Below are 56,060 nucleotides of genomic sequence, written 5' to 3'. Positions count from 1 at the left end.
GTTTTAACGGTCAATATGTCGTTTTTGAAGGTGAAGTAATTTATAAAAATCCTCTGCCATCTTCAGAACTTGAGCGTCTTTATGAGGATGCTAAGTCTAACGAGCATCCAATGGTTTTTATGAATCATGAGGGAATGAGAGCGACAGAACAGGACCATTCGTTCGTTCGTGAAGCACTTGGGTCGTTAAACTTTGATTATCCGCAAGTGCACAAAGAATTTTATAAGGAAAATGAGCTTTATCAGTCACTTGTCTTCTGTGAAGGAAATGAAATTGATCATTATCGTGATGAACATAAAGCATTTGATTACATCCGCTGGCACGAATTCTCCTGTGATGTACTTCCAACCGGAGGCTCAAAAGCAAGAGGCATTCAAAAGATGATCGATGCTGCCGGACTTGATATAAGCAACACTTATGCATTTGGCGACGGCCTTAACGATATAGAAATGATCCGCGAAGTCGGAACCGGTGTTGCCATGGGAAATGCGGTAGATGCGACCAAACAAGTCAGTGACTATGTCACAACAGATGTCGACGAAGATGGGCTCGTAAAAGCGATTCATGAGTTGAAATTATTATAAATAACATTGGAACTGCGTCTCCACCAAAGGTACAGAGAATAAAGCGTTTTAACCAAATGAGTGGAGAAGCAGAAACGTGGTAGCTGGTACCAAATCCGCTTCCACCTTTCCAGGTATTAAAAGAGGACTGCTTATCAGTAAGCAGTCCTCTTTTAGCGGTCGACAGGCTTTGCGCCTTCAGGCTCTTTAAATGGATCAGCCTGATCAATGTGATCATAAAACATAATCCCGTGTAAATGATCGATTTCATGCTGAAACACAATCGCCGCATAGTCTTTGAGTCTAAGCTTCAATTCATTTCCTTCTAGATCTGTACCTTTCACCGTAATCCTGCGGTACCTCGGTACATAGCCCGGAACTTCGCGATCTACAGACAAACAGCCTTCTCCTGTAGAAAGGTACGTTTTTTCCACAGAGTGGCTGACGATTCTTGGGTTAAAGATGCCGTAGCTGTATAATTTGTCATTTAGATCAGCAAAATGAACCGCCATCATTTTTTTATTCACGTTAATCTGCGGTGCAGCTAATCCTACACCCGGGCGAAGTCCATAGCGGTCACAAACTTGTTCGTCCTGGCTGTTTTTTAAATATTGAAGCATTTCTTCAAGTGTTTCTTTATCTTCATTCGATGGGGGCAGGTCTACTTCTTCTGTAACTTTCCGAAGAGCAGGGTGGCCTTCTCGTACAATATCATCCATCGTAATCATGTTCCACATCCTTTCTTTAAGCACATTCCCAATTATTTTAACATAGATGATCTCTCATTTGAGCGAGGAATTCAACGGTGAAAACTTCCTTTTCATTTATATGCATTTGGTATAGTATGGAATATAGGATTTTTTACATAATGGGGTAGGAACCACACAAGAGGAGGAAGAACGTTGCGTTATTTAAAATTGCTGACGTTGCTTATGGCAGCGCCTTTTTTATTGGTAGCTTGTTCCGGGGAGCCGAAAGAGCAGATGTATGATTCTTTAGAAGAAGCAGTGAAACAGGAAGAGACCTTCCGTGAACAGCAGAAGCCGCTGCAGGAATTAGAGGCAGAAGAAGAAGAAATCTATAATCAAATCGTCGAACTGACTTCTGAGGAAACAGAGGAAATTAATAAATTATCTGAAGAAGCTCTTTCTATTGTAAATGAAAGAAGTAAACTTCTAGAGAAAGAGAAAGAAAGCATTGAAGCAGCAAAAGAAGAGTTTGATAAAGCGGAGGGTGCAGCGGAAGATCTTGAATCAGATGCAGCAAAAGAGGCAGCGGATAAGCTTATTGAGAAAATGGATCAGCGATATAAGGCTTATCAGGAACTGTATGACCATTACCAGACGGCCTTAAGCCTCGATAAAGAACTATATGAAATGCTTCAAAATGAAGATCTTACAAAAGATGACCTGCAGGCTAAAGTAGATGAAATCAATGAAAGCTACAGTGCCGTAATTGAGGCGAATGAACAGTTCAATCAGTATACAACGGAATACAATGATTTGAAGAAAGGTTTTTATGAAGCCGCTGAGTTAGACGTAAGTTATGAAGAATAAAGATTGAATGCCAGCCGATTTAAGGCTGGTTTTTTTATTTGCAACAGTATTAAAAAAAACGTAAGATTAATACAGGTGCTAAAAACGATTAGTACAGAAGACCGAAAAACTAAACAATTGGAATGCTGTTTCCAGTTCCAAACAGTAAGATTATGGCTAAAGAATTATTTTAATTATTGATTTATTGACGCCTATTGCAGATTAAGCTAAACTACAAGAGGAAAATATATTGTATCAATTAACTTCAGGTTGAAATTATAACAGTTTCCGTTAGTTTCCCTTTATGATTAATAAAGAATCACAGAGGGTAAATCCTATAGGAGTAAATCGGTACAGTTTTTTTGCATTTTTGGGAAGGCTAAATTCAGCATCCAATTTCAAAAGTAGAAAGGAAGAGGTGGATTACTTTGAAACGAGTTCTCGAGAATATCGAAAATCAGTTTGAAATGTTTCAAATCCTTAATGAAAAAGGCGAAATCGTAAATGAAGACGCCATGCCTGATCTTTCAGATGAAGATCTAAAAGAAATTATGAAGAGAATGGTTTATACAAGAATTTTAGACCAGCGTTCTATAGCGTTAAATAGACAAGGTCGTCTTGGTTTCTATGCTCCTACAGCAGGACAGGAAGCTTCACAGCTTGGAAGCCAGTTTGCATTAGAAAAGGCTGACTTTATCTTGCCTGGTTATCGTGATGTTCCTCAGCTTATCTGGCACGGACTTCCATTAACTAAAGCCTTCCTATTCTCCCGCGGACACTTCCAAGGAAACCAAATGCCTGAAGGAGTAAACGCAGTAAGCCCTCAAATTATCATCGGTGCACAAATTACACAGGCTGCCGGTGTAGGACTTGGATTTAAAAAGCGTAAAGAAGATGCAATTGCTATTACTTACACTGGTGACGGCGGTGCCTCCCAGGGAGACTTCTATGAAGGTTTAAACTTTGCTGGAGCGTTCGGTGCTCAAACAGTATTCGTTGTACAAAACAACCGTTTCGCGATTTCCGTACCTGTGGAAAAGCAGTCAGCAGCTCAGACGATTGCTCAAAAAGCAGTAGCGGCAGGTATTGAAGGAATTCAAGTAGACGGTATGGACGTTCTTGCTGTTTATGCGGCTACAAAAGAAGCCCGCAAGCGTGCTGTAGACGGAGAAGGTCCTACCCTTATTGAAACTCTGACATACCGTTATGGACCACACACTATGGCAGGGGATGACCCGACTCGCTACCGTACAGAAGATATGGACAGCGACTGGGAGAAGAAAGACCCGATCGTTCGTTTCCGTACTTTCCTTGAATCTAAAGATCTATGGTCTGAAGAGGAAGAAAATGAGGTTATCGAACAGGCGAAAGCTGACGTTAAAGCTGCGATTAAAGAAGCAGACAATACTCCAAAACAAAAAGTAACGGATTTAATGGAGAATATGTACGAAGAGCTTCCTTCAAACTTGCAGGAGCAATATGAAGAATACAAGGAAAAGGAGTCGAAGTAGATCATGGCACAAATGACAATGATTCAAGCCATCACTGACGCGATGCGCACAGAACTAAAAAATGATGAAAACGTGCTCGTTTTTGGTGAAGATGTTGGCCAAAACGGCGGCGTATTCCGCGCGACAGAAGGTCTTCAAGATGAATTCGGCGAAGAGCGCGTGTTTGACACTCCTCTAGCTGAATCAGGAATTGGCGGTATCTCTATCGGTCTTGCACTAACTGGATTCCGTCCGGTACCTGAAATTCAATTCTTTGGATTCGTATACGAAACTATGGATGCGATCAGCGGTCAAATGGCACGTTACCGTTACCGTTCAGGTAATACTCAAAGCATGCCGATCACTGTACGTTCCCCGTTCGGCGGCGGTGTACACACGCCGGAACTTCACGCAGACAGCTTAGAAGGTCTTATGGCTCAGCAGCCTGGTTTAAAAGTAGTTATTCCATCTAACCCTTATGATGCAAAAGGACTTTTAATCCAGTCTATCCGTGATAACGATCCGGTTATCTTCCTTGAGCACATGAAGCTTTACCGTTCATTCCGTGAAGAAGTACCGGAAGAGGAATATACAATCGAGCTTGGAAAAGCTGAAGTTAAAAAAGAAGGTACAGATGTTACACTTATCGCTTATGGAGCCATGGTGCACTCTTGCCTTAAAGCGGCAGAAGAGCTTGAAAACGATGGAGTAAGTGCAGAAGTAATTGATCTGCGTACTGTAGCTCCAGTTGATTATGAAACTATTCTTAAATCAGTTGAAAAAACTAACCGTGCCGTAGTGGTTCAGGAAGCTCAGAAGCAGGCTGGTATTGCTTCAAACGTAGTTTCTGAAATTCAGGAAAAAGCAATCCTTCACTTAGAAGCTCCTGTATTACGCGTATCAGCTCCAGATACAGTTTATGCGTTCACTCAAGCTGAAGAAGTATGGCTTCCAAACCACAATGACATTGTGGAAAAAGTAAACAAAGTAATGAACTTTTAATCATCTCTAAAATAGGAGGGAATAACCGTGGCGTTTGAATTTAAATTACCTGATATCGGTGAAGGTATCCACGAAGGTGAAATCGCAAAGTGGTTTGTAAAAAAAGGTGACGAAGTAAAAGAAGACGATGTGCTTTGTGAAGTACAGAACGATAAAGCCGTTGTTGAGATCCCTTCCCAAGTAGATGGAACGGTTAAAGAGATCCACGTAGATGAAGGTGAAACGACAACTGTAGGAACTGTTATCATCACTATCGATGACGGATCTGAAGATTCTTCTGATGCTTCTGAAGAAGAACCTAAGGAAGAGCCTAAAGAAGAAGCTAAAGATGAAGCTAAAGAAGAGGCTCCTAAAGAGGATGCAAAATCAGATCAGCCGGCAGCTGGTGCAGATGAGGATATCGACGAGGACAAGCGCGTCATAGCTATGCCATCTGTAAGAAAATATGCTCGTGATAACGATGTAGACATCCGCCGCGTGCAAGGCTCCGGTAAAAATGGCCGTGTGCTTAAAGAAGACGTGGACAGCTTCCTAAGCGGAGATCAGAAAGAAGCGGCTCAAGATCAGCAGGGTGAAGCGAAATCTGAAGAGAAAACAGAAGAAGCTGCACAAGAGCAGCAGGCTCCTGCTGCCGGAGAAGCTTATCCTGAAACTCGTGAGAAGATGAGCGGAATCCGTAAGGCGATCGCTAAAGCCATGGTTAATTCTAAACATACCGCTCCTCATGTTACACTAATGGATGAAGTGGATGTTACAGAACTTGTTGCACACCGTAAGAAGTTTAAAGCTGTGGCAGCTGAGCAGGATATTAAGCTGACTTATCTTCCATATGTAGTGAAGGCTCTAGTTTCCACACTTAAGAAATATCCTGTATTAAATACTTCATTAGACGACAATACAGATGAAATTATCCAAAAACACTACTATAATATTGGTATTGCAGCTGATACAGATAAAGGTCTTCTTGTACCAGTTGTTAAAGATGCCGATCGTAAATCTATCTTCTCTATCTCCAGTGAAGTTAACGAGCTTGCAGTTAAAGCACGTGACGGCAAACTGGGATCAGATGAGATGAAAGGTGCATCTACTACGATCACGAATATTGGTTCTGCCGGCGGACAATGGTTCACACCGGTAATAAACCATCCGGAAGTAGCTATCCTGGGTATCGGCCGAATCGCAGAAAAACCAGTTGTTCGTGACGGAGAAGTAGTAGTAGCTCCAGTGCTTGCGATTTCCTTAAGCTTTGACCATAGAATGATTGACGGTGCAACAGCTCAGCATGCAATGAACAACATCAAGCGTTTACTGAACGATCCACAACTAATTATGATGGAGGCGTAAAGTATGGTAGTAGGAGATTTTCCAATTGAGTTAGACACATTAGTAGTGGGAGCAGGACCTGGCGGCTATGTTGCTGCCATCCGTGCTGCTCAGACTGGCCAAAAAGTAACGATCGTCGACAAAGGAAACTTGGGCGGCGTCTGCTTAAACGTCGGCTGTGTACCATCTAAAGCCCTTATTCAGGCGGGACACCGTTTTGAACATGCTAAAGGTGCAGAAGATATGGGTATCCAATCTGAGAAGACAACTGTTGACTTCTCTAAAGTACAAGAATGGAAGAGCGGCGTTGTTAAGAAGCTTACCGGCGGTGTTGAAGGCTTGTTGAAAGGCAATAAAGTAGACATCGTAAAAGGTGAAGTTTACTTTGTAGACAAAAATACAGTTCGTGTTATGGATGATAAGAACTCTCAAACATACACGTTCAAAAATTGTATCATCGCTACAGGTTCTCGTCCGATTGAAATTCCTGACTTCAAATTCTCTGATCGCGTAATAGATTCTACAGGTGCTTTATCTTTAGAAGAAGTGCCTAAGAAGATGGTGGTTATCGGAGGAGGATATATCGGAACTGAGCTTGGAACAGCTTATGCCAACTTTGATACGGAAGTTACTATCCTTGAAGGTACTAAAGATATTCTTGGCGGATTTGAGAAGCAAATGTCTTCTCTAGTGAAGCGCCGTCTGAAGAAAAAAGGCGTAGACGTTGTGACAAATGCAATGGCTAAAGGTGTAGAAGAAACAAAAGACGGTGTAACAGTTAAGTATGAGGTGAAAGGCGAAGAAAAGACAATTGATGCTGATTACGTACTAGTTACAGTCGGCCGTCGTCCAAACACGGATGAAATTGGTCTTGAAGAGCTTGGTATTGAAATGAGCGACAAAGGAATCATTAAAACAGACAAACAGTGCCGCACAAGCGTAGAAAACATCTATGCCATTGGTGACATTGTAGATGGACCTCCACTAGCTCACAAAGCTTCTTACGAAGGTAAAATTGCTGCAGAAGTCATTGCAGGTGAAAATGCTGAGATTGATTATCTTGGTATCCCTGCGGTTGTCTTCTCAGATCCTGAGTTAGCTTCTGTCGGATATACAGAGCAGGAAGCTAAAGATGCCGGTTATGATGTACAGGCTTCCAAATTCCCGTTCGGTGCTAATGGACGTGCCCTGTCTCTAAATGACAGCGATGGATTCCTGAAGCTGATCACGCGTAAAGACGACGGATTAGTGATTGGTGCTCAAATCGCCGGCCCTAACGCCAGCGATATGATCGCTGAGCTTGGCTTAGCTATTGAGTCTGGTATGACTGCAGAAGATTTAGCACTTACCATTCATGCCCACCCTACACTAGGGGAGATCACAATGGAAGCTGCTGAAGTAGCTATGGGTCAGCCGATTCACATCGTTAAATAAAATAATGCATTGAAAAACTCCTAAGCGAATTTCGCTTAGGAGTTTTTATTTTGAGGAAGGCTCACCGTACGTTCGATGGCATGTAATATGTCTTCTTTATTACTATGCTTCCCGGAAATGATCTCAACAGGCTTTCCGTTCTTTGTTATTACAAGAGCAGGAAGGTCGTCTTTATTTAAGTTAATATCTTTGATGCGTACGGTTGATTCCTTAAATGATAGGGCATCTTCATCTTTCTGTTTCATCTTCCAATTGAGGAGAGCTGCCAAATAGTTATTAGCCTGCTCATGATCTTCGAGATGGTTATATAAATGTATTTTATAATCAGAAGGTTCCGCACTAATAACTTCCACCTTATCATCTTCAATGGAACATCCTGAAATAAGTATAAGGAATAAACTGCTCAACAGTGCATAAAGGGGTTTGATCACATCGGCTCACTCCTTCTCACAAAAGGATTGTACCAAACTTCAAGCGGCACATTCCTGATGTTATGGAAATGTAATCAATATGATAATCATTTGTGTTATGTTTAACCCGTACGTTATAAAGATTTAATAGTATGTAAAAAAGCCTCCCTAATCAGAGACGCTATGAGTTTGGAGTGTATCCGTTCCCTGGAGCAGCCAAAGCGCCGAAAGCACAGGGTTTTGTGATAAAAGTTGTTGTTGTGTTCGTCCCCAGGCGGAGAATGAGAGGAGGTCTTCAGTCGTTCAACTGCTTAATAATCACGACAACGGTACTTTATGCTATTTAGCGGGAAGAGAATACCTTTATACTTCTCGCGATGTACACGGGAACATTCCTGCAAACTAAAACCAGCCTCTGTAAAGAGAGGCTGGTTTTTATGAAGTTCAAAAGGAAGCGGATATTTATTTTTTTAGGCCGACTTTTTTACCTTCCTCCTGGAATGCTTTAAATAAGGAGAAGCATAACAGAATCATAATTAAAGTAAATGGAAATGCGGCGATAATGGCGGCAGTCTGTAAGGCTCCAAGTCCGCCTTGCCATAATAGAATAGCCGCTGCACCTGCTTGAATAAGACCCCAGATAAACTTAACTTTCAATGGAGGATTCAAGCTTCCGTTCGTTGTCTGCATTCCTAAAACGAACGTTGCTGAGTCTGCGGAAGTAATGAAGAATGTACTGATTAACAGCAGGCCGATAATAGTCATTACTCCACCAAGTGGCACGTGCTGCAGCATAGAGAATAAGGCAGCTTCTGCTCCTATTTCACTGACATCCGAATAAATGTCCTGTCCGCCGAAGAACTCTAAGTTTATCGCTGTACCGCCAAAAACTGAGAACCAGAGAGCCCCAAAGATGGTAGGGACTAATAGTACGCCACTAATAAACTCTCGTATCGTACGTCCTTTAGAAACACGCGCAATGAACGTTCCAACAAAAGGAGCCCAGGAAATCCACCATGCCCAATAGAAAATTGTCCAGTCGCCAACCCAAGTATTATCTGTAGCGAATGGAGTCATTCTAAAGCTCATATATGGTAAATCTCTAATATATGAACCAAATGTTGATGTGAAGTAGTCCATAATGAAGTTTGTAGGACCTGCAAAAAGTAAAAAGAACATAAGCAGTAAGGCTAAGACAATATTTATATTACTCAAGTACTTAATTCCTTTATTTAAGCCTGTCATTGCAGAAGTCATAAATAAGATAGTAACAGTAATAATGATGAGAAGCTGTAATGTAAAAGTGTTTTCGATTCCTTCAAAGCTGAAGGAAAGGCCACTGGCGATTTGCAGTGTTCCAAATCCAAGAGAAGTTGCTACACCAAAAATCGTAGCAAACACGGCAATGAAATCGACTAATGTACCAATAGGTCCTTTTACTCTTTCTTCACCCAATAGAGGTGTAAGAGCTGCACTGATCACCCCTGGTGCATTTTTTCTAAACTTAAAGTAAGCAAGAGCAAGAGCCAACACAGCGTAAATCGCCCACGGATGGAACCCCCAGTGGAAGAAGCTGTATTTCATAGCTTCTCTTGCCGCAGCTTCACTTGTAGGCTCCGTTTCAACTCCTGGAGGTGCGTGGAAGTGAGAGATAGGCTCGCCGGCACCCCAGAATACGAGTCCGATACCCATTCCGGCACTAAACAGCATCGCAAACCAAGTAATGTAAGGATACTCAGGTTCATCATCAGGTTTTCCAAGCTTTAACTTACCATATTTAGAAAAGGTTAAATAAATGGCAAAGATAAGAAAACCTGTCGCTGACAGTAAATAGAACCAGCCAAATTTATCCGTTAAGAAACCTTGGACGCTGGCTGTTACATCTGCAAGGTTTCCTCCCTGCACTATAGATTCCGGCAGGACGCCCCATATAATGAAGAGGACGGCAACTGCCACGGAAATGTAAAACACTTTAGTTACGTTCTGCATACCATACATCCTTTCCTGTAATCGTATTTTGTTCTCAATCCATCCCCCTCGTCTCTTGGTACCTCATCTCTCAAATCTAAGTATGATTGAAAACATTCTCTATAAATGTGAGTAGAATATTTATCATGTCTGTACTTATCTTTATTCTTAATACTATTATCTGCACGATCAGCTCAATCATGCGCTTGGATCATCTGGGGGGCTGATCCAGGGCAATTTATCAGCGGTGTAATTAAGGGGATGTGTAAAAATGACCTGAGAAGAATGTACCAATAAATATATTACCCAACTGACTCAGAATGAAACAATGGAATAGTCGAATTCAGAAGATTTTCCTCGAATTCGTTTCAACCATGATCAACAAATGCAGGATTATAACCCTCGAAAGTGCGACTTGACTAATATAAAACTAGCTGCAGGTTCTTGTCAACCGAGAAGGGCTCATCCTTTCGGTATATAGGACTTAAGTAATAACAATCAATTTAAAAAGAAAAATAAGTAAAAAAAAAGATGAATTAGGTAGGATAAATCCTCTATAATATGGGTTAGACAGAAAATAAAGGGGTTTTATAATGAAATATTGGCTGTGTGTATTGTTGTTATTGATTGTGATGGCCGGCTGCGGGATTCAGGCAGAAGAAACAGTGACGCAGGAAGAAAGAGAAAAAGAAACTACTGAAGAAAAAGCCGAACGGCCGGATGAGGAAGCCGAAACAGAGGATGATAAGTCTGAAGAAATGGTGCAGGAAGCAGAAGAAGTAGAATCACAATATAGGATGACGGAATCTGGAACCTTTGTACCGATACATAATGCGAACGAGAACGTGGTCCTGCTTACATTTGATGATGCACCGGATGCACACGCTTTAGAAATTGCCCAGACACTTAAAGAACTGGAAGCACCAGCGATATTTTTTGTGAACGGTCATTTCCTCGATACTGAAGAAGAAAAGGAAACATTAAAACAAATCCAATCGATGGGCTTTCCCATTGGAAACCATACGATGAGCCACCCTTCATTGCCTGAGCTTTCCGAGCAGGAACAAAGGGAAGAAATTGTGAAGCTGAATGATATTGTAGAAGAAATTATCGGAGAGCGTCCTAAATTCTTCCGAGCACCGTTTGGCCAGAACACGGAGTATACAAAACAGGTGGCTGAAGAAGAAGGTATGCTGCTCATGAATTGGACCTATGGGTATGACTGGGAACCACAGTATCAAAATGCTGAAAGTCTGGCAGATATTATGGTAAATACTGAATTCCTGAGGCCTGGCGCCAACCTCCTTATGCACGACAGAGAGTGGACAGCAAAAGCCGTTCCCGCTATTGTTAAAGGTTTTAGAGATAAAGGATACGAACTGCTCGACCCTGCGTTAATTGAAGTTCCAGGAAAATAAATCTAAGAACAGATGCCTCGGCTTCTGTTCTTTTTTTATAAAATAAAACATAAGGTAATAAGTGCAAAACAATTAGTATGTCACATTTTTTAAAAAGTTATACTAAAAGGGTTGAAAAAAACAATGTGTCATATTAAAATGTAACTACAGTGAAAGCGATAACAAAATTTAAAAAGGGTGGGATTCCTAAATGGGTACGATCGTATGTCAAGAGTGTCAAAAAGTAATCGAGCATTATGACAATGAAAAAGTAGCGACTCTCTACAGCACATGTCCATCTTGTAATCAGCCTAAGAAATAAACGAACAAAAGGACCGCCACGAGGCGGTCCTTTTTTTATTTAGCGTATGGCTCTTTGTTCTTGGATTACGCGGATCGTATTTAATGTGTCATCTTCAGGTCCCTGCACAGGAAGGCCGGCCTTTATGTTTTCCCGAATGTACTGGACATTATCGTTCGTAATGATTTCACCCGGAATGAAAATAGGGATGCCGGGCGGGTAGATCATAATAAACTCCGCGCTGATTCTTCCTACAGCGTCCTCAAGCCGTACTGTTTCTGTTTTCGAATAAAAGGCTTCTCTAGGAGTTAAAGCAAGTAATGGGATTTCCGGAACTTTAACCGTTATGTCGTTCACTGACTGCTTCTCTGATTCGTCAGCGAGACGCTTTAATGCGTGGATTAACAGATCAACTTCACTTTGGGAATCTCCTGGAGTAATTAAACAAAGGATGTTATACAGATCTGACAGCTCCACTTCGATATTAAAATTCTCTCTAAGCCAGCCTTCCACATAATACCCGGTTACGCCTAACTCCTTTACTGAAATAATCAGCTTCGTTGGATCAAAATCAAAAGTTGCCGGGCTGCCGAGAATTTCATCTCCGGCACAGTATAATGGAGAGATTTCGTTGATCGCCTTTCGAGTATAATCGGCAAGCACCAGTGTATGGTCCAACAGTTCCTTCCCGTGCATCATGAGCTGGCGGCGCGCTGTATCCAGAGAAGCTAAAAGAATATAGGAGGTTGAAGTCGTCGTCAGCATCGAGAGGACAGATTGAACACGTTCATGGAAAACTAATCCTTCTCGTAAATTCAAAACCGAACTCTGGGTCAATGCTCCTCCAAGTTTATGAACACTCGTCGCAGCCAAATCAGCTCCTGCTTCCATAGCAGAGACAGGAAGCTGATGGTGAAAGTGAATATGGACACCGTGAGCTTCATCGACTAAGACGGGGATGGAAAAGCTGTGTGCAATTTCTACAATTCTTTTTAAATCGGCTGTTACTCCGAAATAAGTCGGGTTAATAACTAGAACGGCTTTGGCGTCCGGATGGGATTCACAGGCTTTTTCGACAGCTTCAGGTGTGATTCCGTGTGAAATCCCTAAATTCTCGTCAAGCTCCGGGTGGACAAAGACAGGAACGGCCCCTGAGAAAATGATTGCAGTCATCACGGATTTATGAACATTTCTAGGAACGATGATTTTATCTCCAGGGTGGCAGACGCTCATAACCATCGTCATAATTGCGCCTGAAGTCCCTTGAACGGAGAAGAACGTATAGTCAGCTCCAAAAGCTTCGGCCGCAAGCTGCTGCGCCTCCTGTATCATTCCTTGGGGGTGATGAAGGTCATCTAACGGCTCTATGTTAATCAGGTCGATGGACAGGGCGTCCTCTCCCATGAATTTTGTGAACTCGCTGTCCATGCCTTTTCCTTTTTTGTGGCCGGGAATGTGAAACTGGACCGGGTTTTTTGCTGCATGTTTTTTTAACCCTGTAAACAAGGGAGTATCTTTTTGATTCATATATTGGCACCTCTCGATTCTCTTAAAAGCAAGTGAATTATAGCAGAATAAGTCATTTGTGGCTAGCTTTTTTCAAATGGTTCAAAGTTCGTGATACACTAAAAAAAAGGAGGGGCATTTATGGATTGGAATACACGCATTACGAAATCTTTAAACATTAAGTATCCGATAGTTCAAGGTGGCCTTGCGCACTTAGCCTACAGCGAACTGGCGGCAGCTGTTTCAAACGCCGGCGGACTCGGTCAGGTCACAGCGATGAGTATGAACAGTGAAGAGCAGCTGAGGGAAGAAATACATAAAGTAAGGTCAATGACTTCATCCCCGTTTGGAGTGAATTTCGCCATTGGGCAGCATGGGCGTCCTTTTGAATCCATGGTTCAGACAGCAATAGATGAAGATGTTCCGGTAATATCAATAACCGGCGGAAATCCTAAGCCAATTTTCGATATGCTCGAAGGTACCAATATTAAAACGCTTGTCCTTGTGGCAGCGAAAAGACAGGCTGTTAAAGCTGAGCAGCTCGGGGCGGAGGCTGTCATGGTAGTCGGGCAGGAAGGCGGCGGTCATATCGGGCGCGAAGATGTGAGCACGATGGTCTTAACCCCGCAGGTGGCAGAAGCAGTAGACATTCCCGTCATCGCTTCAGGGGGGATTGGTGATGGCAAAGGGCTGATGGCGGCTCTATCACTTGGAGCGGAAGGAATAGAAATGGGTACTAGATTTATTGCAACGCAAGAATGTGTGCACGCCCATCAAGCTTATAAAGACGCTCTTATTCAAGCGGATGAAAATTCGACCGTTGTTATCAAACGATCACTCGGAGCGCCGGCGCGCGCACTAAAAAATGGATGGACTGACCGTATATTAGAGCTTGAAAAGGGAGAACCCGGTTATGAGGGGTTAAGAGATTATATAAGCGGTCTCCGCAACAAAAAATATATTTATGAAGGCGAAGAAACAGAAGGCTTCGGCTGGGCCGGCCAGGTAACGGCCCGTATTAAAGATGTTCCTTCCGTAGAAGAGCTGATTCAACGGATGATTACCGAAGCGGAGGAAATTCGTAAATCGTGGTGCTAGTGAAGGAGAGAAGAAAATGAGCTACAATTATCCAATAGATGAAATTCACTGGTCGAAGGAAGAAATTATCGACGTTGTAAATTTTTACTCTATGGTGGAGAAGGCATATGAGTCCGGCGTGAAGACGGACGAGCTGCTTTTGGCTTATAGCCGTTTTAAGCAGATTGTTCCCTCAAAGAGCGAGGAAAAGAAGCTGTGCGGCCAGTTTGAAAAGGAATCCGGCTATTCATGTTATAGAACCGTGAAAAAAGCTAAGAGCCTTGGCAAAGGTGAAAAGTTCAATATGCAAAAATAAAAGCCGTCCCGTAAAGGGCGGCTCTTATTTTTGGGCGAAACGATATAAAGGAAGTAAAGTTTCAAATGTATTTCTGCATAAAGAGATAAACTCTTCAGGTTTTTGCAGGATGTCATCACTGCGGTCAATCTGAATTCCGCATAACAGTTCAGATTTCTTAACGTTTTTCAAACGATCAGCCATTTGTTCGAATTTATCTTTGTCCACTTCCTTGTGGGGAATTGCATCTTCTTTTGTATGATCTAAAGACCAGACGAATGAATCAGGAACTAAAGACAGAACTTCAGTCTTGTTTTCTAACAGCGTACGGGCATAATCTTCCTTAATAGGGCTTTCATAGATGACAGCAAACCAGACAAACACATGGGAGCCCCACAGGCCGATTTGAAAATGAGGAAGTTTCTTATACCCTCTCTTGCTTGAGGCAATCGCGGCCCATGTATCATTGGGAGGGTTGGTTGTTCTTCTGGCGTGCTTGGCTACATGGACAAACATTTCATCTCCTGTCTGGACACTGAGGTCACCAGCCAGCTCGGAGGCAATGACTTCAAGCTTAGGAGAAATATTTTCGCGTAATGCTTCCATTCTTTCTTCAAGACCTGGAATGGAGAATACGTCAAAATCTTTTTGGGTAAATCCAGTAAACTGACTCATAGTTTCAACTCCTAGATTAGTCTATAGGAATTTTACCATACTCCTCAAAGATCCTTAAACAATGTGTTTGTAAGGTTTTATGTTTTGAAAAATAGGTTATAAATAAGTAATCAAAATTGAAACTTCAGTAGCTTACAGTCATATATATAACTAAGGATTAAGAAAGGGAGGAAGGGCCAGTGAAACATGTCATGGAAGCATTAAGAAAAAGAGAAGCTGAAGAAAGGCTCCCGGTAATCCGTATGGAAATTGATTACGAATTGGTTTCTTTACATGATGCCATGCTAGCGGAAGACCAGGAGCAAATTGAGCAGTGTAAAGAAAGATTATATGAATTGCACAAGCAGCTCATAGAGTGGACTGAATAAAAAAGAGCAACGATTTTAGTTGCTCTTTTTTGTCTGAGGCTGCTTTGTTCTGTTAGAATAGATGAAACTTAAACTAAGGAGTACGGCCTGATTATGGATAATAGAGAAAGAAACGAACTATTTGAAACCGCAAAATCATTTATTCGTGAAGCAGGAACGACAATCAGAGAAAAGATTGACAAACCAAGAACAATCGAAACAAAATCTAACGCCGATGATTTAGTAACTGAAATGGATCAGGAGACGGAGCGTTATTTCGCTGAACAGATTAAGTCCCACTTTCCGGACCACCGCCTGTTTGGAGAAGAAGGTTTCGGGGATGAAATTGAAAACCTTAAAGGACTGGTGTGGATTGTGGATCCGATTGACGGAACAATGAATTTCGTTCACCAGAAAAGAAATTTTGCCATCTCTGTTGGGATTTATAAGGATGGAGTAGGTGAAATCGGACTGATTTATGATGTGATGGACGATATTTTATATACAGCTCTCCGCGGGGAAGGTGCCTATAAAGATGGGAAGAAACTCGAAATCAACTCTTACAAAAAGCCTATTGAGCAATCAATTCTCTGTTTAAATACGACTTGGCTTCTTCCTGAGAACCGTCATGTTGAGCACGAAGGGATTCATAACTTAGTAAAAAAAATCCGCAGCACAAGGTCTTACGGGTCTGCAGCTTTAGAATTTGCTTATGTTGCAGAAGGCATTATAGACGGCTATCTGTCACTGACATTAATGCCGTGGGATGTGGCAGCCGGTGCGATTATCGTGCATGAAGCGGGAGGGATTGTTACTACCGCTGAAGGAAAAGACATCGATATGTTAAATCGGACAACCATTATGGCATCCCACCCTGATATCCATAAAGAAGTCGTTGAGAATTATGTAGAACTTAAGCAATAACAGAAATAAAGAAAGACCCTGCATCTCTTATAAGCTGTCAGGGTCTTTTTGTGTGTATAAGTATAATAAGTCTCTAGAAATGGTCTTTCCGGCGCTAATGGGCATTCTGCTTCTTATTGTGAGAAATACCAACACCCATAAGAGCGAAGCCCAGTACTAAGAATAAGCAGGCGAGCCAGAAGATCTTCTGACCAAGAGCAAACCCTACAAATACGAAACATAGAATCACGATGGAGGCTAATATAAGGTTACGGAAATTAATGTTTTTCATTCAATTCACTCCTCTCTCACATATTATAGAGGAAAAGCGGTAATATGAAAACGGTCTTACAAGAAATCATCAGGAGTGGTGGAATTAGGAGTTGAATTTTAGTATGATAGGTAGAGTATGAGTGTGGTAACAAGGGGGAGCAACATGAAAGCTACGACAATAATTGAAGTGCCGACCGACCTTTGGCCGATCGCGGATCTATTTTTCCAGGGGATGGGCAGTGAAGTGAATTTAAATGATGAGGGAGAAGTTGCTTTATTGTTCCGCTCCTTTTTCATGTTATATTTAATCACTGTCGTTCTGGCTATAATTACTTTTAAATTAGGGTTTGCACGGAAACTTCCATTGATCAAAAATATCGTTGTCTATACGGTTCTAATCATCGGTACTTTCTTACTTACATTAATACTTGGACTGAATTTACCAATTGCAGAAAGCTTAGTCGTAGCCGCCTTAATTCTTGGCATCTACAGATTTCGGCTTCATAAAGAACGCTCAGGAAGACAACAGGAGCAGACATAAAAAATCCCCGGCTAAAGGCCGGGGATTTCTTTTATGATAAATGGCGTTCTCTTTTAATTTCTCTATTAAAACGAAAGTTGCCTGTACTAAGACGCTTTTCAGTTTTTTCTTTAATTCTCTCATTGCAGGAAGGGCACATATATGTGGTGATCCTGCGATTGCGCAATCGTTTGGCCTGCAAGCTGAAACTGTCAATGTTTTCTATAGAATCGCATAATACACATTTTACACGCATGATGATCACCTCTTTCTTTATCTATAAAGCAATCATAACATTATTTTTCCATCTGTGCATTTGATGTTTCAAACTTTCAACTCGGGGGAACACTTTTACATATACAAGCGAAGGAAGGATGATATTGTGAAGAAACGTTGGATATTTTCAGCCATTGGTGCAGCAGCTGGAGGTACCGCTGCCTTTTTCTTAAAAGATGAAGGGAAACGCCAGCAGGTTATGGATAAAGCAAAAGCTATTCCAGGTAAATTTAAAAAAACAGATGATCTGCCAATAGAAGAAGCCGGAAACCCTGAAGAGCAAAATCACGAAAACTCTAAAATGGTTTCTGAAGGCTCTCAATTTGGAGTCCAGTACTATAACGATCTCACTGAAAAGGAAAGGGAGATTATTGAAAAAAGCAACAGCTAAATCCTTAGTGGATTTAGCTGTTTTTTTATTGATCGCTTGATTGCTCTTTTTGAATATTATTTAATTTATCTTGCTCTTTTTCTGGAACCGATTCGCTTTTCTCCTCTTTATCTGAAGGTGTCTGCTGGATCGGACCTTCCGGTAAATACCTGGAGACAATTTGGCTCAATTCATTAGTAATGGCTTCGACAGGATGGCCTTCCGCCATTTTATCGCCCAATTCACGAATTCTTTCAACACCGTCAGCGTCCGCGATGATCATTGCTTCTTTTCCGTAGGGATCGTCTTTAAGGGCTTCTGCTGTTGAAAACTTAATCACCCCGACTTCTGAACGATCCAAGTCCTTATCGACATCAATACCAACGACGGCATAATTACCGACGACGAGGGCAGTGGCGTCTTTAACATCTGGGACCTCTACAGCAAGCTTTGCAAGATGGCGGGCGATCTGCTGTGTGTTTTTCTTTTCTCGCTTCACAGGATCCGAATTAGAGACGTACTGCATATGAGTGCTTCCTTCTTTTTCCTGTAAAAGTGATTCCTGTTCCTGCTGCTGACAAGCTGTAAGTGCAGCGAATGCAAATAATATAAAAAGGTATCTCATGGTTGAACCCTCACTTTTTTGTATAGTTTGTGGAGTTCGAACCTTTTTATACGGATGTGCTGTTAAACGATTTCTTTAATTAAAGGCTATGGTCATTGGTCAAGATGTTTTTTAATAAGGTGAACCTGTTCGGCTTTTTAAGCGGACGAAAAGCCTGTATATAAAAGAAGACCGCTTTAGCAAGCGGCCCTCATCTTATCAGCTGAAAACAATTTTAGTTACCCCTTCAATCGGCGTCTGCTTTTCACCTTGATCTTCAAAATAAACGTGAACCGGCCCATTTTCCGATAATGGCTTTCCGTTTTTGGAGAATAATAATAATGCGTCACTAAAACGATCGGCATCTAAAGTATGTTCTTCATCTTTTGAAACTAATGTAACTTCTTTTACATCTTTTGAAGGCTCACTTGTTTGGATAAACGGCTGAATCGGCATTAAAAAAGTTTCCTTCAAAATGCGCTCTTTTTCATAGCGGTTGATACTTTTATTCACAGGCGGATTGATTTTCTGCTGATAAACTTCACGGTCAAAACGGAGCGACTGCCTTTTGAGTTCATTTTCTTCTTCCTCCGCTTGGTTTTCGGAAGAAGGGTTAAAGATTTCATTAAATGTAAGCTTTCGGTCGTCAAAAATCCAAACCGTTGGATCTAATGTAATCGGAAATTTAACATTCCCAGTTATTTGAACGATCACTAGTGTCGGCCACCTTTCTAAATTAACTCTTACGATACAAAGCATAGCAAAAATTGAAGACGATTTCACTAGGAGGGTGAGTAATGATTGATAAACTTGATAAAGAAACCTTGGAGGCCTGGCTCGATAATGTCAGTTCCTATGCTGAAGACGGCAGAGTTGCAGATTATATTCCTGCCTTGTCGAAAAGAGACCCTAATGAGCTGGCCGCTTCAATTTATTATTTAGACGGAGATTGTGTTAAGGCTGGGAAAGTGGATTGCTGTTTTACCCTTCAAAGTATATCAAAAGTGCTTTCACTGGCTCTGGCTTTAATTGATAATGGAGAAGATTATGTATTTGACCGAGTAGGGATGGAACCGACCGGAGACCCGTTTCATTCCATTTACCGCTTAGAACAGCACAGACCTTCCAAACCATTAAATCCGATGATTAATGCAGGAGCACTGGCAGTTTCTGATATGATTCGCGGAGGTTCAATAGAGGAGAAAGTCGGCCGTCTGCTCAGCTTCCTGCATGAGTTGACGGACGATCATACGATCCAAGTTAATGAGGGAGTAGCTGACTCTGAATACGAGACAGCTTTCTTGAACCGCTCGCTTCTTTACTATCTTAAACAGCATGGAGTCATTGCCGGTGACGTAGAAGAAACGTTAAAAGTGTATACCCACCAATGCTCCATTGACGTTAATGTCCAGAGTCTTTCCAAAATCGGCGCGGTCTTTGCCAACGAGGGGAGAGATTTAAATTCCGGCCGGCAGATAATACCGAAACACCTGGCGAGAATCTGTAAAACGTTTATGGTGACCTGCGGCATGTACGATGCTTCAGGATCATTTGCCATCAAAGTCGGTCTTCCGGCAAAGAGCGGAGTGTCCGGCGGGGTGATGGCCTCCTTGAACGGTTTTGGAGGGATCGCAGTCTATGGTCCTGCCCTTGATGATAAAGGAAATAGTGTCGTTGGTCTGAAATTATTGGAGGTATTATCGAACCGATATGATCTCTCTATTTTTTAACAGAGGTGCGATTGTATGTTGCAATTTTACATTCGAAACGGTACTATTAATAGAAGATAGAAAGTAAATGGAGGGGATCTTGATGTTGTCTGATGTGGCTGTGGATCACCGTGAAAAGGCCTATGCCCTTCTAAAAGCTGATGCTGATAAAATATTACAATTAATAAAAGTTCAGATGGATAATCTGACGATGCCTCAATGTCCTTTATACGAAGAAGTTTTAGATACACAGATGTTTGGACTCTCCCGTGAAATTCATTTTGCGGTTCGTCTTGACTTAATCAGTGAAGAAGAAGGCAGATTAATCTTAGATAATTTAGAGAAGCAGTTGAATGTCTTGCATGAAGCCGCTCAAAATTCGTGAGAAGACAAACTCAAATTACAACGTCTTTCTGTTGTGATTTGAGTTTTTTTATACAAATTAGCAGGATTTACATATAGAAAATTGTGAAAAAAAGCAGGATTTTGAAGATTAAGCAAGAAAATATTATGTTAGTAGGGATGAATAAATATGATACAACGTTTAAAAACCTATGACTTTACGTTATTGTTTGCACCGATTGCTTTAGTGGCATTTGGAACAGTTATGGTGTACAGCGCGAGTATAGTCTATGGACCTGTACGATTTGGAGTGGACAGTAATTTTTTTCTAATCAAGCAGATGCAGTGGGGATTTGCCGGCATAGTACTCATGATATTGGTTTCGCTCTTTCCGTATCGTCATTTAAAACGGTTATCAAAGATTCTGGTTTTACTGATGACGTTATCCTTAGTAGGATTATTCTTCTTTGGTCAGACTGTAAATAATGCCCAATCATGGTACAACCTCGGTTTTATAAACTTTCAGCCGGCTGAGTTTGCTAAGGTAGGCATAATCATCTACCTTGCCGCTGTGTATGCGAAAAAACAAAGCTATATTGAAAATTTCACAAAAGCCGTAGTACCTCCACTTATCGTTACAGGCTTTCTGCTGGGCCTCATTGTTATGCAGCCTGATGTAGGTTCAGCTGCTGTTTTAGGAATGATCGCAAGCGTTGTTATTATTTGTTCCGGAATTAAGTGGAAGCATATCCTCGTGCTTACCTCTATTACTATAGGACTTATCGTTTTAGCGGGCACCCAGTTGGCCACTGATGAAAGAATTTCCCGCTTTACGGGGGCATTTCAACCTTTTGCGACTCCTGATGGAGATGGGTATCAGCTCGTGCAGTCTTATGTAGCTATTGGAACTGGAGGGCTGCTTGGAGAAGGACTGGGGCAGGGTGTTCAGAAGCTTGGCTACCTCCCAGAACCTCATACAGATTTTATTATGGCAGTTATTGCTGAGGAGCTCGGGTTTTTAGGGGTTGCTGTGACAATCGGGCTTTTATCACTCATCGTTTTAAGAGGGCTGTTCATTTCGTGGAAGTGCCGGGATCCCTTTGGTGCGTTATTAGCCATCGGAATTTCCGCTATGTTTGCCGTTCAGTCCTTTATTAACTTGGGTGCCATGAGCGGACTTCTGCCAATTACCGGGGTAACTCTGCCGCTTGTAAGCTATGGCGGATCTTCAATGCTTATTATGATGCTGGCATTAGGAATCTTAAACAATGTAGCCCGGACCGTAAAAGTGAAAGAAGCAGAGAGACAAGAAACCTATGAACCTTTAAGACAACCTGTACATCGCACTAACAACCAAGGAGTGAGATCATGGAGAAGTTAAAAAAGATTAATAAAGTTCTTGTAGCTAACCGCGGAGAAATCGCAATTCGGGTTTTTAGAGCCTGTACTGAATTAAATATTCGTACAGTCGCGGTGTATTCCCAAGAAGATACAGGTTCCTACCACCGTTATAAAGCCGATGAAGCTTATTTAGTAGGGAAAGGAAAAAAACCGATCGACGCCTATTTAGATATTGAAGGCATCATTGAAATTGCTAAAAGCGTGGGAGTAGATGCTATTCACCCCGGCTATGGATTTCTATCGGAAAACATTCAGTTTGCAAGGCGCTGTGAAGAAGAAGGCATTATTTTTATCGGGCCTCATAGTGAACACTTGAACATGTTTGGTGATAAAGTCAAAGCAAGAGAACAGGCGATCGCTGCGAATATTCCGGTAATTCCGGGAAGTGACGGTCCGGTAAGCGGAATAGAAGAAATCCGTTCATTTGGAAGAGACCACGGTTATCCACTTATGATCAAGGCTGCTATGGGCGGCGGGGGACGAGGCATGAGGGTCGTCCGCAGTGAAGAGACGCTCGAAGACAGCTATGACCGCGCCCGATCTGAAGCGAAAGCTGCATTTGGCAGTGATGATGTATACGTTGAGAAATTGATTGAGAAACCAAAACATATTGAAGTTCAAATTTTAGGAGATGCTCATGGTAACATCGTGCACCTATATGAAAGAGACTGCTCGGTCCAGCGTCGTCATCAGAAAGTCGTCGAGATCGCACCGAGTGTATCGTTAACAGATGAATTACGGGAGAGTATCTGTCGGGCTGCGGTACAGCTTATGGAGAATATCTCTTACATAAATGCCGGTACCGTTGAATTTCTCGTAACAGGCGATGAATACTTCTTTATTGAAGTAAACCCGCGCGTCCAGGTGGAACACACCATCACAGAAATGATTACCGGAGTAGATATCGTTCAGTCACAGATTATGATTGCCGAAGGCTACAATTTGCATGAGGCGCCGTTGTCCATTCCTCATCAGAACGATATCTTCACCCATGGATACGCTATTCAATCACGAGTAACGACGGAAGATCCATTAAATAACTTCATGCCAGATACCGGGAAAATTATGGCCTATCGTTCTGGCGGCGGTTTTGGGGTTCGTTTGGATGCCGGCAACGGTTTTCAGGGTTCTATAATTTCTCCGTATTATGACTCCCTGCTTGTTAAAGTATCTACATGGGCTTTAAGTTTTGACCAGGCCGCTAAGAAGATGGTGAGAAACCTTAAAGAGTTCCGTATCCGCGGAATTAAAACCAATATTCCTTTCTTAGAAAATGTTATCCAGCATAAACAATTTTTGAATGGTGAATACGATACAACGTTTATTGACAGTTCTCCGGAGCTTTTCGTATTTCCGAAACGAAAAGACCGGGGAACGAAAATGCTCTCTTATATTGCTGACCGCACCATCAATGGTTTAGATGGAGAGGGACCGAGGAAAAAGCCGGCTTTTGATGAGCAGCGTATTCCTAAAATAAAACATTCCGAGCCGTTCCCTGAAGGGACAAAACAAATCCTTGATGAACGCGGGCCTGAAGGTCTTGCTGCCTGGCTGAAGGATCAGAAGGAAGTACTTTTAACCGATACGACGTTTAGAGATGCTCACCAATCTCTGCTGGCCACAAGAATCAGAACGAAGGATCTGGAGACGATCACTGAGCCAACAGTCCGCCTGCTTCCTAATCTTTTCTCATTAGAAATGTGGGGCGGAGCAACATTTGATGTGTCTTATCGATTTCTGAATGAAGATCCGTGGGAGCGGCTTCTGAAGCTTAGGGATAAAGCGCCGAATGTTTTATTCCAAATGCTGCTGAGAGCATCGAATGCGGTTGGGTATAAAAATTATCCGGATAATTTAATTAAAGAATTCGTAGAGAAAAGCTCAAATGCAGGCATAGATGTCTTTAGGATCTTCGACAGCCTCAACTGGCTAGAGGGCATGAAGCTGGCGATTGATTCTGTAAGGGAAAATAACAAAGTTGCTGAAGCCTCCGTCTGTTATACAGGAGACATTTTAGACAGCTCCCGTCCAAAATATGACCTTAAATATTATCAAAACGCAGCGAAAGAACTGCAGAAGGCGGGCGCTCACATTTTGGGCATTAAAGATATGGCCGGTTTACTAAAACCGGAAGCTGCGTATCAGCTGATTTCGACCTTAAAGGAAACCATTGATATTCCGATTCACCTCCATACACATGATACGAGCGGAAATGGAATATTCACCTATGCAAGAGCGATTGAAGCAGGTGTCGATGTTGTTGACGTAGCGGCAGGCACGATGGCCGGGTTGACTTCTCAGCCCAGCGCCAGCAGCTTATACCATGCCCTTCAAGGCAGCGAGAGAAAGCCGAATGTGGATATTAAAGCTTATGAAGAGCTCGGTCATTACTGGGAAGATACTCGGAAATACTACAGTGATTTTGAAAGCGGCATGATGGCTCCCCACACTGAGGTTTATCATCACGAAATGCCGGGCGGACAGTACAGCAACCTGCAGCAGCAGGCACGCGCTGTTGGTTTAGGAGACCGCTGGGATGAAGTTAAGCATATGTACCGCCGGGTGAATGATATGTTTGGGGACATTGTCAAAGTTACTCCATCTTCAAAAGTCGTCGGAGATATGGCACTGTTTATGGTGCAGAATGATTTGACAGAGGATGAGGTTTTTGAACGAGGCGAGTCACTGGCATTCCCTGACAGCGTAGTAGAACTGTTCCAGGGCTATCTTGGCCAGCCATATGGCGGTTTTCCTGCTGAACTTCAGAGAATCATTTTAAAAGGCCGTGAACCCATTCAGGTACGTCCAGGAGTATTGCTTGAGCCGGTGGATTTCAAAGATGTCCAGGAAACACTTTTCCATAAACTGGGCCGTCAAGTTACAAGTTTTGATGTAATTAGCCATGCGTTATATCCTAAGGTATATATGGATTATCAAAGATTCCTTCAGCAATATGGCGATATGTCTGCTCTTGATACCCCGACCTTCTTATACGGAATGCGGTTAGGTGAAGAAATCGAGGTTGAGATCGAGCAGGGGAAAACACTGATTGTGAAGCTGGTTTCGATAGGTGAAGCTCAAATAGACGGAACCCGCACGGTTTATTTCGAGCTTAATGGACAGCCTAGGGAAGTCGTCATTAAAGATAATAATGTTACTTCAACAGTTGAGGAACGCCCAAAAGCCGATAAATCAAATGAGAAGCATATCGGAGCCAGCATGCCTGGAACGGTACTTAAAGTTATCGCGGAAAAAGGCGAAAAAGTTAAGAAAGGTGATCACTTAATGATCACAGAAGCGATGAAAATGGAAACAACCGTCCAGGCACCGTTTGACGGAGTCATTAAGAATATTTACATTCAAAGCAACGAAGCGATTCACGTCGGAGACTTATTGATTGAATTTGAATAAAGAAAACCTGGCTCATTTAGCCAGGTTTTCATCTGTGGCCATAAACCCAGCGAGTTTAAAATTAATCATGTCAAAAACTTTTCCCGCCCTTTATAAAAGCCTTGCATTGTTCCCTTTATTTTGCTAGAAATATAAAGGTATGAGTTTTTTATGGAAAATATTCTATTCTTCTACAAGTTAAGAAAACATTTTCACAAAGTTGTCACAAAAAAATAAAATTAACATGTAGAAATAGATAGAACTGTGATTCCATGATACAATTATTTTGATGTTTCTTGTGCTTTTAAACAAACGGGAAGCTATGACTACTTTCTGGCAGTATAAGGTAAGCTTGTGAAGTAGGAGAAGGGGGGAAAAAATGATGGATAATCCTAGAACAGTTGATTCTGCAGCTACACAAGTAATGAACTCAACTGTCCGTGATACCTCGCTACTAGCTGATATTAAAAGTCTTATTAAAGTAGGCATTATAAATTCGAATCTCATTACTACTTTTACCGGCTTTTGGCTGGCTGTTTATTTTACAGGGGCCAGCTTTATTGATCAGTGGGTAACCTTCTTACTGACTATGATTGGGACCGCTTTGGTCATTGCAGGCGGCTGCATTCTAAATAACTGGTATGACCGGGATATTGACCAGCTGATGGAGAGAACAGTAAAGCGTCCAACCGTGACAGGATCCATTCCCATTAATGTCATCAAGTGGATGGGGATTGGAGTAACAGTTACTGGTTTAATTATCCTGGCCTTTACAACGTTAACAGCAGCTCTTATCGGGGCGTTTGGCTGGTTTGTTTATGTCGTGCTGTACACGATGTGGACAAAGCGAAAATATACCATAAATACAGTAGTGGGCAGCTTTTCAGGTGCCGTGCCCCCATTAATTGGCTGGGCTGCTATTGACCCAGGACTCCAGTTAGAAGCGTTAATTTTATTTTTGATTATGTTTATATGGCAAACCCCTCACTTTTTAGCACTTGCTATGAAAAAGAGGGATGACTATAAAGCAGCGGGTATTCCTATGCTTCCTGTCGTTCATGGTTTTGAAATGACGAAGCGGCAGATTGTTGTCTATGTAGCCTGCCTATTACCATTGCCTATATATCTGGCATCATTGGGAAGTATATTCCTGACGATTGCAATTGCCCTTTCAGCTGGCTGGCTTGTACTGGGAATTGCAGGGTTCTTTATGAAGAATGATGAGAAGTGGGCGACATGGATGTTTGTTTATTCTTTAAACTATCTGACCATCCTATTTTTAACAATGGTATTAGTTACGCTGCCATTTCCTTATTAATGAAACTAGCTCATATTCCTATGAGCTAGTTCCAAATTATATAAAGATATCATTTTAAAAGAGAAAGAGAGGTATCACTCAAATGAGAGGTTGGATGGGAAAATTCCGCTCACTCTTTTTGTTTGGAGCACTTGCCCTTGTATTATCAGGGTGTGGGGTTGAGAACCTAAGTGCACTTAAGCCTAAGGGGTATGGTTCGGAGTTATTATTTGATCTTATGATGATCAGTATTGCGATAATGTTATTTGTATTTGTTATCGTTATGGCGATTTATACGTTTGTACTCATTAAATATCGTCAGAAAAAAGGACAGGAAGATTTTATTCCTAAACAGACAGAAGGTAACAAAGCACTTGAAGTTATCTGGACAGTTATTCCGATTGTTTTGCTTTTAGTTTTAGCAGTTCCAACAGTGCAGGCAACATTTGATTTAGCTGACGAATCTACGAAAGATGATGAAGGTGTAACAACAATTGAAGTTACAGCCAATCAGTTCTGGTGGCACTTTGGTTATCCAAATGATGAAATCTCCACTAGTCAAGACTTATATATACCTGTTGGAGAAAAAGTATACTTAGATATGAAATCGAGTGATGTTATTCACTCATTCTGGGTACCATCTATTGCGGGTAAAATGGACACAAACCCAGGGGATAATGATAATACGATGTCTTTAGAGGCTTATGAAGAAGGCGTTTACTGGGGACAATGTACTGAGCTTTGCGGTGAGTCCCACTCCTTAATGGATTTTCGCGTAATCGCTGTCAGTCCTGAAGAGTACGAGCAATGGAAAGAAGATATGCAAAACGTAGATCCAGAGGCTGAGCCGCAGACAGCGAGCGCTCAGGAAGGTCAGGACCTTTTTGAGAATAGCTGTATGGGCTGCCATGCTATTGGAGACGGGGCTGCTGGTCAGGGGCCAAACTTGACTAACTTTGCGAACCGTTCAAAAATTGCTGGAATTCTCGAACCTTCTAAAGAGAATCTGGTCAATTGGATTGTTAATCCTGAAGAAATTAAACCAGGCAACCAAATGCCTGCCAACTTAGTTTCAGAAGAAGAAGCAAGTAAAATTGCTGACTATCTCTTAGAGCTGGATCATTCTGATATTGGTTCTGAATCAGTCAGCGAACAACCACAAGAAGAAGAATAAATTCTATAAGAGGCTTTAAAAGGGAGGTAAAAGCGTGAGTACTGCAGTAGCACAAAAACGTGGGCTCGGCGCTGCGATTTGGGATTATTTAACAACAGTTGACCACAAAAAGATCGCTCATCTTTACTTGGTTGCTGGCGGGATTTTTTTCCTAATTGGCGGGCTAGAAGCGATGATAATACGTATTCAGCTGATGAAACCTGATAATAACTTCATCTCAGCTGGTTTGTATAATGAAATGATAACAATGCACGGTACGACTATGATTTTCTTAGCGGCCATGCCATTCATATTTGCGTTAATGAACGCGGTCGTGCCATTACAAATAGGGGCACGGGACGTTGCTTTTCCATTTTTAAACTCACTTGGATTCTGGCTGTTTCTATTTGGTGGGTTAATGCTAAACGTTTCCTGGTTTACAGGAGGAGCTCCCGATGCGGGCTGGACAAACTATGCTCCACTATCCACGATTTCTCCAGGTCACGGAGTAGACTATTATGTAATGGGTCTTCAGATATCCGGGGCTGGTACGTTAATCGGGGGTATCAACTTTTTAGTAACTATAGTTAATATGCGTGCACCTGGTATGACTTATATGCGTATGCCGCTGTTTACTTGGGCAACGTTTGTTACAAGTACATTAATTCTTTTCGCTTTTCCAGCATTAACAGTGGGTCTTTTCCTAATGATGTTTGACCGTATGTTCGGTTCTTTATTCTTTGATACGAACGCCGGTGGTAACGCTATCATATGGGAACACCTATTCTGGATCTTTGGACACCCAGAAGTATACATTCTTATTCTGCCGTTGTTCGGGGCATTTAGTGATATCATCTCTACGTTTTCTAAGAAACGTCTATTTGGATATTCAGCGATGGTGTTCGCCACAGTCCTTATCGGATTTTTAGGGTTTATGGTTTGGGCTCACCATATGTTCACTGTAGGTCTTGGACCAATTGCAAACTCCATTTTCGCTGTAGCGACAATGGCAATTGCGGTGCCTACAGGTATTAAGATTTTCAACTGGATGTTTACGATGTGGGGCGGGAGCGTTCGAATGACTACGGCTATGCTTTGGACCGTTTCATTTATTCCAACCTTTACTATTGGTGGAATGACAGGTGTAATGCTTGCTGCCGCTGCTGCTGACTATCAGTATCATGATACGTATTTCGTAGTCGGCCACTTCCACTATGTCATCGTTGGAGGAGTTGTATTCGGTGTCTTCGCAGCCCTTCATTACTGGTGGCCGAAAATGTTTGGTACGATTCTTAATGAGAAACTTGGAAAGCTTTCCTTCTGGCCATTTTTCGTAGGATTCCATTTAACTTTCTTTATCCAGCACTTCTTAGGCTTAATGGGGATGCCTCGTCGTTACTGGATCTTTAAGGAAGGTATGGGATTAGATACGGGCAACTTAATCAGTACAATTGGTGCCTTCTTAATGGCTATCGGTGCGGTTATTTTCCTTATCAACATCTTTTACACGCAAATGAAAGGAGAAAAAGTCAGCGGCGATCCTTGGGGCGGACGTACCCTGGAGTGGGCAATTCCTTCACCGCCTCCGCACTACAACTTTACTCAAACGCCGCTTGTCCGCGGACTAGATCCGTTATTCGTAGAGCAGAGTGAAGGCAAAAATGGCATGACACCTGCTGAACCTGTCGGTGACATTCATATGCCAAACGCTTCATTGCTTCCATTTATGATGTCTTTAGGATTGTTTATCGCCGGATTCGGGTTCATTTATCAAACGGATAATAAGTTCTGGCTGGTTCTTGTCTTCCTTGGAATGGGTATTACATTAGGCTCTATGCTGACCCGTTCACTTAAAGACGATCTTGGACACCATATCCACAAAGAAGATATTGAAAAAGACATACAGAAGGGGGCTGGCCTATAATGAGTCATGATGATGTTTTAAATCCTAAACAAATGCCGCGTGATCCGGAAAAAGCCACCCTCGAAGGAAAAAATAAGTTTGTAGGCTTTTGGTTCTTCCTAGGCGGAGAAACTGTATTGTTTGCTTGTTTATTTGGTACGTATTTAGCATTAAATCGTTCGACGGTAGGAGAAAATACTCCTGAACACTTATTCGGTCTGGAGCTTGTGTTTATTATGACAATGCTCCTTCTGACCAGCTCGTTAACGAGCGTATATGCGATGTACCATATGAAAAATAATGACTTTAAGAAAATGCAGCTATGGTTAGGGATCACTGTGGCATTAGGTCTTGGTTTCCTTGGTTTTGAAATTTATGAATTTGTACATTATATTCATGAGTACGAATTTACCTTCCGTTCTTCTGCTTTTGGATCTGCATTCTATACACTTGTAGGATTCCACGGAGGACACGTACTTTTTGGATTATGCTGGATTGTATCCCTGATGATCCGTAATTCCAAACGCGGCTTGAACTTGTATAACGCTCCTAAGTTTTATATTGCTAGTCTTTACTGGCACTTCATCGACGTTGTTTGGGTATTTATCTTTACAGTGGTTTACTTGATGGGAGTGGTGGGCTAAGTTATGGCAAATCATACAGAAACATCTCAGCAGGTAGAATTCGAGAGGAAACAGCATAAAGAAGAAATGAAGCAGCAGGTTATCAGCTTCATCTTTATGATTATCTTCACACTCATTGCTTTTGGAATGGTTATTCTGGATATTGGATCTGTATTTCTAGGTCCAACGCTAATCTTACTTGCCATCGTACAAGTACTTTTCCAGTTCTACTATTTCATGCACATGAAAAACAAAGGCCACAATATGGTAGCCTTAATGATTTATGGCGGAATCAGCGTAGGTGTCTTAACAATCATTACGTTCGTTGCCCTTATATGGTGGTAGAAAAAAGACCGGGTCTTCCGGTCTTTTTTTGTTGGATATGTCCAAATTATGAACAATTAAAAATCTTACCAGCAAGGCTCGTCTTTTTAGCTGAATTTCGTTAAAATAGAGGAGTATTCACAAAAAAATGAGGTGAACTGCCGATGTGGTTAGAACTTCAAATATTCGGGTTCCGCGCCTTATGGAGTCCTTATTATTTATTGTTTGTTCTTTTATTAAGTGCCATTTATTTTTATATAACCGGTCCGAAGCGTAAAAAAGGAGAAGCTCGTCCTACCACAGGACAGCAGGTCAGTTTTTATTCGGGCATGCTGCTGCTTTATGTTTTAAAAGGATCTCCCGTTGATCTATTGTCACATATTATGTTTACAGCGCACATGACGCAGATGGCCTTATATTTTCTATTGTTTCCAATACTCGTGATTAAAGGGATTCCAGTATGGATATGGGAAAAAGTCTTTTATACCTCTATACTTAATCCGATACTGAGACTTTTAACAAAACCCCTTATCTCACTGATTTTATTCAATGGTTTGTTTTCTTTATATCATATGCCGGTCGTATTCGATTACGCTAAATCGAATGAGATCGCCCATGCGGTTATTACGACGTTTATATTAATGTCTGCGTTTATTATGTGGTGGTCCGTATTCAGTCCAATAAAAGAGTTCAACAGATTAAGCCCGATCCTTAAGATTGGATTTATTTTCGCCAATGGGGTTTTAATTACCCCAGCGTGTGGTTTGATCATCTTTGCGGAAGTCCCATTATATTCAACTTACACAGAATCAGGGGCCTGGATGCAGGCTATGAGTCTGTGCGTACCTTCTGATGTTTTAGCGGGAATTTCAGGAGCGTTAAGCGGTCCTGAGTATTTTACTCCTATGCCGCTTGTAGAAGATCAGCAGCTTGGTGGCATCATTATGAAGATTGCTCAGGAGATTATCTTTGGAGTATTAATTGCCCGTATCTTTTTCAGTTGGTTTAATCGTGAAAGAGATACAATCGACCCCCTCCCTGCAAATATGCAAACCGAGTAGTTCTGAATAAAGGGTCTTCCAGTTTGACTCCTTTTTCTGAACGGGGAATCTTTGAAAGAGGAGAAAGAAAATGCCGTTATTACCGACATTAAGTACCATCTTCATTGTACTGAGTGCTATTCTTGTAGCAATCGGCTGGGTGCTGATCGCTAAAGATAAGAGACAGGCTCATCGAATGACTATGATTGCTGGTGCTGTAAGTGCTCTAACCTTTTTTATAATTTACGTAAGCCGCACGGTGATTGTAGGAAATACCAGTTTTGGCGGTCCGGATGATATTAAAATATATTATACGATCTTCTTGATATTCCATATTATTTTAGCGACTGTTGGGGCTGTCTTCGGCCTGGTAACGTTAAACCTGGCATTTAAAAGAAAAATTCCGAAGCACCGTAAAATTGGTCCTGTAACAAGTGTTATCTGGTTCTGTACGGCCATAACGGGTGTAGTTGTTTACCTTCTGCTTTATGTTTTATATGACGGCGGCACAACAACGAGTATGTTACGAGCCATATTTGGATACTAATAAAAGGAACAGCCAGTTTAAACTGGCTGTTTTTTTATAAAGTGTTTAATGCCTGAAGGAAACAGGTATAGTTCAGTATATCTTATCATTTACATAGCAGAAAGGGAGTACGCTGATGGACTTCTCATCCGCACGAATAAAATATTTACCGATCACCTTGGATTTAGCTCAAATGATTATGAAAAACCCGCTGGCGTTTTACTACAAATATCAGCTTCCGTGGAACCGCCAGTGGCCCCACGATGGGTTAAAAGCAATGCTTCCCTTTTACGTAGAGGCGTTAGAAGAAAATGAGAGCCAGCTGGGATTTGGCCCTTGGATTATGATAGAGGAGGAAGCGGGGCAGATTATCGGAGATATAGGCTTTAAAGGAAGACCCGATGAGGAAGGAAGAATTGAAATAGGTTATCATGTCGCCGAGAACCAGCGTAATAAAGGGTTTGCCACGGAAGCTGTCCAGGCCCTTTGTACGTGGGCTTTTCATAATCCTGTTGTCAAAAGGGTAGAGGCCCAGTGTGACAAAGATAATATTCAGTCCCAGAAAGTCTTGATCAATAATGGGTTTCATCAAACAGAAATCGATCGTGACATGTTTACGTTTCAAAAGCTAAAGCAGGAAAATAAAAGCAGTACAACAAAGCACAAAAAAGAACTATAAACAAAAACCTCACTGCTAAGGCAGTGAGGTTTTTGTTTATAGTTTAAGGTTCCAGCGAATAATGCCTGCTTCTTTTGCAGAATTAAAAGCAATCACAAGCAATGGTCCAAGAATAAAGCCCATCAGCCCAATAAGCTGCAGCCCTATATACATGGCAATTAGTGTAGCCAGAGGAGACAGCCCGATATGCCTTCCCATAACTTTTGGCTCAACCGTTCGTCGAATAGCTAGTAATATAATAGCTAAAATGGACAACTGTACCCCCATAGTCAATTCACCGGCTATAAACGTGTATACTGCCCAAGGTCCAAGGATGACGATCGATCCAATAATTGGAATGAAATCAATTGCCCATATGATGAGTGACATAACAATCGCCACTTCAGGAGCAATCCACAACAACCCGATCAGGGATACGATAAAAATGATGATGCTCACTAGAAATTGAGCTTTAAGAAATCCGAAAACAACATATGATAAACGTGCATTCATAAATTTTACTTTTTCAGAAGTCGATTCTGTAAAGTTTTGATGCATTTTATCTTTAAGTCTTGGCATTTCAAGCATAAATAAGAATAATGCAATCAAGTAGACGAGAAAGCTCACTAAGTATTCTGGGATTTTAGCCGCAAATGCTGCAATATTGCTTAACTGCAGTCTCTCGGACAGCGTCTGTGTCGTTGTATCAAGTGTATTCTGCAGTTCATAAGTGACTCTGTCCACAAATTCTCTTGGCATATTCTGTGTGAAGGATTTCATATGATCCTGCCAGTTAACCAACACATTGTTAATCTGGTTGATATACATTGGTGCGTTATCTGCCAGCTCAATCAGCTGAGTGACTGCCCGCGTTACTGCATATGCCCCGAGAAGCCCAATCATGACAAGAAACAATAAAAAAACGATGATGACGGCCATTTTACGATTCAGCCGAAACCTAAATTGCATCCATCGTATCGCCGGGTTTAAAAACAAGGCCGTCACAAAAGCAACGACTAACGGAATAGAGACAGGCAGAATGTAGTATCCTGCTATAATTAAAAGAATACCACCTATTAATATAGCCCATTGACGTTTGCTCAAATACTTAAACAATTTCTTCAAGCTCCTCCTTCATTTAAGAAGACTGTTCTAAAAAAAGTCGCTCCACCCGCGGGGTGTGCGACCCTTTATTAAGTCGTTATTTTATGACTTTTGATATTGAGCAACGGCTTCCTTTACCTTTTTGACAGCGTTTGTAGCTCTTTCAATCAAGCCGGAACTGAACTCTTCCTGTTCCCCGTATTCTACACCGTGCGGGTAATAGTGTTTTCCAAGTAGTGGAGGAAGCAGCTGGACGACAGCATTCCCTCTGTCTACGTCTCCTTCGAGAGCATACCCTTGAATACGGATGTAATACGTGATGTTTTTCTCCGGTGAATCAATTTTGTAATCATACGTTACTCGTTCGTAGTCCCAGGATCCTCCGAGGATAAATCCGTTACTTTCCATAATATGAGTCAACGGTTTTAAGTCTACGATGACCTGTTCAATTCCTGTGCCTTCTAATTTCATTTCTTCCACCTCACAAAAATTATGTAGCTTTGTTCCAAAGTAGTAAGTAAATACGGCTGGCAAAGGATTGGCAGCTTCTTCAAAAAGCTCTCAATCGTGACTTCATTATACTATAAATAACATCTCGATGCATGGTTTAAATTAAAGAAGTAGGGGACACTAACAATTGATCTTTGAACTATAAGGAGGATAAAAAATGAAAAAAGTAAGAGACGTTATGACAACTGATGTTTCTGTGTGCCAAACGAGCAGTACTTTATATGAAGCCGCTTCTTTAATGAAGCAGCAAAATGTAGGAGCTATTCCGATTTGTGATGAGAATGGCCAGCTGCAGGGAATGGTAACTGACCGTGATTTAGTAATCAGAGGTTATGCGAACAGCAGTCCAGATTCTACCACTGTTCAACAGGTCATGAGTGATCATGTATTTCAGGTGACTCCAGATACAACTTTAGAAGAAGCCAGCCAGATTATGGCTCAGCATCAGGTTCGCCGTCTGCCTGTCATTGAGAATGGAAAGCTGGCCGGGATTGTTTCCCTTGGCGACCTTTCTTTAGATGAAAAGTCAGATCAGGCAGCTGGAGTTGCATTACACGAAATCTCAGAACGCCCAGAGCTTCATTAATTTTAAAAGGTGCCCGCTATCAGGGCGCCTTTTTACATATGAACATTGCTCTTAATAGTGCATAGGCTATAGTGTAGAATCCATAGCGAGGTGTCAGTTATGAGCGAGCACATATTGCATCCAAGTGTTCAGAAGTTCAAGCAGTTTGTGGATCAGAATCCAAAGGTAAAGGAACAAATCAGAAAAGACCATACTCTCATGCAAAAGTATTACGAGCAATGGATGATTCTTGGGGAAGATGATTCGTTTTGGGAAACAGGGGAAGCTGAAGAGAGCCGCAGTTTGCAAAAAGAGGAAGGATCATCGCTTTCTAAAAAAGAATGGATGAAGCAGTTTGGGGAGTTAATGAAAGAAATCAACTGGGAAGATGTCTCTAAACACATAGACGAATTAAACGGTGCCATCGATCAGATTCAGCAGCTGATTACGAATATGCAAAGGCAAAATCAAAAACAAAACTACGACAGAAGCCACCCCATGAATTATCCTTACTATTAGGATTGCGTTAAGAGACCATAACCTTCGGACAGGATGAAGCAGGAATTTTCATTCTGTCCGTTCATTTGGTATGATGGAGGTGGAGGTGAACGTACCATGTTGGCAACAATGGAGATTGTCGATTTGTTAGATCGATCAGAAGCCTTAGGGCAGATGATTATGGATTCTGAGGTCATGGATCATTACAAAAAAATGAAAAATGAATTGGAATCAGATAAAGAAGCTCAATCGTTAATACGTAACTTTATGAATATAAAAGATCAGTATGAAGATGTTCAAAGGTTTGGGCGTTATCATCCTGATTATAATAATATAATGAAAAAAGTACGCACCGTAAAGCGGGAAATGGACATGCATGAAAAAGTCGTGCAGTTTAAGAAAGCCGAACGTGAAATCCAGCGGCTTCTCGATGAAGTCAGCCAGAGTGTAGCCTTTAGTGTCAGCGAGCAGATTAAGGTTCCTCGAAACGGAATGGTATTTGATTCCGGCTGCGGGTGTGGCAGCGGCGGAGGCTGCGGATGCGCATCCTAAAGTACAAGCCCTCTTTTTTAATAGATAAATGAGAGGGCTTTTTCTTTTGGCTGATTTAAGATGGGCAGGCAGGATAAGTGAGCAGGCTTGCGTTCTCAGAAAACAGATTTTATTACTTTTGATTTAAAATTAAAAGTGAAGATTAAACGGGGCGTATGAATAAGAAAATGTTTGCTGTTTATGGAGCAGTTTGGTAGAATGTCGGTAAACATCTATAAAAGTAGGGAATATTATGAGAACTAAACGTCAAGGTCTTATTGTTTATTTTCAGCATATGAAAAATATCCGGCAAATTAAAAAGCATGGACATTTAATCCACGCTTCCAAAAAGCAAAAGTATGCCTTGCTGTATGTAGACCAGGATGAAGTAGAGTTTAAAATGGATAAGCTTGAGCGTCTTCCTTTTGTTTCTCGTGTGCTCCCTTCACATAAGCCTGAGATCCGGACAGAATATGAAAATGCAAAACCAGATAAGGCAAAGCAGTATGATTATAAAATGGGAATATAAAAAAAGGAGTCTGTGCAAACAGACTCCTTTTTTTTAGCTTAACGGCCTCAGTATTTTATTTGTTCTTAAAATGCCTATTAAATAATTGAAATATAGTTCGGTTTCCGGAAAAGTGGAAGAAGGTTTAACGGTAAATTCAACAACTGATTTTCCGGCTTCTTCTGCCGTTTCTTTAAACATGGTAAAGCGCTTATTCTGCTTCTCGTGAGGGTTAGGGATGCCTTCACGGCAAATGTAAATCGGCTGGAATTTCTGCTCGGAAGTCGGCTTCATGATGAATGCCAGAGATGCGGAAGGCTGCCCATTTTTTTCGCAGTAAAACGCCAGGGCCTGCTCGATCCTTTCAGGCATCTGTCTGCCTAATTCCACTAGCTCATATATGTCTGTGTATCCTTCACCGAGTTCAATAAATTTTTGTCTCATCTGCAGTGCCTCCGTTTCATTCGTCTGTTTTTAACTTTAGCACTAATGATATGAATTGAAAACAATTTAACAAAAACTTACTAAACAAATATACACATAACTATATTATGGTAAACTAAGATTTTTTTCTGCTGATAAAAGGGAATTTATTCCCTTTCTGTGCCCGCTAAATGTGGGCCGTAAGTGGTTCTGATGTGCCGAAGTTTATCGCACTTCCTCTTTTTTCAGAACCTCCTCGCTCGTGACTACTTTGAGGAGGATGAATCATCGTTTTCTAAGCAGGAGTCTCACTAATTACTTAAAAAGTCCAAGACTACAAAAAAATAGGGCTGTCCTATTTAGGGACAGCCCTTCTTTTTGCTTAAATGACGATAAGCAAAAAGTAAAGGGAGAGGAGAAACCGGTCGAAGAACTTATGGGGAGATAAGTCTTCACCGTTTCCAGAAGCAAATGTCCTGCTTCTATACTACATTATGACCAAATGGAAAATATTTATACGGGTTAATTTGAAAAGTTTCCCCTAAGGTTGATTTATGGTAGGATAATTGTGAATAAAAGAGAGGGGGGACTCCCTTATGAGAGTAATTGCTGGTGAGCACAAAGGCCGGGCGCTTAAACCCGTCCCCAACCATAAGACAAGACCGACGACCGATAAAGTAAAGGAATCCGTCTTTCATATGATCGGGCCGTTTTTTGAAGGCGGAGCGGCGCTTGATTTGTTTGCCGGAAGCGGCGGTCTTGGCATTGAGGCACTCAGCCGTGGAGTCGATACCTGCGTGTTTGTCGATCAGCAGCCAAAAGCGATTCAAGTCATTAATGAAAATTTAAGAACGCTTAGGCTTGAAGAGCGGGCGGAAGTTTTTCGTACGGATGCCTTAAGGGCAATAAAAGCCGCGGGTAAACGAGGATTAACGTTTCACTACATATTTCTGGATCCGCCCTATAAAAAATTTTCCTACGAAGAATTAATGGAACAAATCCTTGACCATCAGCTGCTGGAAGAAGGCGGCACGATCGTTTGTGAACATGATGCTTCTGAAGAAGTTCCTGAGGAAGTACGCCGTCTGCAATTAATAAAATCAGAGAAATATGGAAGTAATATTGGAGTGTCCATATTTCAATAAAAGGAGTACGTACAATGACTAAATTAGCTATATGTCCAGGCAGTTTTGATCCAGTTACTTATGGACATTTAGATATTATTCGAAGAGGAGCCAAAGTATTTGACCATGTGACGGTAGCTGTTTTTAATAATCAGAGTAAGTCACCATTGTTTGATGTTAATGAACGAGTTGCCCTTCTAGAAGGTGTAACCCAAGATCTTAAAAACGTATCCGTAGACGCCTGTGACGGGCTGTTAATGGAATATGCCGAGCAGAAGGGAGCCCAGGCGATCATCCGTGGCTTGCGGGCGGTTAGTGATTTTGAATATGAAATGCAGATTACCTCGATGAACCGGAAGTTAAATGAACAGATAGAAACGTTTTTTGTCATGACGAACAATCAGTATTCCTTCCTCAGCTCAAGTATCGTAAAAGAAGTGGCAAAATATCAAGCTAACATTTCAGATTTAGTCCCACCTTCAGTCGAGGAAGGCTTAAAAAAGAAATACAACCGATAAAAAGCAGTCTTATTAATAAGACTGCTTTCTTTTTCTCCATAAAAATAGAACAGCTGTAAAAATACTGATTATGGTTACAAGGGGACCGAAACTTGTCATAAAATCCATATAGGTCTGTTTATAATACTCCGGCTGATACGAGACAGCAAGGGAATGTCCTGCTGCCGCGTCCGTCGTATAATAAAGAATTGTAACCAATAGACAGGCGGTCACCCCATGGAGAAGACGGGCCCATAAGTAAGGCATAAACCTGATATCCGTATCGGATAAAATACTTGCGATCTGCGCTTGAATCGAGAAGCCGTGAAAACCGAGCATAAAACTCACCAGCAAAATTTGTGTCAGTAACGGTGCGGTGGTGGAAGTTACGGCCCCAATCCCTGTAGTAAGCTCAAATATCCCGGAAATAATCGCCATGTGCAGCTGTTCATCTATATTTAATACTTTTAAGAAAAAGGATAAATAGTGGAACGTTACGCCTTCTCTTATCAATTGAGTCAGTACGGAAAAAAGCATGATAAATCCGCCGATTAAGAGCAGGGTTTGTACAGATTTTGTAACGGCTTCTCCGAGTAGATGGCCTAAAGGTCTTCCATCCTGAAGCCTGGCTTTATGTACTTCGAGGACAGCCTGTTTAATGGAGAATGAACGGGAAACAGATCTCGTCTGGTTATCCTTATACCCATAAAACCTCATGGCTATGCCGACCAAGATGCTTCCGCCATAATGGCCTGCGGCAAACAAAATACCTAATGAAGGATCCCCGAAAAAGCCTACCGCAACAGCACTCAAAATAAATAAAGGACTAGACGCATTTGTAAAAGAGACCAGTCTTTCGGCTTCCACCCGGGAAACTTGTCCAGAAAGCCGGAGTTCTCTCGTCCATTTTGCACCGGCGGGATAGCCGCTTGCCATTCCCATGATCCATACAAATCCACCCGACCCTGGAACGTTAAAAAGTGGACGCATTAATCGCTCAGACAGCATTCCCACACCATGGACAATGCCGAAACCAAACAATAGCTCAGCAATAATAAAAAAGGGGAGGAGCGAAGGAAAAACAATCGTCCACCAAAGCTCAAGCCCCTGCTTGCTGGCTTCTAAAGCTACACCCGGCATTTGAATGAGGGCGATGGTTATGAATAACGTAACTATGGATAATACGATCGTTTTTAGTAAGGCCAGCGTAATCCCCCCTTTATCGGCGGCTTGAATTCTGTACTTCTAAAATCATCCATAGTAAAATGGATGTGAAGCCTTCTTACTTAATGTTTATGTTAAGGCTCATAAGTGATGAGCAAAATCCATAAAATAAGTCATGACGTTTTTGCCGAGGAGAGATGTTGTATGAAACATCCGATTATCGGGCTGGCCCTTGGCTCAGGTGGTGCCCGGGGATTTGCTCATTTAGGCGTTCTGAAGGTGCTAAAAGAGAAAAATATACCAATTGACTTAATAGCAGGGAGCAGTATGGGAGCGCTCGTAGGTTCTTTTTATGCCTCCGGCCAGCGAATGGAAGACATGTATAAACTCGCTTTCACCTTTAAACGGAAATACTACCTTGATTTTACTGTTCCTAAAATGGGATTCATTCAGGGGCGTAGAATTAAGGAGTATATCCGTTTATTTACTTTTGGCAAAAGGATTGAGGAGTTCTCCGTTCCAATGTCAATCGTAGCTACTGATTTAGCCGCAGGAAAGAAAAAGATCTTTACGGAAGGACCGGCATGTGAGGCCGTTCGAGCCAGCATTGCGATTCCGGGGATCTTTGTTCCCGAAAAGATTAACGGCAGGCTGTATATTGACGGTGGAGTGATCGACAGAGTTCCAGTGTCTGTGGCGAGGCAGATGGGAGCGGACATAATAATAGCTGTTGACTGTTCCCATATTGAAGGCGAGCCTGCCATTCATTCGATTTATGATGTTATCATACAGAGCATTGATATTATGCAGGATGAATTAGTCTCAGTTTCCGGTGTGTCCGCTGATACTGATTTTATGATTCGTCCTGATGTATCAAAATTCAGCTCAAGAGCTTTTACAGAAATAAAGGATATTGTAAAAGCTGGGGAAGAGGCGGCCGAAGAAAAAATAGACAGCATTCTGGCCAAGATTAGAGATTGGAAGGGGTCCTAACGACAAATGAAAGCGAACAAAAGAATAATCATCACAGGGATCATTACGATTTTAATCGTAGCTTTTATCGGTGCCTATCGATTACCCTACTATATTTATAAACCAGGGACGGCTGATGCCTTGGACCCTTTTGTGGAAATTGACGGATCATATGAAAGTGATGGGGATATGCATTTAGTCACGGTCCGCGGGGGACAGGCAACTCCGCTGCAGTGGCTGCTGGCTCAAGTGAGACCTTACCATGAGATACTGCCTTTAGAAGAAGTGCGTCCACAGGGAATTTCAGAAGAGGATTATTTTCACGCCCAGCTGCAGTTAATGGAATCTTCACAGGAAGCGGCGAAAGTCGTTGCATATGAGGCAGCCGGAAGGGACATTACTGTCGATTACAATGGTGTGTTTGTGGTCAACGTACTAGACGGGATGCCTGCTGAAGAACAGCTTCAGTCGGGGGACGAAATTTTAAAAGCAAATGATCAGGCTGTTGAAGAATCGAGTGATCTCGTGAACTATGTTGAGAGTTTAAATGAGGGTGACGAAGTGAATCTTACCATTAAGCGGGATGATGAAACCTTAACCAAAACCATTAAAGTCTCACCTTTTCCAGACCAGCCGGACAAAGTTGGTGTAGGAATATCTTTAGTAACAGACCGTGCCGTTGAGGTAAATCCGGAAGCTAAAATTAAGAGCGGTGATATCGGCGGACCGAGTGCCGGATTGATGTTCTCCCTTGAAATGTTTGACCAGCTGACAGAACAAGATTACAGCAAAGGTTATGAAATTGCCGGCACAGGTGAAATAGATTATGAAGGAAACGTAGGGAGAATCGGAGGAATTAATAAAAAAGTAGTAGCTGCTGACAAAGATGGCTGCGATATTTTCTTTGCTCCCAATGAAAATGGAACCGAGAACTCCAATTATGAAGTGGCTAAAAAAGCCGCAGAAGATATCGGGACGGAAATGAAGGTTGTTCCTGTAGATACGTTTCAGGATGCGGTGGATTATTTAGAAAAGCTTCCTGAGAAAAGTGCATAAAAGAATCTTTTCTTGGTATAGGAAGCAGCACGGATACCTCTCGATTTTTCACAGAAGAACACCCGAGACTTCTTTCTAAAACCGGCTGCTGGGTCTCGGATCGTTTGAATTTGAGAAATAGTAAAAAATAAAAAAGAAGCCTTTGTAAGGCTTCTTTTTTATTCAGGCTGTCGAGAAAGTTCGAGACCAGACGCTGAAGACAGCTGCCTGCCAGAACATGAAAAAGATTACCCTCCATCTATCTAGAGTGAGCCAGGTGGAGGAGAGTCTTTTTCTGTGTTAAGAAATTTCCAAGGAGCGAGGACCCTTCCACTCCTGCGGAAGAACGAGTGAGCCGAGATCGCCGAGCGTGTGTTTTGCGAGGAAGCTCGGGCGCTCGTCCGCGGAAAGGGAAGGGTCCTTCGCTCCTGGCGGCAAGAAAAAAAGCTTGCGGAAAACAAAGGGTTTCTCTACAAGCTGAGAAGCCCTTCTTTTTTATTTCATGACACGCACTGGCGGTCCGTATTCCTGAGTAGAAAGCAGGGTTCTTTTGTCAGGTGCAAGCGGGCTGTAATAGGCGGCGGTCGCTCTTTTCTCAATCTCAAGCAGGCGGTTGTGCCCGAGCTGCTGGGGCTGCGTGAACAGCGGGCGGTCGAAATGTTTCTTCTTCCTGCTTAAATAGGTCTGGCCCGTTTTGCTCATACCCAGCACACGAATGTAAGGAAGCGGCTGCTCAAGCAGGCTGTCGGCTTCTTCCTTTAAGAGGCCGGTGAGAATATGGGCGCACGTCCTTTGAAGGCGTGTCCAAGTATATCGCTTCGTCTTAATACGTTCCATAAATTCTTTAAAGGTTAAAGAAGAAGCAGCAAATTCTTTTAACCGGTATTCGATCCCTTCGTCTACTCCATGAAATTGATTTAGCTGATCGTATGTTAACGTAGATAATTTATAGTACAGCAGGGTAAAATATAATTCCCAATTATGCCATAAACCCGACTGGTCATAATAATGGGAAAGCTGCTTTTTTGTACTTTCAGGTGTAGCGGAGCTGACGGCGTTATTAATTTCGCCTGCTTCAAACAACTGCTTTCGTAAGCTTGTCGCACTCGCCATTCTCCCTGAAATCTCTTCCTGATGATACTGGCTTTCTTTTCGCTTAATGGTTAATGGTTCAATCTCAGGAAAATTAGTCAACATCTGCTTGACGTAACTATAGCCTAAAATGTTATTCGGTGAAGAAAAATCGATTGCTTCTTCTGTTAATCCAATGGCCTTCTGAGCTTTACGGGCAGCGTTTGGAAAAGATAAACCTTCGCTTAAAGCTTTCTTTAATTCTGATTGGTACGTTTTGGAATGTTTATGTAATTGCTGATATGCACTGATAAACGGGTGAATTGTTCCCTGCTCACTTCCAAAGCAGATCGAATCAACACCAGCAGCCCCAAGAAGCTCAACAGCCCCTTTACTGAAATAGTCGCTGTGCTGCACGGCATATAGGTAAGGAAGTTCGATGACGAGATCAACTCCCGATTGCAGTGCTGCTTTGGCTCTATGCCATTTATCAATGATGGCCGGTTCTCCGCGCTGAAGAAACTGACCGCTCATCACGGCGATTATGCAGTCCGCGTTTGAAAGCTTTTGGCTTTCTTCGATATGATAACGGTGGCCGTTATGAAAAGGATTATATTCAACAATGATCCCACAGGCTTTCATCACCTATTCCCTCCTGTCTATTTAAGTATTAACTTAATTTTACCATGTCAAGCGTGGATAGTTGAGATTGTAGTAAAACTTTATTAGAATATAAGTACTGGCAATTATTAAGGTGTAAAGAAAAAATATTGACAAATCATCAAAATCCTTTTACAATAACTCTTGTTGCCATGAGGTGATAACAATGAAATTTCCTCTACAAAAGCTTAATCAATCAGGTGAAAAGCCGTTTGAATTTGAAGATGATGTAGACATTCACGAATTAGAGGATATGAATAATGATATCCGTAAAATCACGCCCGTACATGTTCACGGCCAAGCTGTAAAGCATGGAGACGATATTAATGTGACGTTTACAGTGGAAGGCGAAATGATTCTTCCCTGCGCCCGCACATTAGTAGATGTTCCATATCCTTTTCAGATAGAGGCTCAGGAACATTTTAATGCATCCTCTTACTATGAGGAAGAAGATGAAAGTGAAATTCATCCCATTCATGGAGAAGTGCTTGACTTAACCCCTTATATCAAGGAAAATGTAATATTAGAGGTTCCAACTCGTGTATTTTCTGATGATGATAAGGCTCAGGAGCAGGCTCTTACAGAAGGTAAGGGATGGCAAGTGGTAAGTGAGGAAGCGGATGAAAAGAAAATCGATCCTCGAATGGCTAAATTGCAATCATTATTAAATGAAGAAAATGACGATTAAGGAAATATCACTTTCCTCTCGTAGATAAAAGGAGGTGTAGAACATGGCAGTACCAAAGCGTAGAACATCAAAAAAGGTTAAAAACCAACGTCGTACTCATAAAAAATTACACGTACCTGGAATGGTAGAATGCTCAAACTGTGGCGAGTATTTCAAACCTCACCATGTTTGCAAATCTTGTGGACACTATAATGGAAAAGAAGTAGTTTCCCAGTAACTATCCGGGTAGAAAGAGTCTGAAGCTGATTCAGGCTCTTTTTTTTATATAAAAAAGGAGAAAATCAATCATGGGACAAATTTTAGTAGATATCAAAAGGGATGGGTTAGCTTCCATTACGTTAAACCGGCCGGATAAATTGAATGCGGTTTCAAAGGGGATGACGAGGGAATTATCCGCTGCTTTACGATCGCTAGAAAAAAGAAATGATCTTAAATGCCTTGTTATAACCGGCAGCGGCAGCCGGGCTTTTTGCGCAGGAGGAGACTTAAATGAACTTCACGGCGGCTTAAGTGAAAAAGAGGCTTATCAAGTGCTGAAGCCGATGGGAGACGTTTTATACCAGCTGGCCGTCTTCCCGCTTCCGACGATTGCCTTATTAAATGGACAGGCAAGAGGAGGAGGGTGTGAACTCGCTACAGCCTGCGACTTCCGCTATGGTGTAAGGGGCAGTGCCTATGGATTTGTACAAGGGAAACTCGGCATCACTCCCGGATGGGGCGGTGGCGAGCTGCTGTATCAAAGAATCAGGCCGGAGCATGCGGCGCATTGGTTAATAGACTCACAAATGTATAGTGCCGAAAAGGCTCATCATATAGGCTGGCTGAATAAAATCGGAACCCGTGAAGAATTGGAGAAAGCGGCGGCTCCATTTTTAGAAAAAACTTATGATCAGCTCCACTGGTTCAAAAAACAATACTTACAAAAACTATCTGTGAAAAAACTCGAAGCACGAATAGAAGAGGAAGTAACCAATTGTGCAAAGCTATGGGAGTCCAAAGAGCATATAGAGGCTGTAAGAAATTTTATGAATTCAAGAAAAAAATCTTAAATCATAGTCTATCAATCTCCTCGTTTGCATAACTATAAGCAAACCATAGAGGAGGGGTTATGATGGATGCTCCAAGGCAAGATGCTTGGAAAGACGAGGAAGATAAACTCTTAGCGCATACAGTGCTTCAATACATCCGGGAGGGTCATACGCAATTAGAAGCATTCCAGGAAGTTGCCCGCCGGCTCAACCGTACACCGGCTGCCTGCGGCTTTAGATGGAATGCAACTGTACGCAAGCGCTACCAGAATGAAATTAAGGAAGCGAAGCAGCAGAGAACGACACAAAAGGCCGTGTTAGGAGCTGCTGCCCCCGCACCTGCGAACTCATCCATTTCTCTTGATGATGCAATCCTATTTTTAAAAGAAATGAAGCAGCAGACTTCCCAGCATGATCAGGAACAGCTGCAAGCGAGATTATATCAGTTGAATGAAGAGAATGTACGCCTGAAGAATCAAATCAAGCAGTGGGAAGAAGCTTGGACAGAGATAGATAAGCTCACCAATTGGGTAAAAGACAGGTACCAAAGTTCTTCCTAATGAAAAAAGGCCCTACAAAATTGTAGAGGCCTTGTGTTATTTTGACTTATACTTCTCGTTCTTCCACACCGCTTGGAAGCCAGATCAGCGGGTTCTCTCCTAAGTCTCTTTCCATATCGTAATTGGCATGAGAAAAGCCCATTTTCTCCCAGAACGTGGCTGATTTAACTCTTGGGTTGGTTTTAATAGGCATTTTAAAGTTTTTCGCGAAATCAACCAGAGCCTTTCCGTAACCTTGCCCCTGGTAATCCGGAAGAACTTCGAGTTTCCACAGCTCCAGATAATCCTGCGGTGGATTGAAATAGTGATCATATTTCTTGGAAACCTTATAAAGGCTCATTCGTGCTACTAAAGCGTTTCCAAAATAAATACCGAAGAACGGTGATTCGCTGTCGTTCTCTACGATATTACTTTCTAAGTCTTCAAGCATTGCTAACTCCTGATGTCCATATTCTTTAAAACGTTTAAACTCTTCTAATGTTTTATAATTTACTAAAAGAGGCTGGACTTTTAATTTTGTAGGCATACTCAAGATTCCCCTTTCCAATATCTCTCTGCTTTCATTATAATATAAAAATATTCAGAATGAAACGAACAATTAGCTAAATGCGAATTTGTCTCCACTAAGGCTTGCAAAGTCTGCTACAATAAATTTAAAATACAAACCTGGAGGAGATCTTGTGAAAGTCGGCATTCTAGGGGGAGGCTCCATAGGTTTACTCATCGCATCTTATTTAAATAAAGAACATGACGTAACATTGTATGTGCGTACCTCTGAACAAAAAGAACAAATTAATATTGAAGGCATTACTTGCGATACCCGCCATTCATACATAACGGCCTGCTTAAGTGAAGAAATACATAAAACGGCTTGCGACGTAATGATCATAACGGTTAAACAATATCATCTTAAAGAAGCAATCGTGCACATACCTGTGAATATCCCGCTTCTTTTTCTCCAAAATGGGATGACTCATCTCTCCCTGCTTGAGAGCATCGAGAATCCATGTGCTGTCGGAGTTGTCGAGCACGGTGCTTTAAAGACAGACCTTAACAAGGTCAGTCATACTGGAAAAGGGTCGATTCATATGGCTGCTTTTAAAGGGGCGGTCAATCTTAACGAGTGGCAGCAAAGGCTCACACTGAAGGAGTTTCCTTTTTTTGTGCAAAAAAACTATCACTCCATGCTGGCTGAGAAGCTGATCATTAATACGGTGATCAATCCGTTAACAGCTATTTTTCGGGTGAAAAATGCTCAAGTAATTGAGAACTCTCATATTAAGCATCTGGCCCGCCGACTTTGTGCGGAAGCTTCCCTGGCACTGGATCTTAAAGAGAGTGAACAGTGGGTAAGGGTAAAAAGAATTGCCGAAAATACAGGGAAAAATCGTTCGTCTATGTACAAAGATATTGAAAATGGAAGCAAAACGGAAGTTGAGGCGATTTGCGGCTATATATTACATCTGCTCAAAGAACAGGCCCCTTTCCATAAATTCGTGTTAGAATCGATCAGGGCCCTTGAAGAAAAAAATCGAAAAGGAGAGCGCTTATGAGTCAATTCTTTATTTATACGGTCGCTTTTATCGTTACTGCTCCCTTATTCTTTTTGTTTATCCTATATTTCTTTTCCAGGAAACTTTACCGGAACAAGCGTAAAGCCGTTCGTCAGACGACACAGCTTATGGTTCCTATTCTCATCCTCGCGGTTCATGTGCTGTTTGTCGTTTTATTTGGGAAAAATTACTTCCCGTGGATTGTCGTCTTTCTCTTAGGACTGCTCGCTTTTGCCATGATTATTCAATATAAAATTCATGAAGAAGTCCTCATATTCAAGGCGTTTAAAAGTTTCTTAAGACTGAGCTTTTTATTTTTTACTCTCGCTTACGTCGGACTTACCTTATACGGTATTATTGACCGTTTATTCTTATAACAAACAGATTAGGTGAACTTCGAGTAAGATTTATGTAAAATACATAATGGTACATATCAACCTATGTATAGAAGGAGAAGTTCACATGCGAATCGAACCTATGAGTTTACCGGATGTTCATTCATTCGTTTCCGACTATAAAAATAACTATCATAAAGTAAAAAATAAATTTAATTATAATCCTTTTAAAGAGGATGAATGGAAGAAGAGGCTCGAGGAAGTTCAGCGTCGTGAGTATCAGAGAAAAGAGCTGGTAGACGTGCTTACAGAGGAGAACGACCGCTGGGGAGCTTCTGAGCAGACCTTCCATAATATAAAAAAGCTGGGCGACAGGGAAACGACGGCGGTCGTAGCCGGCCAGCAGGCGGGTTTATTGACGGGCCCTCTATACACGGTGAATAAAATTATTTCTGTTTTGCAGCTTGCGAAGAAGAAAGAGAAGCAGCTCGGTGTTTCTGTCGTTCCGATCTTCTGGATCGCGGGAGAAGATCACGACTTTGCAGAGATCAACCATATTTATCAAGAGAAAGATGGCCAGCCTAAAAAGTATCAAGTGAACACTCAATTAAATGAGAAGCTTTCGGTTTCTGACCTTCCTTTTGAGAAGCCGGTTTTGTTCAACTGGCTGTCTGAAGTTTTTGCGGGGCTTCCTGAGACCGAACATACGAATGATCTTTTTAGACAGCTTGAAGAAATGATCGAAGAGTCAGGCAGCTACACAGAATTCTTTGCTAAAATCATTCATGAATTGTTTAAAGAAAGCGGCCTTATTTTAATGGATGCCCACAGCCGGAAAATTCGTGAACTTGAATCCTCGTATTTTAAAACGCTGCTTCAAAAAAATCATGAAATTGGCGAAGGGGTCCATGACGCCTTACAGGATCATCAGAAACGGGGGTATCCCGTTCCTTTAGACAGTGAGGTGGAGGATGCGCACTTATTCTATCACCATCAGCAGGAGCGCGTGCTTTTAACGAAGCGCCCTGATGGCACTTTTTCAGGTAAAAGAGATGAGCTGACCCTGACGTATGAAGAACTTTACAAAACGGCAGAAGATATGCCATGGCTGTTAAGCAATAATGTTGTTTCACGGCCGGTCATGCAGGAACTTCTCCTGCCTGTCCTCGCGTTTATTGGCGGTCCGGGTGAAATTAACTACTGGTCTGTATTAAAGCCGGCATTTGAAGCAGCAGAAGTGAAAATGCCTCCTGTGGTGCCGCGTCTTTCCTTTACACTGGCTGACCGGAAAACGGTCCAGCTGCTCAGAGAATACCGTCTTAATAGTAGTGAAGTGATTAAGCATGGAGCGGGCCATTTGAAACTGAACTGGCTGGCTTCAAAGAGTGCTCCGCCGATTGAGCAGCTCGTAAGCCAAGTGAACGATGAAATGCATCGGCTGCACTCTCCTTTAAGGGAGAAGGCATCGGAAATCTCTCCGGATATCGAGGCGCTTGCAAAGAAGAACTGGGAGTATATTGAAAGCTCTCTGGAGTTTCTAAGAAAACGGATGGTTCAGTCGATCGAAGACCGCTATCAGCACGAACTCGATGGATTTGACCACCTTCAGTTATCACTTCGTCCAAACGGAAGCCTTCAGGAAAGAGTGTGGAATATTCTGCCGTGGATCAATCGATATGGTCTGGATCTATTTTTAAGAATTAATCAAGAGGAGCTGGATGAAAATAAGGGGCACTACTTTATTGAGTTATAGATTCCCTCCACATCTCACCACTTTAAAATATATTATAAAAAACCTTCATAATCCTGCCTTTGACGGCAGGATTTTTTTACCTTCTATCGAATTATTAAAAATGAGTGGAGAAAAGTGGGGCGTTGTGGTAGTCTGAAAATAGAAAGTGGGGAAGACTATATGTTCATGGGCGAATTTCAACATAACATTGATACAAAAGGCCGGATTATTGTCCCATCAAAATTCCGCGATGAACTTCAAGACGGCTTCGTGCTGACGAGAGGTTTAGATCAATGTATATTCGCCTATCCTATGAGTGAGTGGAAATTATTGGAGGAAAAGCTGAAGAAATTACCGCTTACTAAAAAAGATGCCCGTGCATTTACCCGCTTTTTCTTATCAGGGGCCGTGGAATGTGAAGTGGACAAACAGGGACGTGTCAATATCCCTCCACCTCTTCGAAACCATGCTTCTTTGGAAAAGGAATGTGTAGTTATTGGGGTTTCCAATCGGATTGAGTTTTGGAGCAAGGAACTATGGGAGGCTTACTTTGAGGAATCAGAGGAGTCTTTCGCTGAAATTGCTGAGAATATGTTAGATTTTGATATTTGATAGATAGAGAAACGAGTGAGATTATGTTTGAACATTACAGTGTCCTAAAAACTGAAACCATTAAGCAATTACATATAAAGCCTAATGGAATTTATGTAGATTGCACGTTAGGAGGGGGAGGCCACTCTGAGGCAATTGTATCTATGCTTAAAGACGGTCACTTAGTAGCTTTTGACCAGGATCTTAACGCATTAGAAGCAGCAAAAGAGAGATTAAAGCCTTTTGAAGGAAAAGTCACTTTTGTGCATGCCAACTTTAGACAGCTTGAGGAAAAGCTTGATGAACTAGGATTCGATCATATTGATGGAATTGTTTATGATCTAGGCGTATCCAGCCCGCAGCTCGATGTAGCAGAACGAGGGTTCAGCTACCATAACGATGCACCGCTGGATATGAGGATGAATCAGACAGAGGAGCTTTCGGCCTGGCACGTCATTAACGAGTGGTCTTACGAAGACTTAGTAAGGATCTTTTTTAAATACGGTGAAGAGAAGTTTTCTAAACAAATCGCAAGAAAGATTGAAGCGGCACGAAAGGATGGGCCGATTGAAACGACTGGAGAGCTTGTCGATCTCATTAAAGAAGGGATCCCGGCTCCGGCCAGAAGGAAAGGCGGCCATCCGGCGAAGAGGATCTTTCAGGCGATTAGAATTGCTGTAAATGATGAATTAGGGGCGTTTCAGGATACCCTTCATCAGGCGGCTAGAGTGATATCTATTGAAGGGCGTATAGCGGTCATTACGTTTCATTCTCTTGAAGACCGTTTATGCAAGCAGGCCTTTAAAAAGTGGAGCACGAACCCTCCGCTTCCAAAAAATATACCGGTTATCCCACAAGACAAGCAGCCGCCATTTAAATTAGTGACTCGCAAACCAATTGTTGCTCAAGAAGAGGAACTTGATGACAACCGTCGATCAAGGTCAGCGAAACTGCGGGTCGTAGAGAAAATAAAACCTTGGTCAGATTCTTTTATATATGAAGAAGGGTGGAAGCGTACGTGAGTATAGAGAGAGCGAGAAATTATCAGCAGCCAATTGAACAGCAGCAGCCAAAAAAACAAGTCAAAGTTAAAGTACAGAAAAAACAATGGGTCAGCACAGGGGAAAAAGCGCTGTATTCTTTGGCTACAGGAATCGTGATTGCTGCATCCGTATTTATGGTTAACTTCACGTCCACAACGGATACGCTGAATCGCGATATTCAAAAAATGGAGCAGAAAATTGATCAGCAGAAATCGGCGAATGAGAACCTTGCTTATGAAGCAAAAGAGTTAAGCAACCCTGACCGCATTCTTCAAATCGCTAAGGAAAACGGCTTAAAAATTCAAAACGCAGAGGTTAAGCAAGCAGGAATTATTGGAAATTAAAACTAGGTGGGTGAACCTTTATGAAGAGTTCTAATACACATAAAGGTGCCGCGATTCTGATAATAGGTTTCTCTGCGATATTTCTCATCATTGCCGGACGGTTTATTTATATCCAGTCCACTGCTGAAATCGAAGGGGTCAATTTAAACGAATGGGCAGAAGAAGTGAGAACCAGTTCATATTCCTTAGATGCCAAGCGAGGGAACATCTATGATAAGAACGGGATGGTGCTCGCATATGATCGTCCGACGTATAAGATGTATGCGATTGTCGACCCATCTTATTCACGATCTGAGGATGATCCGGCTCATGTGACTGACCCGGAAAAGACGGCTTCCGCTCTGGCACCTATCCTGGATATGGAACAATCTGAAATCGAAGAGCGGATTGTGGAAGCTCAGGAAGCCGGCAGATTCCAGGTGGAGTTTGGTAATAAGGGAAGAGAGCTTTCCCAGGATGTGAAGGATCAAATCGAAGCTCTTAAATTAAGCGGTATTAATTTTGATGAAGAAGCCAAGCGTTATTATCCTAACGGCACGTTTGCTTCCCATATAATCGGTTTTGCCCGGACAGAAGAAGGGCATATTACAGGAGTTACCGGGGTGGAGAAGCAAATGGAGGAATACCTGCGTGAGAAGAAAGGACAGATTTCTTACGAACGGGATAAATACGGATCGAAGCTTCTTAATCCAAATGAAGTGCTTACAGAACCGGACGATGGGGAAAATGTTCATCTGACGATTGACCAGAAGATTCAGACGTTCCTCGAAGATGCCATGGCTACGGTTGACGAGCAGTATGAACCGGAGAAAATTATGGCGGCTGTCCTGGACGCTGATACAGGACAAGTGCTTGCGCTCGGGAACCGTCCAAGCTATAACCCTAATGATTTGGGAGAAGTCCAAAACTGGTATAATGACATCATTTCCGATTCATTTGAGCCGGGTTCCACGATGAAAATGTTCACGTGGGCGGCAGCGATTGAAGAAGGGGTCTATAACGGCGATGCTTCTTTTAAATCCGGATCTTATGAAGTTTCCGGAACCAAGATTCATGACCATAAGCCGGAGGGCTGGGGAGAAATCACATATGATGAAGGGTTTGAAAGATCGTCAAACGTAGCAGCTTCTATCTTAGGCTATGAAAAGCTTGGTCCTGAAAAATTCAGAGACTATCTTTCTGAATTTCATTTGGATGAAAAGTCCGGTATTGACTTACCGGGTGAAGGTGCCGGTAAACTGCTGTATAAATATCCAATAGAAAAAGTTACAACGACATTTGGACAAGGGTCTACAACGACCCCGATGCAGCTGTTAACCGCCGCTACAGCTATCGCTAATGACGGAAAGATGATGCAGCCGTACACGCTGTCTAAAATCACTTCGAGCGAGACTGGAGAAATAATCAAAGAGAAAAAACCCGAAGTAATAGATGAACCTATTTCACCGGAAACCGCCAGCCGGATGAGGGATTTACTCAAGCGGGTTGTTTCCGGAGAACACGGCACTGGTAAACCTTTTGAATTAAGTGACTATTCTATGGGAGGGAAAACAGGCACCGCCCAGATTCCTAAAGAAGGCGGAGGATACTTAACTGGAAAAGAAAATCACATCTTCTCATTCTTAGGTATGGCTCCTGTCGAAGACCCAGAGCTTATTATGTATGTGGCTGTAAAACAGCCGAAATTAGATGTTACAGAAACAGGGTCTGAGCCTGTTTCTCATATTGTAAAATCTGTGATGGAAAACAGCCTGCACTACTTAAACATTAATCCGGACCAGAGCACCGATACGAAGGTGAAAGAGCTTGAAATGAAAGATTATGCAGGGAAAAAGACAGAAAAGGTTAAGAAAGAGCTTGAGGAAGAGTTCGACAACGTAACCGTAGTCGGTAAAGGGAAAGAAGTTGTAAAAACGATCCCTGAACCAGGTACGAAAGTGTTATCGGATCAGCGGATTATTGTCATCACTGATGAACCGGCAATGCCTGATATAACAGGGTGGTCATTAAGAGATGTGCAGAAGCTCGCTGAACATTTTGAACTTCAGGTGGAAACGATGGGCAATGGCTACGTCGTTAAGCAGAATCTTGAAAAAGGCTCAAAATTAAATAAAGGGGGCTACCTCGTAGTGGAGTTATCTCCACCGCAATAGCCCGTCAGACAAGCAGTGTTCTAATCGTTTTTCGATTGCATATAGTGATACAAGCTTACTCTATCGTACGTAAAGGAGTTATGGATATGAGGAGAGTATCACAGGTAATCGTCAGAAAACGGTTAGTCACTGTTTTTTTTGTAGGTTTTTTAATATTTCTCGTTATTGCTGGGCGGCTAGGATACGTGCAGTTTGTTTTAAGTGACTTTTTAGTAGAGAAAGCAGAAGAGTCGTGGGGCAGGGATATTACGTTTGAACCGGAACGAGGGAAAATATTAGATACAAATGGAGAGGTTCTGGTAGGAAACCAATCCGCTCCTACCGTTATGGTTGTGCCTCGTCAAATTAAAGATCCTGAAAAAACAGCAAAGAAGTTAGCGGATGTTCTTGAAATGAGCGTGGAAAAAGCCTATACCCATGTTACGAAGCAGGTATCGATCGAAAAGCTTCATCCTGAAGGCCGAAAAATCTCTGATGAGCAGGCGTACGCGATACAAATGTTGGACTTGCCTGGTGTTTATGTAGCCGAGGATTCGATTCGTTACTATCCTAACGGAGCGTTTCTTTCCCATGTGCTGGGTTTTAGCGGAATTGATAATCAGGGGCTGCTAGGTTTGGAAGCTTACTATGACGAAGAGTTAAAAGGAAAAGAAGGGGCATTGTCTTTCTTCTCTGACGCAAAAGGGAAGCGGATGCCGGATATGGCCGACACTTATACCCCTCCTGTAGATGGGAAGAACCTGCAGCTGACAATTGACCATAAAGTCCAGTCGATTGTAGAGAGAGAATTGGATATGGCTGTAGCTAAATACAATCCAGACGGGGTAATAGCGATTGCTGTTGATCCACAGACAGGAAAGGTAAAAGCGATGGCGTCACGCCCGAATTTCCACCCAAGTAATTATCAGGACGTGGAAGCTTCCGTATATAATAGAAATCTGCCGGTTTGGAGTACATATGAACCTGGTTCTACTTTCAAAATTATTACGTTAGCTGCCGCACTTGAAGAAGGGCTCGTGGATCTGCATGATGATCATTTTCATGATTCAGGTTCCGCTAAAGTAGGCGGAGCTACTTTACGCTGTTGGAAGCGTGGCGGGCACGGCAGCCAGACGTATCTTGAAGTTGTTCAGAACTCGTGTAACCCGGGGTTTGTGCAGCTTGGTGAAAGACTTGGAAAAGAACGATTATTTGAATATATAAATAAGTTTGGCTTTGGTCAGAAAACAGGTATTGATTTAGAAGGAGAAGGAAAAGGAATTCTGTTTAAGACAGAACAAGTCGGTCCTGTTGAGCAGGCAACCACCGCGTTTGGACAGGGGGTTTCCGTTACCCCTATCCAGCAGGTGATGGCTGTTGCCGCAGCGGTTAACGGCGGTAATTACTATGAGCCGTATGTACAGGAAGCGTGGCTTGATCCGATAAGCGGAGAAGTACTTGAGAAAAATGAACCAAAACTAGTAAAAAGAGTTATTTCTGAAGAAACCTCCAAAAAAGTAAGGGAGTCTCTCGAATCTGTAGTAGCGAAAGGAACAGGGAGAAGCGCCTATGTTGAAGGATACCGCGTCGGAGGGAAAACGGGGACAGCTCAAAAAGTCGGAGAAGACGGCCAGTATATGAAGAACAACCATATTGTATCTTTCATTGGGTTTGCACCGGCTGATGATCCGGAGCTTGTCGTTTATTTAGCGGTTGATAATCCAAAAGGCACCGTTCAATTTGGAGGTGTCGTAGCCGCTCCGATCGTAGGTGCGATTATGGAAGACAGCCTGCGTGCGATGGGGGTTAAAGAGAGAAAAGACGGCCTTGAGAAAGAATATGCATGGCCTGAGGAGCCGTTAGTGGAAGTACCTGATGTGACAGGAATGTCGAGAAAAGAAATTAAGGAGATGCTGACCAACCTGAAGGTAGAATCAAATGGAAAAGGAGATAAAGTCGTTTCACAAGCGCCAAAAGCAGGAACTAAAGTAAAAAGCGGTTCTGCTATCCGCCTGTATTTTAACGATAATTGACTTTTCTAAATTTAGGGTAAAACCATACACGATTTATTATTTTTGCTATAATGAGATAGAATGTAGACAGTTAGGATGGTATGAATGCAATTAACTAAGTTATTAGAATTAATACCTTATTACAAAACAAATCAAAATATAAATGATCTAGACATATCCGGAGTCTCCATGGACTCGAGATCGGTTTCTCTAGGGGATGTGTTCGTCTGTATCGTGGGGAGCGAATCAGACGGGCACGACTATGCCCCGGCCGCCATCGACCAGGGGGCTGCGGTCATTATAGCGGAGAAAGAATTAAATATTGATTTTCCTATTGTGTATGTAAATGATACGACGAAAGTGCTTGCGATGATTTCTGCGGCTTTTTATGACTTTCCTACACAAAAAGTTCATACCATTGGGGTTACAGGTACAAACGGTAAAACAACGATTACGTACCTGCTCGATGAAATTTTTTCACTGCAAAATGAGAAAACAGCAACAATTGGCACGATCCAAATGAGGATCGCAGGAAAATCCTATCCTGTGAAAAATACAACACCTGATGCTTTATCCTTACAGCGCAGCTTCCATCAAATGGTGAATAAGGGAGTAAGTACGGCCATTATGGAAGTTTCTTCACATGCGCTTGATCAGGGACGAGTGTACGGCTGTGACTTTGATGTGGCTGTTTTCACGAATTTAAGCCAGGATCACCTGGATTATCACAGCAATATGGAAGACT

62 protein-coding genes (2 of these 62 cut by a window edge) are annotated in these 56,060 nt (G+C 42.1%); 47 read left to right on the top strand and 15 right to left on the bottom strand.

The features are described 5' to 3' along the window. On the top strand, window positions 1-584 hold the 3' portion of the coding sequence (locus HUS26_RS07795) for a Cof-type HAD-IIB family hydrolase (RefSeq protein ID WP_173916617.1). 190 nt of this gene lie to the left of the window's left edge; 584 of the gene's 774 nt are visible here — the last part of the coding sequence; the start codon falls outside the window, past its left edge; the stop codon is at window positions 582-584. Window positions 585-736: 152 nt separating this feature from the next. Here HUS26_RS07795 and def read toward each other — a convergent pair whose 3' ends face one another. After that, window positions 737-1,291 carry a peptide deformylase gene (gene def / locus HUS26_RS07790; protein WP_173916616.1) on the bottom strand — a complete coding sequence of 185 codons (555 nt, stop codon included), beginning with the start codon at window positions 1,289-1,291 and terminating at the stop codon, window positions 737-739. A gap of 174 nt (window positions 1,292-1,465) precedes the next feature. On the opposite strand from def, the gene HUS26_RS07785 reads away from it, so the two are divergent. The 5 genes from HUS26_RS07785 to lpdA all read left to right on the top strand — a co-directional run bounded on the left by HUS26_RS07785 (window position 1,466) and on the right by lpdA (window position 7,347). Next, window positions 1,466-2,119 (top strand): YkyA family protein, encoded by a 654-nt coding sequence (locus tag HUS26_RS07785; protein ID WP_254434149.1) that lies wholly within the window; start codon window positions 1,466-1,468, stop codon window positions 2,117-2,119. Window positions 2,120-2,565: 446 nt separating this feature from the next. Further along, complete coding sequence (pdhA, locus tag HUS26_RS07780) at window positions 2,566-3,609, top strand: pyruvate dehydrogenase (acetyl-transferring) E1 component subunit alpha (protein WP_173918780.1); 1,044 nt, start codon at window positions 2,566-2,568, stop codon at window positions 3,607-3,609. Between the two features lie 3 nt (window positions 3,610-3,612). After that, window positions 3,613-4,590 carry an alpha-ketoacid dehydrogenase subunit beta gene (locus HUS26_RS07775; protein WP_173916615.1) on the top strand — a complete coding sequence of 326 codons (978 nt, stop codon included), beginning with the start codon at window positions 3,613-3,615 and terminating at the stop codon, window positions 4,588-4,590. A gap of 27 nt (window positions 4,591-4,617) precedes the next feature. Then, window positions 4,618-5,934, top strand: a complete 1,317-nt coding sequence (locus HUS26_RS07770) for a dihydrolipoamide acetyltransferase family protein (protein ID WP_173916614.1) — start codon at window positions 4,618-4,620, stop codon at window positions 5,932-5,934. Between the two features lie 3 nt (window positions 5,935-5,937). Continuing rightward, window positions 5,938-7,347: a dihydrolipoyl dehydrogenase gene (lpdA, locus tag HUS26_RS07765; protein WP_173916613.1), complete on the top strand. Its 1,410-nt coding sequence runs from the start codon at window positions 5,938-5,940 to the stop codon at window positions 7,345-7,347. A 35-nt stretch (window positions 7,348-7,382) separates the two neighbouring features. On the opposite strand, the gene HUS26_RS07760 is transcribed toward lpdA, so the two are convergent. Further along, window positions 7,383-7,778 (bottom strand): hypothetical protein, encoded by a 396-nt coding sequence (locus HUS26_RS07760; protein ID WP_173916612.1) that lies wholly within the window; start codon window positions 7,776-7,778, stop codon window positions 7,383-7,385. A 441-nt stretch (window positions 7,779-8,219) separates the two neighbouring features. Next, window positions 8,220-9,746, bottom strand: a complete 1,527-nt coding sequence (locus HUS26_RS07755; RefSeq protein WP_173916611.1) for a BCCT family transporter — start codon at window positions 9,744-9,746, stop codon at window positions 8,220-8,222. Between the two features lie 572 nt (window positions 9,747-10,318). On the opposite strand from HUS26_RS07755, the gene HUS26_RS07750 reads away from it, so the two are divergent. Both HUS26_RS07750 and HUS26_RS07745 read left to right on the top strand, forming a co-directional pair. After that, window positions 10,319-11,143: a polysaccharide deacetylase family protein gene (locus HUS26_RS07750; protein ID WP_173916610.1), complete on the top strand. Its 825-nt coding sequence runs from the start codon at window positions 10,319-10,321 to the stop codon at window positions 11,141-11,143. Between the two features lie 190 nt (window positions 11,144-11,333). After that, entirely contained in the window at window positions 11,334-11,444 is a 111-nt protein-coding gene (locus HUS26_RS07745) for a GapA-binding peptide SR1P (RefSeq protein WP_173916609.1), read from the top strand. A gap of 39 nt (window positions 11,445-11,483) precedes the next feature. On the opposite strand, the gene HUS26_RS07740 is transcribed toward HUS26_RS07745, so the two are convergent. Beyond that, complete coding sequence (locus HUS26_RS07740; protein ID WP_173916608.1) at window positions 11,484-12,950, bottom strand: aminotransferase class I/II-fold pyridoxal phosphate-dependent enzyme; 1,467 nt, start codon at window positions 12,948-12,950, stop codon at window positions 11,484-11,486. Window positions 12,951-13,070: 120 nt separating this feature from the next. Between HUS26_RS07740 and HUS26_RS07735 the strand changes: the two genes are divergently transcribed. Together HUS26_RS07735 and HUS26_RS07730 are read left to right on the top strand one after the other, a co-directional pair. Further along, the gene (locus HUS26_RS07735; RefSeq protein WP_173916607.1) at window positions 13,071-14,027 is read left to right on the top strand and encodes a nitronate monooxygenase family protein; all 957 of its coding nucleotides are present in this window, start codon (window positions 13,071-13,073) and stop codon (window positions 14,025-14,027) included. Between the two features lie 16 nt (window positions 14,028-14,043). Then, a complete protein-coding gene (locus HUS26_RS07730; RefSeq protein WP_173916606.1) occupies window positions 14,044-14,322 on the top strand; it encodes a UPF0223 family protein in 279 nt (92 codons plus the stop codon). Window positions 14,323-14,346: 24 nt separating this feature from the next. On the opposite strand, the gene HUS26_RS07725 is transcribed toward HUS26_RS07730, so the two are convergent. Next, the gene (locus HUS26_RS07725; protein WP_173916605.1) at window positions 14,347-14,976 is read right to left on the bottom strand and encodes a YktB family protein; all 630 of its coding nucleotides are present in this window, start codon (window positions 14,974-14,976) and stop codon (window positions 14,347-14,349) included. Between the two features lie 179 nt (window positions 14,977-15,155). Here HUS26_RS07725 and HUS26_RS07720 point away from each other — a divergent pair, with 179 nt between their 5' ends. Both HUS26_RS07720 and HUS26_RS07715 read left to right on the top strand, forming a co-directional pair. Then, window positions 15,156-15,344, top strand: a complete 189-nt coding sequence (locus HUS26_RS07720) for a hypothetical protein (RefSeq protein ID WP_173916604.1) — start codon at window positions 15,156-15,158, stop codon at window positions 15,342-15,344. A gap of 93 nt (window positions 15,345-15,437) precedes the next feature. Next, a complete protein-coding gene (locus HUS26_RS07715; protein WP_173916603.1) occupies window positions 15,438-16,247 on the top strand; it encodes an inositol monophosphatase family protein in 810 nt (269 codons plus the stop codon). A gap of 94 nt (window positions 16,248-16,341) precedes the next feature. On the opposite strand, the gene HUS26_RS07710 is transcribed toward HUS26_RS07715, so the two are convergent. Next, a complete protein-coding gene (locus HUS26_RS07710) occupies window positions 16,342-16,518 on the bottom strand; it encodes a DUF5325 family protein (RefSeq protein ID WP_173916602.1) in 177 nt (58 codons plus the stop codon). A gap of 144 nt (window positions 16,519-16,662) precedes the next feature. Between HUS26_RS07710 and HUS26_RS07705 the strand changes: the two genes are divergently transcribed. Beyond that, window positions 16,663-17,040, top strand: a complete 378-nt coding sequence (locus tag HUS26_RS07705) for a YlaH-like family protein (protein ID WP_173916601.1) — start codon at window positions 16,663-16,665, stop codon at window positions 17,038-17,040. A gap of 31 nt (window positions 17,041-17,071) precedes the next feature. Here HUS26_RS07705 and HUS26_RS07700 read toward each other — a convergent pair whose 3' ends face one another. Continuing rightward, window positions 17,072-17,275 (bottom strand): YlaI family protein, encoded by a 204-nt coding sequence (locus HUS26_RS07700; RefSeq protein ID WP_173916600.1) that lies wholly within the window; start codon window positions 17,273-17,275, stop codon window positions 17,072-17,074. 126 nt (window positions 17,276-17,401) lie between these two features. Between HUS26_RS07700 and HUS26_RS07695 the strand changes: the two genes are divergently transcribed. Then, the gene (locus HUS26_RS07695) at window positions 17,402-17,686 is read left to right on the top strand and encodes a hypothetical protein (protein WP_173916599.1); all 285 of its coding nucleotides are present in this window, start codon (window positions 17,402-17,404) and stop codon (window positions 17,684-17,686) included. Window positions 17,687-17,711: 25 nt separating this feature from the next. On the opposite strand, the gene HUS26_RS07690 is transcribed toward HUS26_RS07695, so the two are convergent. After that, entirely contained in the window at window positions 17,712-18,290 is a 579-nt protein-coding gene (locus tag HUS26_RS07690; protein WP_173916598.1) for a YhcN/YlaJ family sporulation lipoprotein, read from the bottom strand. A gap of 198 nt (window positions 18,291-18,488) precedes the next feature. Beyond that, window positions 18,489-18,983 (bottom strand): hypothetical protein, encoded by a 495-nt coding sequence (locus HUS26_RS07685; RefSeq protein WP_173916597.1) that lies wholly within the window; start codon window positions 18,981-18,983, stop codon window positions 18,489-18,491. Between the two features lie 83 nt (window positions 18,984-19,066). Between HUS26_RS07685 and glsA the strand changes: the two genes are divergently transcribed. The 12 genes from glsA (at window position 19,067) to HUS26_RS07625 (ending at window position 32,656) form a co-directional block, all read left to right on the top strand. Then, window positions 19,067-19,999, top strand: coding sequence for a glutaminase A (gene glsA / locus HUS26_RS07680; protein ID WP_173916596.1), 933 nt, complete (start codon window positions 19,067-19,069; stop codon window positions 19,997-19,999). 82 nt (window positions 20,000-20,081) lie between these two features. Further along, on the top strand, window positions 20,082-20,363 hold the full coding sequence (locus tag HUS26_RS07675; protein WP_371809565.1) for a DUF1507 family protein: 282 nt from the start codon (window positions 20,082-20,084) through the stop codon (window positions 20,361-20,363). 147 nt (window positions 20,364-20,510) lie between these two features. Beyond that, window positions 20,511-21,701 (top strand): putative lipid II flippase FtsW, encoded by a 1,191-nt coding sequence (gene ftsW, locus HUS26_RS07670; protein WP_173916595.1) that lies wholly within the window; start codon window positions 20,511-20,513, stop codon window positions 21,699-21,701. Beyond that, window positions 21,689-25,132 (top strand): pyruvate carboxylase, encoded by a 3,444-nt coding sequence (pyc, locus tag HUS26_RS07665; RefSeq protein ID WP_173916594.1) that lies wholly within the window; start codon window positions 21,689-21,691, stop codon window positions 25,130-25,132. Before ftsW ends, pyc begins: the two co-directional genes overlap by 13 nt. 361 nt (window positions 25,133-25,493) lie before the next feature. Beyond that, a complete protein-coding gene (cyoE, locus tag HUS26_RS07660; RefSeq protein WP_173916593.1) occupies window positions 25,494-26,429 on the top strand; it encodes a heme o synthase in 936 nt (311 codons plus the stop codon). Between the two features lie 82 nt (window positions 26,430-26,511). Next, window positions 26,512-27,582 (top strand): cytochrome c oxidase subunit II, encoded by a 1,071-nt coding sequence (gene coxB / locus HUS26_RS07655; protein WP_173916592.1) that lies wholly within the window; start codon window positions 26,512-26,514, stop codon window positions 27,580-27,582. Between the two features lie 34 nt (window positions 27,583-27,616). Further along, window positions 27,617-29,485, top strand: a complete 1,869-nt coding sequence (gene ctaD, locus HUS26_RS07650; RefSeq protein WP_173916591.1) for a cytochrome c oxidase subunit I — start codon at window positions 27,617-27,619, stop codon at window positions 29,483-29,485. After that, entirely contained in the window at window positions 29,485-30,108 is a 624-nt protein-coding gene (locus tag HUS26_RS07645; RefSeq protein ID WP_173916590.1) for a cytochrome (ubi)quinol oxidase subunit III, read from the top strand. Before ctaD ends, HUS26_RS07645 begins: the two co-directional genes overlap by 1 nt. Window positions 30,109-30,111: 3 nt before the next feature. Then, window positions 30,112-30,432, top strand: a complete 321-nt coding sequence (ctaF, locus tag HUS26_RS07640) for a cytochrome c oxidase subunit IVB (protein ID WP_173916589.1) — start codon at window positions 30,112-30,114, stop codon at window positions 30,430-30,432. Between the two features lie 143 nt (window positions 30,433-30,575). After that, window positions 30,576-31,472, top strand: coding sequence for a cytochrome c oxidase assembly factor CtaG (ctaG, locus tag HUS26_RS07635; protein WP_173916588.1), 897 nt, complete (start codon window positions 30,576-30,578; stop codon window positions 31,470-31,472). Between the two features lie 70 nt (window positions 31,473-31,542). Beyond that, the gene (locus HUS26_RS07630) at window positions 31,543-31,998 is read left to right on the top strand and encodes a DUF420 domain-containing protein (protein WP_173916587.1); all 456 of its coding nucleotides are present in this window, start codon (window positions 31,543-31,545) and stop codon (window positions 31,996-31,998) included. A 115-nt stretch (window positions 31,999-32,113) separates the two neighbouring features. After that, window positions 32,114-32,656, top strand: a complete 543-nt coding sequence (locus HUS26_RS07625; RefSeq protein WP_173916586.1) for a GNAT family N-acetyltransferase — start codon at window positions 32,114-32,116, stop codon at window positions 32,654-32,656. 36 nt (window positions 32,657-32,692) lie between these two features. On the opposite strand, the gene ytvI is transcribed toward HUS26_RS07625, so the two are convergent. Next, window positions 32,693-33,751, bottom strand: coding sequence for a sporulation integral membrane protein YtvI (gene ytvI, locus HUS26_RS07620; protein WP_173918778.1), 1,059 nt, complete (start codon window positions 33,749-33,751; stop codon window positions 32,693-32,695). 90 nt (window positions 33,752-33,841) lie between these two features. Further along, complete coding sequence (locus HUS26_RS07615) at window positions 33,842-34,210, bottom strand: YugN family protein (protein ID WP_173916585.1); 369 nt, start codon at window positions 34,208-34,210, stop codon at window positions 33,842-33,844. A gap of 196 nt (window positions 34,211-34,406) precedes the next feature. Between HUS26_RS07615 and HUS26_RS07610 the strand changes: the two genes are divergently transcribed. The 4 genes from HUS26_RS07610 (at window position 34,407) to HUS26_RS07595 (ending at window position 36,372) form a co-directional block, all read left to right on the top strand. Continuing rightward, window positions 34,407-34,835 carry a CBS domain-containing protein gene (locus tag HUS26_RS07610; RefSeq protein ID WP_173916584.1) on the top strand — a complete coding sequence of 143 codons (429 nt, stop codon included), beginning with the start codon at window positions 34,407-34,409 and terminating at the stop codon, window positions 34,833-34,835. Between the two features lie 99 nt (window positions 34,836-34,934). Then, complete coding sequence (gene ylbD / locus HUS26_RS07605; protein ID WP_173916583.1) at window positions 34,935-35,333, top strand: spore coat protein YlbD; 399 nt, start codon at window positions 34,935-34,937, stop codon at window positions 35,331-35,333. A gap of 96 nt (window positions 35,334-35,429) precedes the next feature. Continuing rightward, complete coding sequence (locus tag HUS26_RS07600) at window positions 35,430-35,864, top strand: YlbF family regulator (RefSeq protein ID WP_173916582.1); 435 nt, start codon at window positions 35,430-35,432, stop codon at window positions 35,862-35,864. A 232-nt stretch (window positions 35,865-36,096) separates the two neighbouring features. Beyond that, window positions 36,097-36,372 carry a YlbG family protein gene (locus tag HUS26_RS07595; protein ID WP_173916581.1) on the top strand — a complete coding sequence of 92 codons (276 nt, stop codon included), beginning with the start codon at window positions 36,097-36,099 and terminating at the stop codon, window positions 36,370-36,372. A 33-nt stretch (window positions 36,373-36,405) separates the two neighbouring features. Here the strand turns inward: HUS26_RS07595 and HUS26_RS07590 are convergent, their stop codons facing one another. Then, complete coding sequence (locus HUS26_RS07590; RefSeq protein WP_173916580.1) at window positions 36,406-36,795, bottom strand: methylthioribose kinase; 390 nt, start codon at window positions 36,793-36,795, stop codon at window positions 36,406-36,408. A gap of 575 nt (window positions 36,796-37,370) precedes the next feature. Here HUS26_RS07590 and rsmD point away from each other — a divergent pair. Together rsmD and coaD are read left to right on the top strand one after the other, a co-directional pair. Continuing rightward, entirely contained in the window at window positions 37,371-37,919 is a 549-nt protein-coding gene (gene rsmD, locus HUS26_RS07585) for a 16S rRNA (guanine(966)-N(2))-methyltransferase RsmD (RefSeq protein ID WP_173916579.1), read from the top strand. Window positions 37,920-37,933: 14 nt separating this feature from the next. Continuing rightward, entirely contained in the window at window positions 37,934-38,416 is a 483-nt protein-coding gene (coaD, locus tag HUS26_RS07580) for a pantetheine-phosphate adenylyltransferase (RefSeq protein WP_173916578.1), read from the top strand. Window positions 38,417-38,428: 12 nt separating this feature from the next. Here coaD and ylbJ read toward each other — a convergent pair whose 3' ends face one another. After that, a complete protein-coding gene (gene ylbJ / locus HUS26_RS07575) occupies window positions 38,429-39,535 on the bottom strand; it encodes a sporulation integral membrane protein YlbJ (RefSeq protein ID WP_371809564.1) in 1,107 nt (368 codons plus the stop codon). A 228-nt stretch (window positions 39,536-39,763) separates the two neighbouring features. Here ylbJ and HUS26_RS07570 point away from each other — a divergent pair, with 228 nt between their 5' ends. Beyond that, a complete protein-coding gene (locus HUS26_RS07570) occupies window positions 39,764-40,552 on the top strand; it encodes a patatin-like phospholipase family protein (RefSeq protein ID WP_173916577.1) in 789 nt (262 codons plus the stop codon). A gap of 6 nt (window positions 40,553-40,558) precedes the next feature. After that, a complete protein-coding gene (locus HUS26_RS07565; RefSeq protein WP_173916576.1) occupies window positions 40,559-41,587 on the top strand; it encodes a SepM family pheromone-processing serine protease in 1,029 nt (342 codons plus the stop codon). 474 nt (window positions 41,588-42,061) lie between these two features. Here HUS26_RS07565 and HUS26_RS07560 read toward each other — a convergent pair whose 3' ends face one another. Beyond that, the gene (locus HUS26_RS07560; RefSeq protein ID WP_173918776.1) at window positions 42,062-43,279 is read right to left on the bottom strand and encodes a nucleotidyltransferase; all 1,218 of its coding nucleotides are present in this window, start codon (window positions 43,277-43,279) and stop codon (window positions 42,062-42,064) included. 184 nt (window positions 43,280-43,463) lie between these two features. On the opposite strand from HUS26_RS07560, the gene HUS26_RS07555 reads away from it, so the two are divergent. From HUS26_RS07555 to HUS26_RS07540, 4 genes are all read left to right on the top strand, one after another. Next, window positions 43,464-43,985: a DUF177 domain-containing protein gene (locus tag HUS26_RS07555; protein WP_173916575.1), complete on the top strand. Its 522-nt coding sequence runs from the start codon at window positions 43,464-43,466 to the stop codon at window positions 43,983-43,985. Window positions 43,986-44,028: 43 nt separating this feature from the next. Beyond that, the gene (gene rpmF, locus HUS26_RS07550) at window positions 44,029-44,202 is read left to right on the top strand and encodes a 50S ribosomal protein L32 (RefSeq protein WP_082234274.1); all 174 of its coding nucleotides are present in this window, start codon (window positions 44,029-44,031) and stop codon (window positions 44,200-44,202) included. Between the two features lie 70 nt (window positions 44,203-44,272). Then, the gene (locus tag HUS26_RS07545; RefSeq protein WP_173916574.1) at window positions 44,273-45,034 is read left to right on the top strand and encodes an enoyl-CoA hydratase/isomerase family protein; all 762 of its coding nucleotides are present in this window, start codon (window positions 44,273-44,275) and stop codon (window positions 45,032-45,034) included. Between the two features lie 62 nt (window positions 45,035-45,096). Next, entirely contained in the window at window positions 45,097-45,573 is a 477-nt protein-coding gene (locus HUS26_RS07540) for an RsfA family transcriptional regulator (protein ID WP_173916573.1), read from the top strand. Between the two features lie 46 nt (window positions 45,574-45,619). On the opposite strand, the gene HUS26_RS07535 is transcribed toward HUS26_RS07540, so the two are convergent. Next, window positions 45,620-46,099 carry an N-acetyltransferase gene (locus tag HUS26_RS07535; RefSeq protein WP_173916572.1) on the bottom strand — a complete coding sequence of 160 codons (480 nt, stop codon included), beginning with the start codon at window positions 46,097-46,099 and terminating at the stop codon, window positions 45,620-45,622. A 154-nt stretch (window positions 46,100-46,253) separates the two neighbouring features. Here HUS26_RS07535 and HUS26_RS07530 point away from each other — a divergent pair, with 154 nt between their 5' ends. The 9 genes from HUS26_RS07530 to HUS26_RS07490 all read left to right on the top strand — a co-directional run. Then, the gene (locus HUS26_RS07530; protein WP_173916571.1) at window positions 46,254-47,126 is read left to right on the top strand and encodes a ketopantoate reductase family protein; all 873 of its coding nucleotides are present in this window, start codon (window positions 46,254-46,256) and stop codon (window positions 47,124-47,126) included. Continuing rightward, window positions 47,123-47,503: a DUF3397 domain-containing protein gene (locus tag HUS26_RS07525; protein ID WP_173916570.1), complete on the top strand. Its 381-nt coding sequence runs from the start codon at window positions 47,123-47,125 to the stop codon at window positions 47,501-47,503. The genes HUS26_RS07530 and HUS26_RS07525 overlap by 4 nt, the downstream gene beginning before the upstream one ends. Window positions 47,504-47,588: 85 nt before the next feature. Further along, window positions 47,589-49,214 carry a bacillithiol biosynthesis cysteine-adding enzyme BshC gene (gene bshC / locus HUS26_RS07520; RefSeq protein WP_173916569.1) on the top strand — a complete coding sequence of 542 codons (1,626 nt, stop codon included), beginning with the start codon at window positions 47,589-47,591 and terminating at the stop codon, window positions 49,212-49,214. Between the two features lie 159 nt (window positions 49,215-49,373). Then, complete coding sequence (mraZ, locus tag HUS26_RS07515; protein WP_173916568.1) at window positions 49,374-49,805, top strand: division/cell wall cluster transcriptional repressor MraZ; 432 nt, start codon at window positions 49,374-49,376, stop codon at window positions 49,803-49,805. Between the two features lie 23 nt (window positions 49,806-49,828). Continuing rightward, complete coding sequence (gene rsmH, locus HUS26_RS07510; protein ID WP_173916567.1) at window positions 49,829-50,806, top strand: 16S rRNA (cytosine(1402)-N(4))-methyltransferase RsmH; 978 nt, start codon at window positions 49,829-49,831, stop codon at window positions 50,804-50,806. Then, window positions 50,803-51,171: a cell division protein FtsL gene (gene ftsL, locus HUS26_RS07505; protein ID WP_173916566.1), complete on the top strand. Its 369-nt coding sequence runs from the start codon at window positions 50,803-50,805 to the stop codon at window positions 51,169-51,171. Before rsmH ends, ftsL begins: the two co-directional genes overlap by 4 nt. A 20-nt stretch (window positions 51,172-51,191) precedes the next feature. Next, window positions 51,192-53,324, top strand: a complete 2,133-nt coding sequence (locus HUS26_RS07500) for a penicillin-binding transpeptidase domain-containing protein (protein WP_173916565.1) — start codon at window positions 51,192-51,194, stop codon at window positions 53,322-53,324. A gap of 86 nt (window positions 53,325-53,410) precedes the next feature. Next, window positions 53,411-55,336: a stage V sporulation protein D gene (locus HUS26_RS07495; protein ID WP_173916564.1), complete on the top strand. Its 1,926-nt coding sequence runs from the start codon at window positions 53,411-53,413 to the stop codon at window positions 55,334-55,336. An 84-nt stretch (window positions 55,337-55,420) separates the two neighbouring features. Further along, window positions 55,421-56,060, top strand: the beginning of a protein-coding gene (locus HUS26_RS07490) for a UDP-N-acetylmuramoyl-L-alanyl-D-glutamate--2,6-diaminopimelate ligase (protein WP_173916563.1). The gene runs 836 nt beyond the window's last position; the window shows 640 of its 1,476 coding nt (coding positions 1-640); the start codon lies at window positions 55,421-55,423; its stop codon lies beyond the right edge, outside the window.

The organism is Halobacillus sp. Marseille-Q1614, from assembly GCF_902809865.1.
In the GTDB taxonomy this organism is placed as follows: domain Bacteria; phylum Bacillota; class Bacilli; order Bacillales; family Halobacillaceae; genus Halobacillus_A.
The sequence above is the reverse complement of the archived record's forward strand: the minus strand, read 5'-3'. Positions and strand labels throughout refer to the sequence as shown.

Excerpts from the sequence above, each read along its gene's own strand:
- rsmH (WP_173916567.1), top strand. The coding sequence starts at position 49,829 with ATGTTTGAACATTACAGTGTCCTAAAAACTGAAACCATTAAGCAATTA.
- pyc (WP_173916594.1), top strand. The coding sequence starts at position 21,689 with ATGGAGAAGTTAAAAAAGATTAATAAAGTTCTTGTAGCTAACCGCGGA.
- lpdA (WP_173916613.1), top strand. The coding sequence starts at position 5,938 with ATGGTAGTAGGAGATTTTCCAATTGAGTTAGACACATTAGTAGTGGGA.
- ctaF (WP_173916589.1), top strand. The coding sequence starts at position 30,112 with ATGGCAAATCATACAGAAACATCTCAGCAGGTAGAATTCGAGAGGAAA.
- HUS26_RS07495 (WP_173916564.1), top strand. The coding sequence starts at position 53,411 with ATGAGGAGAGTATCACAGGTAATCGTCAGAAAACGGTTAGTCACTGTT.
- HUS26_RS07755 (WP_173916611.1), bottom strand. The coding sequence starts at position 9,746 with ATGCAGAACGTAACTAAAGTGTTTTACATTTCCGTGGCAGTTGCCGTC.
- ylbD (WP_173916583.1), top strand. The coding sequence starts at position 34,935 with ATGAGCGAGCACATATTGCATCCAAGTGTTCAGAAGTTCAAGCAGTTT.
- HUS26_RS07715 (WP_173916603.1), top strand. The coding sequence starts at position 15,438 with ATGGATAATAGAGAAAGAAACGAACTATTTGAAACCGCAAAATCATTT.
- HUS26_RS07705 (WP_173916601.1), top strand. The coding sequence starts at position 16,663 with ATGAAAGCTACGACAATAATTGAAGTGCCGACCGACCTTTGGCCGATC.
- coxB (WP_173916592.1), top strand. The coding sequence starts at position 26,512 with ATGAGAGGTTGGATGGGAAAATTCCGCTCACTCTTTTTGTTTGGAGCA.
- def (WP_173916616.1), bottom strand. The coding sequence starts at position 1,291 with ATGATTACGATGGATGATATTGTACGAGAAGGCCACCCTGCTCTTCGG.
- HUS26_RS07775 (WP_173916615.1), top strand. The coding sequence starts at position 3,613 with ATGGCACAAATGACAATGATTCAAGCCATCACTGACGCGATGCGCACA.
- HUS26_RS07710 (WP_173916602.1), bottom strand. The coding sequence starts at position 16,518 with ATGAAAAACATTAATTTCCGTAACCTTATATTAGCCTCCATCGTGATT.
- HUS26_RS07645 (WP_173916590.1), top strand. The coding sequence starts at position 29,485 with ATGAGTCATGATGATGTTTTAAATCCTAAACAAATGCCGCGTGATCCG.
- HUS26_RS07750 (WP_173916610.1), top strand. The coding sequence starts at position 10,319 with ATGAAATATTGGCTGTGTGTATTGTTGTTATTGATTGTGATGGCCGGC.
- HUS26_RS07500 (WP_173916565.1), top strand. The coding sequence starts at position 51,192 with ATGAAGAGTTCTAATACACATAAAGGTGCCGCGATTCTGATAATAGGT.
- HUS26_RS07745 (WP_173916609.1), top strand. The coding sequence starts at position 11,334 with ATGGGTACGATCGTATGTCAAGAGTGTCAAAAAGTAATCGAGCATTAT.
- rpmF (WP_082234274.1), top strand. The coding sequence starts at position 44,029 with ATGGCAGTACCAAAGCGTAGAACATCAAAAAAGGTTAAAAACCAACGT.
- HUS26_RS07565 (WP_173916576.1), top strand. The coding sequence starts at position 40,559 with ATGAAAGCGAACAAAAGAATAATCATCACAGGGATCATTACGATTTTA.
- HUS26_RS07610 (WP_173916584.1), top strand. The coding sequence starts at position 34,407 with ATGAAAAAAGTAAGAGACGTTATGACAACTGATGTTTCTGTGTGCCAA.
- mraZ (WP_173916568.1), top strand. The coding sequence starts at position 49,374 with ATGTTCATGGGCGAATTTCAACATAACATTGATACAAAAGGCCGGATT.
- HUS26_RS07740 (WP_173916608.1), bottom strand. The coding sequence starts at position 12,950 with ATGAATCAAAAAGATACTCCCTTGTTTACAGGGTTAAAAAAACATGCA.
- HUS26_RS07560 (WP_173918776.1), bottom strand. The coding sequence starts at position 43,279 with ATGAAAGCCTGTGGGATCATTGTTGAATATAATCCTTTTCATAACGGC.
- rsmD (WP_173916579.1), top strand. The coding sequence starts at position 37,371 with ATGAGAGTAATTGCTGGTGAGCACAAAGGCCGGGCGCTTAAACCCGTC.
- HUS26_RS07625 (WP_173916586.1), top strand. The coding sequence starts at position 32,114 with ATGGACTTCTCATCCGCACGAATAAAATATTTACCGATCACCTTGGAT.
- ctaG (WP_173916588.1), top strand. The coding sequence starts at position 30,576 with ATGTGGTTAGAACTTCAAATATTCGGGTTCCGCGCCTTATGGAGTCCT.
- HUS26_RS07540 (WP_173916573.1), top strand. The coding sequence starts at position 45,097 with ATGGATGCTCCAAGGCAAGATGCTTGGAAAGACGAGGAAGATAAACTC.
- HUS26_RS07690 (WP_173916598.1), bottom strand. The coding sequence starts at position 18,290 with ATGAGATACCTTTTTATATTATTTGCATTCGCTGCACTTACAGCTTGT.
- HUS26_RS07525 (WP_173916570.1), top strand. The coding sequence starts at position 47,123 with ATGAGTCAATTCTTTATTTATACGGTCGCTTTTATCGTTACTGCTCCC.
- ylbJ (WP_371809564.1), bottom strand. The coding sequence starts at position 39,535 with ATGCCGGGTGTAGCTTTAGAAGCCAGCAAGCAGGGGCTTGAGCTTTGG.
- cyoE (WP_173916593.1), top strand. The coding sequence starts at position 25,494 with ATGGATAATCCTAGAACAGTTGATTCTGCAGCTACACAAGTAATGAAC.
- pdhA (WP_173918780.1), top strand. The coding sequence starts at position 2,566 with ATGTTTCAAATCCTTAATGAAAAAGGCGAAATCGTAAATGAAGACGCC.
- HUS26_RS07615 (WP_173916585.1), bottom strand. The coding sequence starts at position 34,210 with ATGAAATTAGAAGGCACAGGAATTGAACAGGTCATCGTAGACTTAAAA.
- HUS26_RS07595 (WP_173916581.1), top strand. The coding sequence starts at position 36,097 with ATGAGAACTAAACGTCAAGGTCTTATTGTTTATTTTCAGCATATGAAA.
- HUS26_RS07735 (WP_173916607.1), top strand. The coding sequence starts at position 13,071 with ATGGATTGGAATACACGCATTACGAAATCTTTAAACATTAAGTATCCG.
- HUS26_RS07725 (WP_173916605.1), bottom strand. The coding sequence starts at position 14,976 with ATGAGTCAGTTTACTGGATTTACCCAAAAAGATTTTGACGTATTCTCC.
- HUS26_RS07675 (WP_371809565.1), top strand. The coding sequence starts at position 20,082 with ATGTTGTCTGATGTGGCTGTGGATCACCGTGAAAAGGCCTATGCCCTT.
- HUS26_RS07555 (WP_173916575.1), top strand. The coding sequence starts at position 43,464 with ATGAAATTTCCTCTACAAAAGCTTAATCAATCAGGTGAAAAGCCGTTT.
- HUS26_RS07535 (WP_173916572.1), bottom strand. The coding sequence starts at position 46,099 with ATGCCTACAAAATTAAAAGTCCAGCCTCTTTTAGTAAATTATAAAACA.
- bshC (WP_173916569.1), top strand. The coding sequence starts at position 47,589 with ATGCGAATCGAACCTATGAGTTTACCGGATGTTCATTCATTCGTTTCC.
- HUS26_RS07630 (WP_173916587.1), top strand. The coding sequence starts at position 31,543 with ATGCCGTTATTACCGACATTAAGTACCATCTTCATTGTACTGAGTGCT.
- coaD (WP_173916578.1), top strand. The coding sequence starts at position 37,934 with ATGACTAAATTAGCTATATGTCCAGGCAGTTTTGATCCAGTTACTTAT.
- HUS26_RS07730 (WP_173916606.1), top strand. The coding sequence starts at position 14,044 with ATGAGCTACAATTATCCAATAGATGAAATTCACTGGTCGAAGGAAGAA.
- HUS26_RS07700 (WP_173916600.1), bottom strand. The coding sequence starts at position 17,275 with ATGCGTGTAAAATGTGTATTATGCGATTCTATAGAAAACATTGACAGT.
- glsA (WP_173916596.1), top strand. The coding sequence starts at position 19,067 with ATGATTGATAAACTTGATAAAGAAACCTTGGAGGCCTGGCTCGATAAT.
- HUS26_RS07590 (WP_173916580.1), bottom strand. The coding sequence starts at position 36,795 with ATGAGACAAAAATTTATTGAACTCGGTGAAGGATACACAGACATATAT.
- HUS26_RS07545 (WP_173916574.1), top strand. The coding sequence starts at position 44,273 with ATGGGACAAATTTTAGTAGATATCAAAAGGGATGGGTTAGCTTCCATT.
- HUS26_RS07600 (WP_173916582.1), top strand. The coding sequence starts at position 35,430 with ATGTTGGCAACAATGGAGATTGTCGATTTGTTAGATCGATCAGAAGCC.
- HUS26_RS07570 (WP_173916577.1), top strand. The coding sequence starts at position 39,764 with ATGAAACATCCGATTATCGGGCTGGCCCTTGGCTCAGGTGGTGCCCGG.
- ftsW (WP_173916595.1), top strand. The coding sequence starts at position 20,511 with ATGATACAACGTTTAAAAACCTATGACTTTACGTTATTGTTTGCACCG.